Annotated in this window: 53 protein-coding genes (1 of these 53 running past the window's edge); 27 read left to right on the forward strand and 26 right to left on the reverse strand. The window is 73.0% G+C overall.

The window, feature by feature from the left end:
* Positions 1–53: 53 nt before the first annotated feature.
* From efeB to dnaG, 5 genes are all read right to left on the reverse strand, one after another.
* Entirely contained in the window at positions 54–1352 is a 1299-nt protein-coding gene (gene efeB / locus AH6_RS14790; RefSeq protein ID WP_067479694.1) for an iron uptake transporter deferrochelatase/peroxidase subunit, read from the reverse strand.
* On the reverse strand, positions 1349–2491 hold the full coding sequence (gene efeO, locus AH6_RS14795; RefSeq protein WP_067479696.1) for an iron uptake system protein EfeO: 1143 nt from the start codon (positions 2489–2491) through the stop codon (positions 1349–1351). Before efeO ends, efeB begins: the two co-directional genes overlap by 4 nt.
* Before the next feature lie 167 nt (positions 2492–2658).
* A complete protein-coding gene (locus AH6_RS14800) occupies positions 2659–3144 on the reverse strand; it encodes a YbjQ family protein (protein WP_067479697.1) in 486 nt (161 codons plus the stop codon).
* Positions 3145–3348: 204 nt separating this feature from the next.
* Entirely contained in the window at positions 3349–4494 is a 1146-nt protein-coding gene (gene rpoD, locus AH6_RS14805; protein ID WP_067479699.1) for an RNA polymerase sigma factor RpoD, read from the reverse strand.
* A 71-nt stretch (positions 4495–4565) separates the two neighbouring features.
* Positions 4566–6449, reverse strand: coding sequence for a DNA primase (gene dnaG, locus AH6_RS14810; RefSeq protein WP_067479701.1), 1884 nt, complete (start codon positions 6447–6449; stop codon positions 4566–4568).
* A 126-nt stretch (positions 6450–6575) separates the two neighbouring features.
* Here dnaG and AH6_RS14815 point away from each other — a divergent pair, with 126 nt between their 5' ends.
* Positions 6576–7172 (forward strand): putative glycolipid-binding domain-containing protein, encoded by a 597-nt coding sequence (locus AH6_RS14815; protein WP_067479702.1) that lies wholly within the window; start codon positions 6576–6578, stop codon positions 7170–7172.
* A 24-nt stretch (positions 7173–7196) separates the two neighbouring features.
* Here the strand turns inward: AH6_RS14815 and AH6_RS14820 are convergent, their stop codons facing one another.
* Positions 7197–8639 carry an MFS transporter gene (locus tag AH6_RS14820; protein ID WP_067479704.1) on the reverse strand — a complete coding sequence of 481 codons (1443 nt, stop codon included), beginning with the start codon at positions 8637–8639 and terminating at the stop codon, positions 7197–7199.
* A 240-nt stretch (positions 8640–8879) separates the two neighbouring features.
* Here AH6_RS14820 and AH6_RS14825 point away from each other — a divergent pair, with 240 nt between their 5' ends.
* From AH6_RS14825 to AH6_RS14875, 11 genes are all read left to right on the forward strand, one after another.
* Positions 8880–9182 (forward strand): urease subunit gamma, encoded by a 303-nt coding sequence (locus AH6_RS14825; protein ID WP_067479706.1) that lies wholly within the window; start codon positions 8880–8882, stop codon positions 9180–9182.
* Between the two features lie 5 nt (positions 9183–9187).
* Positions 9188–9499 (forward strand): urease subunit beta, encoded by a 312-nt coding sequence (locus AH6_RS14830; RefSeq protein ID WP_067479708.1) that lies wholly within the window; start codon positions 9188–9190, stop codon positions 9497–9499.
* On the forward strand, positions 9492–11213 hold the full coding sequence (locus AH6_RS14835) for an urease subunit alpha (protein ID WP_067479710.1): 1722 nt from the start codon (positions 9492–9494) through the stop codon (positions 11211–11213). The genes AH6_RS14830 and AH6_RS14835 overlap by 8 nt, the downstream gene beginning before the upstream one ends.
* The gene (locus AH6_RS14840; protein WP_067479712.1) at positions 11213–11896 is read left to right on the forward strand and encodes an urease accessory protein UreF; all 684 of its coding nucleotides are present in this window, start codon (positions 11213–11215) and stop codon (positions 11894–11896) included. Before AH6_RS14835 ends, AH6_RS14840 begins: the two co-directional genes overlap by 1 nt.
* A 17-nt stretch (positions 11897–11913) precedes the next feature.
* Positions 11914–12675 (forward strand): urease accessory protein UreG, encoded by a 762-nt coding sequence (gene ureG / locus AH6_RS14845; protein ID WP_083982854.1) that lies wholly within the window; start codon positions 11914–11916, stop codon positions 12673–12675.
* A complete protein-coding gene (locus tag AH6_RS14850) occupies positions 12672–13457 on the forward strand; it encodes an urease accessory protein UreD (RefSeq protein ID WP_067479714.1) in 786 nt (261 codons plus the stop codon). The genes ureG and AH6_RS14850 overlap by 4 nt, the downstream gene beginning before the upstream one ends.
* Before the next feature lie 26 nt (positions 13458–13483).
* Complete coding sequence (locus tag AH6_RS14855) at positions 13484–15745, forward strand: ATP-binding cassette domain-containing protein (protein ID WP_067479715.1); 2262 nt, start codon at positions 13484–13486, stop codon at positions 15743–15745.
* Positions 15746–15978: 233 nt separating this feature from the next.
* Positions 15979–17652, forward strand: coding sequence for a SpoIIE family protein phosphatase (locus AH6_RS14860; RefSeq protein WP_083982856.1), 1674 nt, complete (start codon positions 15979–15981; stop codon positions 17650–17652).
* Complete coding sequence (locus AH6_RS14865; protein ID WP_218005828.1) at positions 17649–18674, forward strand: cobalamin B12-binding domain-containing protein; 1026 nt, start codon at positions 17649–17651, stop codon at positions 18672–18674. Before AH6_RS14860 ends, AH6_RS14865 begins: the two co-directional genes overlap by 4 nt.
* Positions 18675–18829: 155 nt before the next feature.
* Entirely contained in the window at positions 18830–19612 is a 783-nt protein-coding gene (locus AH6_RS14870) for a putative protein N(5)-glutamine methyltransferase (RefSeq protein ID WP_067479717.1), read from the forward strand.
* 104 nt (positions 19613–19716) lie between these two features.
* Entirely contained in the window at positions 19717–20991 is a 1275-nt protein-coding gene (locus AH6_RS14875) for an alpha/beta fold hydrolase (RefSeq protein ID WP_067479718.1), read from the forward strand.
* 9 nt (positions 20992–21000) lie between these two features.
* Here AH6_RS14875 and AH6_RS14880 read toward each other — a convergent pair whose 3' ends face one another.
* From AH6_RS14880 to ppdK, 6 genes are all read right to left on the reverse strand, one after another.
* Complete coding sequence (locus tag AH6_RS14880; RefSeq protein WP_245679308.1) at positions 21001–21396, reverse strand: GtrA family protein; 396 nt, start codon at positions 21394–21396, stop codon at positions 21001–21003.
* A gap of 123 nt (positions 21397–21519) precedes the next feature.
* On the reverse strand, positions 21520–22707 hold the full coding sequence (locus AH6_RS14885; protein WP_067479720.1) for an MFS transporter: 1188 nt from the start codon (positions 22705–22707) through the stop codon (positions 21520–21522).
* 40 nt (positions 22708–22747) lie between these two features.
* Positions 22748–23974 carry an NAD(P)/FAD-dependent oxidoreductase gene (locus AH6_RS14890; RefSeq protein WP_067479721.1) on the reverse strand — a complete coding sequence of 409 codons (1227 nt, stop codon included), beginning with the start codon at positions 23972–23974 and terminating at the stop codon, positions 22748–22750.
* 173 nt (positions 23975–24147) lie between these two features.
* On the reverse strand, positions 24148–25395 hold the full coding sequence (locus AH6_RS14895; RefSeq protein WP_067479723.1) for a deoxyguanosinetriphosphate triphosphohydrolase: 1248 nt from the start codon (positions 25393–25395) through the stop codon (positions 24148–24150).
* Positions 25396–25460: 65 nt separating this feature from the next.
* Positions 25461–26219, reverse strand: a complete 759-nt coding sequence (locus tag AH6_RS14900; RefSeq protein WP_245679312.1) for a YdcF family protein — start codon at positions 26217–26219, stop codon at positions 25461–25463.
* Positions 26220–26651: 432 nt separating this feature from the next.
* Entirely contained in the window at positions 26652–29339 is a 2688-nt protein-coding gene (ppdK, locus tag AH6_RS14905; RefSeq protein ID WP_067479724.1) for a pyruvate, phosphate dikinase, read from the reverse strand.
* Between the two features lie 330 nt (positions 29340–29669).
* Here ppdK and AH6_RS14910 point away from each other — a divergent pair, with 330 nt between their 5' ends.
* Positions 29670–31547 carry a glycoside hydrolase family 15 protein gene (locus AH6_RS14910; protein WP_067479729.1) on the forward strand — a complete coding sequence of 626 codons (1878 nt, stop codon included), beginning with the start codon at positions 29670–29672 and terminating at the stop codon, positions 31545–31547.
* Positions 31548–31707: 160 nt separating this feature from the next.
* Here AH6_RS14910 and AH6_RS14915 read toward each other — a convergent pair whose 3' ends face one another.
* A complete protein-coding gene (locus tag AH6_RS14915) occupies positions 31708–32073 on the reverse strand; it encodes a VOC family protein (RefSeq protein WP_067479735.1) in 366 nt (121 codons plus the stop codon).
* 157 nt (positions 32074–32230) lie between these two features.
* On the opposite strand from AH6_RS14915, the gene AH6_RS14920 reads away from it, so the two are divergent.
* The 5 genes from AH6_RS14920 (at position 32231) to AH6_RS14940 (ending at position 36958) form a co-directional block, all read left to right on the forward strand.
* Complete coding sequence (locus AH6_RS14920) at positions 32231–33010, forward strand: alpha/beta fold hydrolase (protein WP_067479740.1); 780 nt, start codon at positions 32231–32233, stop codon at positions 33008–33010.
* 123 nt (positions 33011–33133) lie between these two features.
* Positions 33134–33667 (forward strand): ferritin-like domain-containing protein, encoded by a 534-nt coding sequence (locus AH6_RS14925; RefSeq protein ID WP_067479743.1) that lies wholly within the window; start codon positions 33134–33136, stop codon positions 33665–33667.
* A gap of 59 nt (positions 33668–33726) precedes the next feature.
* The gene (locus tag AH6_RS14930) at positions 33727–34386 is read left to right on the forward strand and encodes an HAD family hydrolase (protein ID WP_067479797.1); all 660 of its coding nucleotides are present in this window, start codon (positions 33727–33729) and stop codon (positions 34384–34386) included.
* Positions 34387–34451: 65 nt separating this feature from the next.
* Positions 34452–35978: an alkaline phosphatase D family protein gene (locus AH6_RS14935; RefSeq protein WP_245679309.1), complete on the forward strand. Its 1527-nt coding sequence runs from the start codon at positions 34452–34454 to the stop codon at positions 35976–35978.
* Positions 35975–36958 carry a discoidin domain-containing protein gene (locus AH6_RS14940; protein ID WP_157431488.1) on the forward strand — a complete coding sequence of 328 codons (984 nt, stop codon included), beginning with the start codon at positions 35975–35977 and terminating at the stop codon, positions 36956–36958. The genes AH6_RS14935 and AH6_RS14940 overlap by 4 nt, the downstream gene beginning before the upstream one ends.
* 43 nt (positions 36959–37001) lie before the next feature.
* Here AH6_RS14940 and secD read toward each other — a convergent pair whose 3' ends face one another.
* The 4 genes from secD to AH6_RS44685 form a co-directional block, all read right to left on the reverse strand.
* Positions 37002–39272 carry a protein translocase subunit SecD gene (secD, locus tag AH6_RS14945; RefSeq protein WP_067479748.1) on the reverse strand — a complete coding sequence of 757 codons (2271 nt, stop codon included), beginning with the start codon at positions 39270–39272 and terminating at the stop codon, positions 37002–37004.
* 63 nt (positions 39273–39335) lie between these two features.
* The gene (locus AH6_RS14950) at positions 39336–39938 is read right to left on the reverse strand and encodes a hypothetical protein (RefSeq protein ID WP_067479749.1); all 603 of its coding nucleotides are present in this window, start codon (positions 39936–39938) and stop codon (positions 39336–39338) included.
* A gap of 66 nt (positions 39939–40004) precedes the next feature.
* Positions 40005–41132, reverse strand: coding sequence for a cation:proton antiporter (locus tag AH6_RS14955; RefSeq protein ID WP_245679310.1), 1128 nt, complete (start codon positions 41130–41132; stop codon positions 40005–40007).
* Positions 41133–41277: 145 nt separating this feature from the next.
* Complete coding sequence (locus AH6_RS44685; protein ID WP_169807859.1) at positions 41278–41640, reverse strand: hypothetical protein; 363 nt, start codon at positions 41638–41640, stop codon at positions 41278–41280.
* Between the two features lie 270 nt (positions 41641–41910).
* On the opposite strand from AH6_RS44685, the gene AH6_RS14960 reads away from it, so the two are divergent.
* On the forward strand, positions 41911–42603 hold the full coding sequence (locus AH6_RS14960; protein WP_157431489.1) for a hypothetical protein: 693 nt from the start codon (positions 41911–41913) through the stop codon (positions 42601–42603).
* An 81-nt stretch (positions 42604–42684) separates the two neighbouring features.
* Here AH6_RS14960 and AH6_RS14965 read toward each other — a convergent pair whose 3' ends face one another.
* From AH6_RS14965 to AH6_RS14975, 3 genes are all read right to left on the reverse strand, one after another.
* On the reverse strand, positions 42685–44073 hold the full coding sequence (locus tag AH6_RS14965) for a glycine--tRNA ligase (protein ID WP_174555097.1): 1389 nt from the start codon (positions 44071–44073) through the stop codon (positions 42685–42687).
* 226 nt (positions 44074–44299) lie between these two features.
* Positions 44300–45676 carry a glycoside hydrolase domain-containing protein gene (locus AH6_RS14970; protein ID WP_067479755.1) on the reverse strand — a complete coding sequence of 459 codons (1377 nt, stop codon included), beginning with the start codon at positions 45674–45676 and terminating at the stop codon, positions 44300–44302.
* A gap of 187 nt (positions 45677–45863) precedes the next feature.
* Positions 45864–46148 carry an antibiotic biosynthesis monooxygenase family protein gene (locus AH6_RS14975; protein WP_067479756.1) on the reverse strand — a complete coding sequence of 95 codons (285 nt, stop codon included), beginning with the start codon at positions 46146–46148 and terminating at the stop codon, positions 45864–45866.
* Between the two features lie 76 nt (positions 46149–46224).
* Here AH6_RS14975 and AH6_RS14980 point away from each other — a divergent pair, with 76 nt between their 5' ends.
* The 6 genes from AH6_RS14980 to AH6_RS15005 all read left to right on the forward strand — a co-directional run bounded on the left by AH6_RS14980 (position 46225) and on the right by AH6_RS15005 (position 50121).
* The gene (locus AH6_RS14980) at positions 46225–46593 is read left to right on the forward strand and encodes a DUF6703 family protein (RefSeq protein WP_067479804.1); all 369 of its coding nucleotides are present in this window, start codon (positions 46225–46227) and stop codon (positions 46591–46593) included.
* Between the two features lie 32 nt (positions 46594–46625).
* A complete protein-coding gene (locus AH6_RS14985; RefSeq protein ID WP_067479757.1) occupies positions 46626–47594 on the forward strand; it encodes a metal ABC transporter substrate-binding protein in 969 nt (322 codons plus the stop codon).
* Entirely contained in the window at positions 47591–48364 is a 774-nt protein-coding gene (locus AH6_RS14990; protein WP_373861776.1) for a metal ABC transporter ATP-binding protein, read from the forward strand. The genes AH6_RS14985 and AH6_RS14990 overlap by 4 nt, the downstream gene beginning before the upstream one ends.
* Positions 48361–49230, forward strand: a complete 870-nt coding sequence (locus AH6_RS14995; RefSeq protein WP_067479759.1) for a metal ABC transporter permease — start codon at positions 48361–48363, stop codon at positions 49228–49230. Before AH6_RS14990 ends, AH6_RS14995 begins: the two co-directional genes overlap by 4 nt.
* On the forward strand, positions 49227–49607 hold the full coding sequence (locus AH6_RS15000; RefSeq protein ID WP_067479760.1) for a Fur family transcriptional regulator: 381 nt from the start codon (positions 49227–49229) through the stop codon (positions 49605–49607). The genes AH6_RS14995 and AH6_RS15000 overlap by 4 nt, the downstream gene beginning before the upstream one ends.
* Positions 49608–49695: 88 nt before the next feature.
* Positions 49696–50121: an OsmC family protein gene (locus AH6_RS15005; protein WP_067479761.1), complete on the forward strand. Its 426-nt coding sequence runs from the start codon at positions 49696–49698 to the stop codon at positions 50119–50121.
* Between the two features lie 76 nt (positions 50122–50197).
* On the opposite strand, the gene AH6_RS15010 is transcribed toward AH6_RS15005, so the two are convergent.
* The 3 genes from AH6_RS15010 to recO form a co-directional block, all read right to left on the reverse strand.
* Complete coding sequence (locus AH6_RS15010; RefSeq protein WP_083982862.1) at positions 50198–51004, reverse strand: TauD/TfdA dioxygenase family protein; 807 nt, start codon at positions 51002–51004, stop codon at positions 50198–50200.
* A gap of 105 nt (positions 51005–51109) precedes the next feature.
* Positions 51110–51907: an isoprenyl transferase gene (locus AH6_RS15015; protein ID WP_067479762.1), complete on the reverse strand. Its 798-nt coding sequence runs from the start codon at positions 51905–51907 to the stop codon at positions 51110–51112.
* Positions 51904–52698 (reverse strand): DNA repair protein RecO, encoded by a 795-nt coding sequence (recO, locus tag AH6_RS15020; protein WP_067479764.1) that lies wholly within the window; start codon positions 52696–52698, stop codon positions 51904–51906. The genes AH6_RS15015 and recO overlap by 4 nt, the downstream gene beginning before the upstream one ends.
* A 149-nt stretch (positions 52699–52847) precedes the next feature.
* Between recO and AH6_RS15025 the strand changes: the two genes are divergently transcribed.
* Together AH6_RS15025 and AH6_RS15030 are read left to right on the forward strand one after the other, a co-directional pair.
* The gene (locus tag AH6_RS15025; protein WP_067479766.1) at positions 52848–53879 is read left to right on the forward strand and encodes a M4 family metallopeptidase; all 1032 of its coding nucleotides are present in this window, start codon (positions 52848–52850) and stop codon (positions 53877–53879) included.
* Positions 53880–53897: 18 nt separating this feature from the next.
* Positions 53898–54152 (forward strand): protealysin inhibitor emfourin, encoded by a 255-nt coding sequence (locus AH6_RS15030; protein ID WP_067479767.1) that lies wholly within the window; start codon positions 53898–53900, stop codon positions 54150–54152.
* A 205-nt stretch (positions 54153–54357) separates the two neighbouring features.
* On the opposite strand, the gene leuA is transcribed toward AH6_RS15030, so the two are convergent.
* The 3 genes from leuA to urtD form a co-directional block, all read right to left on the reverse strand.
* The gene (gene leuA, locus AH6_RS15035) at positions 54358–56070 is read right to left on the reverse strand and encodes a 2-isopropylmalate synthase (protein WP_067479769.1); all 1713 of its coding nucleotides are present in this window, start codon (positions 56068–56070) and stop codon (positions 54358–54360) included.
* Positions 56071–56413: 343 nt separating this feature from the next.
* Complete coding sequence (urtE, locus tag AH6_RS15040; RefSeq protein WP_245679311.1) at positions 56414–57124, reverse strand: urea ABC transporter ATP-binding subunit UrtE; 711 nt, start codon at positions 57122–57124, stop codon at positions 56414–56416.
* A protein-coding gene (urtD, locus tag AH6_RS15045) for an urea ABC transporter ATP-binding protein UrtD (protein WP_067479771.1) crosses the window boundary here: on the reverse strand, positions 57121–57671 show its 3' portion. It continues 202 nt past the right edge of the window; the window shows 551 of its 753 coding nt (coding positions 203–753); its start codon lies beyond the right edge, outside the window — the gene reads right to left on this strand; the stop codon is at positions 57121–57123. The genes urtE and urtD overlap by 4 nt, the downstream gene beginning before the upstream one ends.

Genomic DNA, 57671 nt, shown 5'->3' on the forward strand with positions numbered 1-57671 from the left:
GCCAGGCGAGCCCTCCTGGGCCGGGACTTTGCAACACCGCCTAGTCCCGGACGTCAGGTGAACAGGGTGTCGCCCCAGTGGCCGCCGGGTTTCGGCACGCCCGGCGGACAGGCGTAGATCCCTGAGCCGACGTGCTGGATGTACTCGTTCAGCGCGTCGCCCGCCAGCGACTGCTGGATCGGGATGAAGCCCTTGCGCGGGTCGCGCTGGAAGGCGATGAAGAACAGGCCCGCGTCCAGGCGGCCAAGGCCGTCGCTGCCGTCGGTGAAGGAGTAGCCGCGCCGCAGGATGCGCGCGCCGCCGTTGCTGTCGGGGTGGGCGAGGCGGACGTGCGCGTCGGGCTTGAGCTTGGTCAGCACGACCTTGTCGCGTTCCTTGGTCAGCCCGGCGGGCGCGCCTTCGCCCTTGTCGCGGCCGATGAGGTCCTCCTGCTCCTGGAGGGAGGTGCGGTCCCAGGTCTCGATGTGCATCCGGATGCGCCGCGCGACCAGGTAGGAGCCGCCCGCCATCCACGCGGCCCCGTCCTGCGCCGACGCCCACACGTGCCGCCCGAGCAGCCCGGCGTCGGTGCCCGCGATGTTCTCGGTGCCGTCCTTGAACCCGAACAGGTTGCGCGGGGTCTGCGCGTCGGGCGTGGTGGAGGAGGTCTTGCCGAACCCGAGCTGGGACCAGCGGACCGCGACCACGCCGAAGCCGATGCGCGCCAGGTTGCGGATGGCGTGCACGGCGACCTGCGGGTCGTCGGCGCACGCCTGCACGGCGATGTCGCCGCCGCTGCGGGCCGGGTCGAGCTTGTCGCCGGGGAAGTGCGGCAGGTCCACCAGCGCGGCGGGGCGTTTGCCCTTGAGGCCGAAGCGGTCCTTGCCGTCCTTCTCGAACAGCGTCGGCCCGAACCCGATGGTCAGCGTGAGGCGCGACGGCGGCAGGCCGAGGGCCTCGCCGGTGTCGTCGGGCGGCGCGACGGCGACGCCGCCGATCGCGCCGTCGCCGACCTGCTGGCCCTGCGTCATGGCGGCCGCGGCGGCCGTCCACTCCTTGAGCATCCGCACCAGCCGCTCCCGGTCGTCGGTGACGACGTCGAAGGCGGCGAAGTGCAGCCGGTCCTGGACCGGGGTGGCGATCCCGGCCTGGTTGGCGCCGTGGAAGGCGATCGGCGCGGCGGCGGCCGAGCGGCCGCCGCCGTCCTCCTGGGCGGCGGCCCGGTCCAGCCCGGCCCCGGCCGCCGCGCCCACCAGCAGGCTGGCTCCGGAGAAGCCCAGCATCCGCCGCCGCGACAGCGCGGCGCGCTCGGGAGCGCGCTCAGCGGCCCGGTCGCGGGTGCGGTCGGTGCCCTCCACGGCGCCTCCGGTCATTTGGCGACGGCTCCCGCCAGCTTGGACAGGGGCTCGCCGAGCGCGTTGACGACGTCGGCGAGCTTCTTACGGTCGTCCTTGCCGACGGTGTCGTAGGAGACGTAGCCGCCGCCCTTCTCGTGCTTCTTCAGGGCGTCCTGGACGTCGGCGAAGCCGGTGTCGAGGTCCTTGGCCAGGGCGGCGTCCCGCTCCTGCACGACCGGCTTGATCAGCTCGTAGACCTTGAACGCGCCGTCCACGTTGGCCTTGAAGTCGACCAGGTCGGTGTGGCTGAACGCCTCCTCCTCGCCGGTGACCTTGCCAGTGGCGACCTCGTCCAGCAGCTCCTTGGCGCCGTTGGCCATCGAGGTCGGGGTGATCGGCGGGTCCAGCTTCACCGAGTTCACCTTGGCCTTCAGCTCGGCCAGGTCCTTCAGGAGCTGGTCGGCGTACTGCTCCTCGCCCTTGACCGAGCCGGTCTTCCACAGCGCCTTCTCCAGGCGGTGCCAGCCGGTCCACTTCTCGCCGGGCTTGAGGTCGGCCTCGCGCGCGTCCACGCGCGGGTCGAGGTCGCCGAACGACTCGGCGACCGGCTCGATGCTCTCCCAGCCGACGCGGGAGGGCGCGTAGAGCTCCTTGGCCTTGGCCACGTCGCCCGCCTTGACGGCCGCGACGAACTTCTCGGTCTCGGCGATGGTGGCGTTGGTCTGCTCGATGACGTAGCTCTTGTACTCGGTGACCGCCTTCTCCAGGCGCGGGTCGAGCGCCTTGTCGGCGACGCCGGTGACCGAGATGTCCTGCCGGATGCCGTCGCCGACCATGCCGGGCTTGCAGGCGACCTGGTACTTGCCGGCGCTGAGCTGCACCGTCAGCGTCACGCTGGTGCCGGGGCCGATGTTCTCCCGCTCGGTGACGATCTTGTCGCCGGGCGCGTACACGTAGACCTCGGTCACCTTGGACCCGGTGTTGGTCACCTTGAACTCGGTGACGCCGGCCGCGAAGTCCTTCTTGGTCAGCTCGCACTTGTCGTCGCCGGCGGTGATGGCGGTGCCGCCGCCCGCGCCCGCCGCGCCGCCCTCGTCGTCACCGCCGCAGGCGGCCAGCAGGGACATCGACAGGGCCGCGACGCCGCCGAGGGCGAGGACGGGGACAACACGCATGGGGGCTCCAGGGCGGGCAGGCTGAGTTAGGCCAGCCTAAATTAGCTAAAGCTAACCTCACTTCGTCAAGAGGGACAACGCCCTCCGGGACGTGAGGAGCCCCACTCCCCACCTGCGCGGAGATCGTTCGCGGGGATCACCCGGTGGGGACCGTCCGGGGAGACCGGTCAGCGCGGCCGGTCGTGCAGCCCGATGGTCAGGTTGCGCGCGGCCATGGGCGGGCCGCCCGGCTGCGGCTCGGCGTAGGGCGGGATGGCGCCGTGCGGGTGCTGCTGCGCCGGCTGGGCCTTCGGCACGCCGCCCTGGAGCGGCTCGGCCCACACCGCCGTGCCGTAGGCGCACACCTCGTGGCCGCCACCGGCCAGCGCGGCGGTGTCGAAGCACATCCCGACCACGGCGTTGGCGCCCCTGCGGCGGGCGTCGTCGGCGAGCCGGTCGATCGCCTCGCGCCGGAGGGCGGCCAGCCCCACGCCGGGCTGCTCGCCGGTGACCCGGAAGGTGCCGCTGCTGGACGAGCCGGGCGCGCCGCCCTGCCCACCTCCGTGCCCACCGGCATGCGCGTCCTGCCCGCTCCGGACGGCCGTTCCCAGGACCTCGCCGAGCACGTTGCGGACCTCGTACCCCGCCAGGACGTCAGTCGTCACGATCAGCATGGACCAACCGTAATCCACGCAAGTGACACTTCGCGCGCCATCGGCCCGTCCATGGGAGATGTGCGACGAAAGGCCACCTGGCCCACCCCGCGCCGGGCGGCGGCGCTCGCGGGCGGGGCCGGTGGCCTCGGGGACCCCCGTTCCCCCCTGCCGCGGTCTCGGGGGCGGGCCCGCGGCAGGGGGCGGTGTCTCGGGGACGGCGTCTCAGTCGAGGTACTCCCGGAGCATCTGGGCGCGGGAGGGGTGGCGGAGCTTGGCCAGGGTCTTGGATTCGATCTGGCGGATGCGCTCCCTGGTCACGCCGAACTCGCGGCCGACCTCCTCCAGGGTGCGCGGGTGCCCGTCGGTGAGGCCGAAGCGCAGCTGGATGATGCGCTGCTCGCGGTCCGACAGGGTGCCCAGGATGTCCTCCAGCTGGTCCTGGAGGAGGATGAACGCGGCCGCCTCGATCGGCACGACCGCGTCGGCGTCCTCGATGAAGTCGCCCAGGTCGGAATCCTCCTCTCCGATGGGCGACTGGAGGGACACCGGCTCCTGGGCGATCCGCTGGATCTCCACGACCCGGACGGGCGACAGGCCCATCTCCAGGCCGATCTCCTCGGGGACGGGTTCGCGGCCGAGGTCCTGGTGGAGCTGGCGCTGCACGCGCACCAGCTTGTTGATGGTCTCCACCATGTGCACCGGGATCCGGATGGTCCGGGCCTGGTCGGCGATCGCTCGCGTGATCGCCTGGCGGATCCACCAGGTCGCGTAGGTCGAGAACTTGAACCCCTTGGTGTAGTCGAATTTCTCGACCGCACGGATGAGTCCGAGATTTCCCTCCTGAATCAGGTCGAGGAAGAGCATTCCCCGGCCCACGTAGCGTTTGGCGATCGACACCACCAGCCGCAGGTTGGCCTCGATCAGGCGTTGCTTCGCCCGCATTCCCTCGCGGGCGAGCAGTTCGAGGTCGAGCCGCTCGCCGCGGGAGAGGATGGCGGTGTGCGCCAGCTTCTCCTCGGCGAACAGTCCCGCCTCGATCGATTTCGCTAGTTCGACTTCATCTTCTGCCGTGAGAAGCGGTACGCGACCGATTTCCCGAAGGTAGATACGAACCAGATCGCTCGTCGGCGCCCGCTTGCCGAGGTCTCCCTCGTCTGCTCGCTGGACGTCCTCGGTCTCATGGGGAGACTCGAGGACCTCCACCCCCTGCTCGGCGAGCAGCCGGACGATCTTCTCTAGCGAATCGTCCGGCAAGTCGGAGCGATCGAGTGCGGCAGCGACGTCATCGACGGTCACACCGCCGCGTTCTCTGCCACGCGCGACAAGGTCCGCCACCTGGTCAACCGATGGCGCCTCGCTTGGCAGCACCGAAGGGCCCACGTGGACAGTCTGCGTTATGAGGGACCTAGATCACAGGACCCATTTTGCGGTCTCTTGACTTACTGGAACCCAAGCCCGCGCTCGCGCAACACCCGTCTCTGCTGCTCAAGCGCGACAAGATCACCGAAGAGTCGGCCGTACTCGGCGGCCTCCTCGACCGGATTCAGCCGCCCGAGTTTAGACTTCACCTCGGCGATCTGCCGGGTGAGCTGGCGTTCCAGAATTCGGGCCAGCAGTTCCCCGGCGTATCGGTCCTCCGATTCGGCGGAGGCGTGCACGGGATCCACGCCCAGCTGCATGATCATGGCCCTGACCTGGTCGTCGGGCGCGTGCTCCAGCAGCAGCGCCACCCACTCGGCGCTGCCCGCGGCGGCCTGCACGCCGCCCGCCGCCGCGATCACCGCGCGCACCGCCGCGTGCGGCGGCGCGATGAACACCTCGGCCGGCACCCCGTCGAACTCCGGGCCCAGCACGCCGGGTCGTTGCACGGCGAACTTCAGCAGCTCGCGCTCGATCTGGACCTCGGGGTCGTTCGGGTTGTAGGCGGGCCGCTCGGCGGCCGGGGCGGGGGCGGCCTGCCGGGGGTCGCGGCTGTTCCGGCCGCGCGCCTGCTCGCGTCCCGACAGCTCGCGGACGCGGCGCAGCACGAACTGCTCGTCCATGATGCCGAGCCACCGGTCCAGGTTCACCGCGTACATCTGGCGCAGCGCGCGGTCCTTGATCCGCGCGACCACCGGGGCGGCGGCGTCCAGGGCCGCGAGCCGCCCCTCGGCGGTGTTGAGGTCGTGCTGCTCGATGGCGCTGCGGACCGCGAACTCGAACAGCGGCGTGCGGGAGGCGACCAGGTCGCGCACCGCCGCGTCGCCGTGCCGGATGCGCAGGTCGCACGGGTCGAGGCCGTCGGGCTGCACGGCCACGAACGTCTGGGTGACGAACTTCTGCTCGTCGGCGAAGGCGCGCAGCGCCGCCTTCTGGCCCGCCGAGTCGCCGTCGAAGGTGAAGATGACCTCGCCGCGGAACTCGTCCTGGTCCATCAGGAGCCGCCGCAGGATCTTGATGTGCTCGTCGCCGAAGGAGGTGCCGCAGGTGGCGATGGCGGTCGGCACGCCGCTCAGGTGGCAGGCCATGACGTCGGTGTAGCCCTCGACGACCACGGCCTGGCGGCCCCGGGCGATGTCCTTCTTGGCGAGGTCGGCGCCGTACAGCACGTTGCTCTTGTGGAACAGCGGCGTCTCGGGGGTGTTGAGGTACTTGGGGCCCTCGTCGTCCTCGTACAGCTTGCGCGCGCCGAAGCCGATCACGTCGCCCGACAGGTCGCGGATGGGCCAGATCAGCCGCCCGCGGAACCGGTCCATGGGGCCACGCCGCCCCTCTTTCGCGATCCCGCCCGCGATCAGCTCCTTGTCGGCGAAGCCGCGCTGGCGCAGGTGGCGGACGACCGCCTCCCACTCGCGCGGCGCGAACCCGACCCCGAACCGCGCGGCGTCGGCGGCCTCGAAGCCCCGCTCGGACAGGAATTTGCGGCCGATCGCGCCCTCGGGCGAGGCGAGCTGCTCGGCGTAGTACTGGGCGGCGGCGCGGTGCGCCTCCAGCAGGCGGGCGCGCTGCCCGGTGTCCTGCCGGGGCGTGTAGCCGCCCTCCTCGTAGCGGAGCTGCACCCCGGCCTTGGCGGCCAGGCGCTCGACGGCCTCGGCGAAGCTGAGGTGGTCGATCTCCTGCACGAACTTGATCACGTCGCCGCCGGACCCGCAGCCGAAGCAGTAGAACAACCCGCGGGACGGGGTCACGTTGAACGACGGCGACTTCTCGTCATGGAACGGGCACAGGCCCTTGAGGTTGCCGCCGCCGGCGCTCCTGAGCTGGAGGTACTCGCCGATCACAGCGTCGATCGATGACCGCTCCCGTACGAGCGCGATGTCCTCATTGCGAATCCGGCCTGCCACGGCGGCGAGTCTAATCCCGCGCTCCGACATCCCGCGCCGAACCCGCGCCGGTCCCTTCGCCGGGCCGGGACGGACCGGGGCGCGCCGGGGCGGGTCGCGGCCGTCTCCCTGGGCAGACTGGACGGCATGACCGAGTCTCTGGTGTGGGTGAAGCCCGAAGGTGCCGAGCTGGCTGAGGTCGAGGCCGGCGGCGGGTCGTTGCGGGCGGCCGGGCACGCCATCGGCGGTGATCCGCTCCCCTACCGGCTGGAGTACGAGCTGACCACCGGCGAGCGGTACGTCACCGTGCGGCTGCTGGTGCGCTCGCACGGCGTCGATCCCGAGACCGGGCCCTGGCGGCGGTGGCTGGAGCTCGTCAACCGGCCCGAGGGGCGGTGGACGGTCAGCGCGCGGGCGGAGGGGCACGTCAAGCTGCCGCCGCCCGGCGGGGACGCCGCCGAGCTTGCCGGGGCGCTCGACTGCGACCTCGGGCTGTCCCCGCTGACGAACACGATGCCGGTGCTGCGGTCGGGGCTGCTGGAGGGCGGGTCCGCCGAGTTCCTGATGGCCTGGGTGTCGGTCCCGGACCTGGCGGTCTCCCCGTCGCGGCAGACCTACGAGTTCGTCCGCCGGGACGGGGAGCGGTCGGTGGTGCGGTACGCCAGCCCCGGGTTCAGCCGGGAGATCGTGTTCGGGCCGGACGGCCTGGTCGCCGACTACCCGTCCGTCGGGCGGCGGGTCTAGCGGGCACGGCCGGGGGCGGGGCGCTCAGCCGTCGGACTGGGCGGTGAGCGGGGTGGCGATCTCCTCCAGCCCCTTGCCCTCGGCCTTGACGCCGAACATCAGCTCGACCAGGCCCGCCAGGATCATCAGGACGGCGCCGATGCAGAAGGCCAGCGCGGTGTCGCGGGGCACGCCGCTGGACACCAGCGCCGAGAAGATCAGCGGGCCGCTGATGCCGCCCGCCGCGGTGCCGATCGCGTAGAAGAACGCGATGGCCAGGGCGCGGGTCTCCATCGGGAAGATCTCGCTGACGGTCAGGTAGGCCGAGCTCGCGCCCGCCGAGGCGAAGAACAGCACCACGCACCAGCAGGCGGTCAGCGTGACCGCCGACAGGTGGCCCTGGTCGAACAACCAGGCGGTGCCGAGCAGCAGCAGGCCCGAGCCGATGTAGCAACCGCTGATCATGGGGACGCGGCCGACGGTGTCGAACAGCGGCGACAGCAGCAGCGGCCCGAGGAAGTTGCCGACCGCGATCACGGCGTAGAAGTAGCCGGTGTTGGTGTCGATGTCGAAGAAGGTGGTGAGGATGTCGGCGTAGCCGAAGGTGATGGCGTTGTAGAGGAACGCCTGGCCGATGAACAGCGAGAAGCCGAGCACCGCGCGCTTGGGGTAGCGGCGGAACAGCGTCGTGGCGATCAGTCCGAAGCCGAGGCTGCGGCGCTGCTGGATCACCATGTCGCCGTCGGGCGCGGGCAGTTTGCGGCCGGTCTCGTCCTCCACCCGGTGCTCGATGCCGCCGACCAGGTCCTCGGCCTCCCTGGTGCGGCCGTGGATGATCAGCCAGCGCGGGCTCTCGGGCACGTTGCGCCGCACCAGCAGCACGCCGAGGCCGAGCACCACGCCCAGCCCGAAGGCGAGCCGCCAGCCGACGCCCACCGGGAACAGGTTCAGCACCGGGATCGTGAGCAGGGCGCCGGCCGCCGCGCCCAGCCAGTAGCTGCCGTTGATGATGATGTCGATGCGGCCGCGGTGCTTGCTGGGGATCAGCTCGTCGATCGCCGAGTTGATGGCCGCGTACTCGCCGCCGATGCCGAAGCCGGTGAGGAACCGGCAGGCGAAGAACCACCAGGCGTTCCACGACAGCGCGGTGAGCGCGGTGCCCAGCAGGTAGACCGCCAGGGTGATCATGAAGAGCTTCTTGCGGCCGAAGCGGTCGGTGAGCCAGCCGAAGAACAGCGCGCCGGTGCAGGATCCGGCCACGTAGATCGCCGCGGCCGGGCCCGACACCTGGCCGGCGGTGATGTCCACGCCGCTGCCGGGCTTGGACAGCTGCGGGGCCAGGTTGCCGACGATGGTGACCTCCAGGCCGTCCAGGATCCAGACGGTGCCCAGCCCGATCACGATCATGAGGTGCCAGCGGGCCCACGGCAGCCGGTCCATCCGCTGCGGGATGCTGGTGCGGACCTTGCCCGTCACCACCTCGCTCATATCGCTCTCCGGAGTCGTTAGGCTACTTTGGGTGTTCGTTCCCTATTTAGCCAGTGCGCGCCCCGCCCAACCCCCGAGATCACCGCCGGAGGGCGGCCGTCCGCGGGCGGGGCCGCCAGATTGCCGGAATATTCGCCGCATATGACGGTCGTGTTTCGTTTTGACCGTTTTGTGAAATGGCTGTTAAAAGCGCAACGCGGCCGTTCCGTCGCAGGTCAGCGCGGTACTAGCGTCCGGGGTGTGCTGATCACTCCACACGAGCAGGAACGCCTGCTGCTCCACGTCGCCGCCCAGGTGGCGCGGGACCGGCGGGCGCGCGGGTTGCGGCTCAACCATCCCGAGGCGACCGCGCTCATCGCGGTGCACATCCTGGAGGGCGCCCGCGACGGGCGCACCGTGGCCGAGCTGATGGAGTCCGGCCGCACCGTGCTGACGCGCGAGGACGTCATGGACGGCGTGCCCGAGATGCTGGACGCGGTCCAGATGGAGGCCACCTTCCCCGACGGCACCAAGCTCGTCACCGTCCACCGGCCGATCCCGTGAGCGGCATGATTCCCGGGCAGGTGCTCCCCGGTGAGGAGCCCGTCGAGCTGAACCCGGGCCGCCCCCGCACGACCGTCACCGTCGTCAACACCGGCGACCGGCCCGTGCAGGTCGGCTCGCACTACCACTTCGCCGTGGCCAACCCCGCGCTCGACTTCGACCGTGAGGCGGCCTGGGGGACGCGGCTGGACGTCCCGGCGGGCACCGCCGTGCGGTTCGAGCCCGGCATCACGCGCGAGGTCGACCTCGTACCGCTCGCGGGCAACCGGATCGTCCCCGGGCTACGGCTGGAGAAGGCGGGAGAGCTGGATGGCTGAGCTGACGCGGGCGCGGTACGCCCAGCTGTACGGGCCGACGGCGGGCGACCGGGTCCGCCTCGCCGACACCGACCTGCTGATCGAGGTCACCGAGGACCGCAGCCGAGGCCCGGCCGGGGCGGGCGACGAGGCGGTGTTCGGCGGCGGCAAGGTGATCCGCGAGTCGATGGGCCAGGCCCGCGCCACGCGCGCCGAGGGCGCACTCGACCTGGTCATCACGGGCGTGGTCGTGCTCGACCACTGGGGGATCGTCAAGGCCGACGTCGGCGTACGGGACGGCCGGATCGTCGCGCTCGGCAAGGCCGGGAACCCCGACACCATGGACGGCGTGCACCCCGATCTCGTGATCGGCCCGACCACCGAGGTCATCGCGGGCAACGGCAAGATCCTCACGGCCGGGGCGGTGGACTCCCACGTCCACCTCATCTGCCCGCAGCTCATCGACGAGGCGCTCGGCGCGGGCGTCACCACCCTCATCGGCGGCGGCACCGGCCCCGCCGAGGGCACCAAGGCCACCACGGTGACCGGCGTCTGGTACCTGCACCGCATGCTGGAGGCCCTGGACGGCGCGCCGGTGAACGTGGCGCTGCTCGGCAAGGGCAACACCGTCTCGCCCGAGGCGCTGTGGGAGCAGCTGCGCGCGGGCGCGTCCGGGTTCAAGCTGCACGAGGACTGGGGCTCCACGCCCGCCGCGATCGACGCGTGCCTGCGCGTGGCCGACGCGTCCGGCGTGCAGGTCGCGCTGCACTCCGACACCCTCAACGAGGCCGGGTACGTCGAGTCCACCCTCGGCGCGGTCGCGGGCCGGTCGATCCACGCCTACCACACCGAGGGCGCGGGCGGCGGGCACGCGCCCGACATCATCACCGTGGCCGCGCACCCGAACGTGCTGCCGTCCTCGACCAACCCGACCCGGCCGCACACCGTCAACACCCTGGACGAGCACCTGGACATGCTGATGGTGTGCCACCACCTCGACCCGTCGGTGCCCGAGGACCTGGCGTTCGCCGAGTCCCGCATCCGGCCGACGACGATGGCCGCCGAGGACGTGCTGCACGACCTCGGCGCGATCTCCATCATCGGGTCGGACTCGCAGGCGATGGGCCGCATCGGCGAGACGGTGCTGCGCACCTGGCAGACCGCGCACGTCATGAAGCGGCGGCGCGGCGCGCTGCCCGGCGACGGCGCGGCCGACAACCTGCGGGCCCGCCGCTACGTCGCCAAGTACACGATCAACCCGGCGGTCGCGCACGGCCTGGACGGCGAGGTCGGCTCGGTGGAGCCGGGCAAGCTCGCCGACCTGGTGTTGTGGGACCCGGCGTTCTTCGGCGTGCGGCCCCGGCTGGTGCTGAAGGGCGGCGTGATCGCCTGGGCGGCGATGGGCGACGCCAACGCGTCCATCCCGACGCCGCAGCCGATGTTGCCGCGCCCGATGTTCGGGGCGGCGCCGGTCGTGGCGGCGGGCGCGTCGCTGCACTTCGTGTCGGAGGCGGCGATCGAGGACGGCCTGGCGGGCAAGCTGCCGGGCGTGCGGCGCGCGCTGGTGCCGGTGAAGGACACCCGGCGGCTCGGCAAGGCCGACATGCCGCTGAACGACGCGCTGCCGTCGATCGAGGTGGACCCCGACACCTTCACCGTGCGGATCGACGGCGACGAGGTGGAGCCCGCCCCGGCCGTCGAGTTGCCCATGGCCCAGCGCTACTTCCTGTTCTGATGGACACCGCGCTGCTGCTTCTCGCGGACTCGCGGTTGCCCGCCGGAGGGCACGCGCACTCCGGCGGTCTGGAACCGGCCGTCTCGGCGGGCGCGGTCCGGGACGTGGCGGGGCTGGCCGCGTTCCTGCGCGGCCGTCTCGCCACCTCCGGGCTGGTCGCGGCCTCGCTGGCGGCCGCCGCCTGCGCGCACGCCGCCCGCGACGAGGCTGACGGCGGGGCTGACGGCGCGGGCTGGGTCGTGCTGGACGCCGAGGCCGACGCCCGCACCCCCTCCCCCGCCCAGCGCGCCGCGTCCCGCGCCCAGGGCCGGTCGCTACTGCGCGCCGCCCGCTCGACCTGGCCGCACCCGGCGCTGGCCGCCCTCCCGGGCGACGCGCACCACCCGGTGGTGTTGGGCGCGGCCACCGCCGCCGCGCGCGGCACCCCTCGCGACGCGGCGAGCATCACCGCCTACGGCGCGGTGACCGGCCCCGCGTCGGCGGCCGTCCGGCTCCTCGGCCTGGACCCGCTGTCGGTGCACCGCGCCTTGGCCGACCTCGCGCGCGCGGTGGACGCCGTCGCCGACGAGGCCGCCGCGCACGCCACCGGGCCGTGGCGGGACCTGCCCGCCGCCTCCGCCCCCGTCCTCGACCTGTACGCCGAACTGCACATCCGCGCTGACCTGCGCCTCTTTGAATCCTGATCCGGAGGGACCCCGCCTTGGGCGCCAACCACGACCACGACCCCTACGACGCCTCCCCCGCGCACGGCCGCGCGTTGCGGCTGGGCATCGGCGGCCCCGTCGGCAGCGGCAAGACCGCGCTGACCGCCGCCCTGTGCCGGGCGCTGCGCGAGGAGGTGGACCTCGCCGTGGTGACCAACGACATCTACACCACCGAGGACGCCGACTTCCTGCGCCGCGAGGCGGTGCTCGCCGACGACCGGATCACCGCCGTGCGCACCGGCGCGTGCCCGCACACCGCCATCCGCGACGACATCTCCGCCAACCTGGACGCGGTGGAGGCCCTCCAGGAGCGGCACCCCGGCCTAGAGCTGATCATCGTGGAGAGCGGCGGCGACAACCTGACCGCGCTGTTCAGCCGGGGCCTCGCCGACCGGCAGATCTTCGTGCTGGACGTGGCGGGCGGCGACGACGTGCCGCGCAAGGGCGGCCTCGGCGTCGCGGCCGCCGACCTGCTGGTGGTCAACAAGACCGACCTGGCGCCGCTGGTCGGCAGCGACCTGGACCTGATGGCCCGCGACGCCGCCCGCGTCCGCGACGGGCGGCCGGTCGCGTTCACCTCGCTGCGCGAGCGGCCCGGCGCGCCCGAGGTCACGGCGTGGGTGCGGCGGATCCTGCGCGAGGCCGCCGCCGAGCACGCGCACGACCACGGTCACGGCCACGGTCACGGCCACGGCCACGGTCACGGCCACGGCCACGGCCACGAGCAGGGCCACGAGCACGTGCCCGCCGCCTCGTGACCAGGCGCTACACCGCCCGCGCCGCCGTCACCGCGACGTGCGGCGCGGACGGCCGCACCCGCCTGCCCCGCCTCCGCTCCGACGGCCCCCTCGCGCTGCGCGAGACCGCCCCGCTGGACGGCGCGACCGTCTACCTGGTCGGCGCGGCGGCCGGACCGCTCGGCGGCGACGACCTCGAACTGGAACTGCTGGTCGAGGCGGGCGCGCGGCTCACCGTCCGCTCGGCCGCCACCACGCTCGCCCTGCCCGGTGACGGCGCGTCCCGCATGACCGTCCGCGCCGAGGTCGGCCCCGGCGCGCACCTGGACTTCGCGCCCGAACCGACCGTCGCGGCGGCGGGCTGCCACCACCGCGCCGCCGCCGACATCGCGCTGCGCGGCGGCGCGACCCTGCGCTGGTACGAGGAACTGGTCCTCGGCCGCCACCGGGAGCAGCCGGGGCGGCACACCAGCCGCTTCGACGTGACGATCGACGGCGTCCCCCTGCTGCGCCACGAACTGCGCCTGGACGACCCCGCCGTCTACGGCAGCCGCGCCGTCCTCGGCGACGCCCGCGCGGCCGGAAGCGTCCTGCTGGCCGGGCCCGGCCTGACCCGCGAGCCGCACACCGCCGACGGCCTGGCGGTGCTCCCCCTCGCCGGTCCCGGCGTCCTGGTCACCGCCCTGGCCGCCGACTCGGCCACGCTGCGCCGCCGCCTGGCCCGCGGCGAGGAACTGGCGTCCCGCCCCGAACCGGCCGGTTCTGTCGGACCCGGCCGCTACGATGCCCGGGTAACTCTTTAGGGCATAAAGTGACCAGGGAGCGGGACATGAGCCGGCACGCCGCCGACAGCCACGACATCATCGAGGTGCGCGGGGCGCGGGAGAACAACCTGCGCGACGTCTCGATCGACCTGCCCAAACGCCGGCTGACGGTGTTCACCGGCGTCTCCGGCTCGGGCAAGAGCTCGCTGGTGTTCGGCACCATCGCGGCCGAGTCGCAGCGGATGATCAACGAGACCTACAGCGCGTTCGTGCAGGGCTTCATGCCCAACGTCGGCCGCCCCGACGTGGACGCGCTGCGCAACCTCAGCGCCGCCATCGTGGTGGACCAGGAGCGCATGGGCGCCAACTCGCGCTCCACCGTGGGCACCGCCACCGACGCCAACGCGATGTTGCGGATCGTGTTCAGCCGCCTCGGCGAGCCGAGCGCCGGGCCGTCGTTCCACTACAGCTTCAACGTGCCCGCCGGGGCCTGCCCGCGCTGCGAGGGCATGGGCAGCGTCACCGACATCGACCTCACCCAGCTCTACGACGACGCCAAGTCGCTCGCCGAGGGCGCGATCACCATCCCGGGCTACAAGGCCGACGGCTGGCTGGTGCGGAGCTTCTCCGAGTCGGGCTTCCTCGACGCGAACAAGCCGATCCGCGACTACACCGAGACCGAGCTGCACGACTTCCTGCACCGCGAGCCCACCAAGGTGAAGCTCGACAGCTTCAACATGACCTACGAGGGTCTGGTCCCCCGGGTGCAGAAGTCGTTCCTGTCCAAGGACCGGGAGGCGATGCAGCCGCACATCCGCGCCTTCGTGGACCGCGCCGTCACCTTCACCGCCTGCCCCGAGTGCGGCGGCACGCGGCTGAACGAGGACGCCCGCGCCTCGCGGATCGGTGAGGTCAACATCGCCGACGCGTGCGCGATGCAGATCAGCGACCTGGCCGAGTGGGTCCGCAAGCTCGACGCGCCGTCGCTGGCGCCGCTGCTCGCCACGTTGCGGCAGACGCTCGACTCGTTCGTGGAGATCGGCCTCGGTTACCTGTCGCTGGACCGTCCGGCCGGGACGTTGTCGGGCGGTGAGGCCCAGCGCGTCAAGATGGTCCGCCACCTGGGCTCCAGCCTCACCGACGTCACCTACGTCTTCGACGAACCCACCATCGGCCTGCACCCCCACGACATCCAGCGCATGAACACCCTGCTCCTGCGCCTGCGCGACAAGGGCAACACCGTCCTGGTCGTCGAACACAAACCCGAGACCATCGCCATCGCCGACCACGTCGTCGACCTCGGACCCGGCGCGGGCACCGGCGGCGGCGAGATCTGCTACCAGGGCGACCTGGCGGGCCTGCGCGCCTCCGGCACCCTCACCGGCCGCCACCTGGACCACAAGGTCGCCCTGCGCGAGCGGGTCCGCGAGCCCAAGGGCCACCTGGCCATCGAGAACGCGCGGCAGAACAACCTGCGCGACGTCAGCGTGCGGGTGCCGCTGGGCGTGCTGACGGTGGTCACCGGCGTGGCCGGGTCCGGCAAGTCCTCGCTGATCCACGGCTCGCTGCCCGGCCGCGACGGCGTCGTGGTGGTCGACCAGTCGGCGATCCGCGGTTCGCGGCGCAGCAACCCGGCGACCTACACCGGCCTGCTCGAACCGGTCCGCAAGGCGTTCGCCAAGGCCAACGGCGTCAAGCCCGCCCTGTTCAGCGCCAACTCCGAAGGCGCCTGCCCCAACTGCAACGGCGCCGGCGTCATCTACACCGACCTCGCCATGATGGCGGGCGTCGCCACCACCTGCGAGGAGTGCGAGGGCAAGCGCTTCACCCCCAAGGTCCTCACCTACCTGCTGGACGGCAAGAACATCGCCGAGGTGCTGGCGATGCCGGTCGCCGAGGCCCGCGACTTCTTCACCAAGGGCGCGCCGCGCGCCATCCTCGACCGGCTGGTGGACGTGGGGCTCGGCTACATCGGGCTCGGCCAGCCGCTCACCACGCTGTCGGGCGGCGAGCGGCAGCGGCTCAAGCTGGCCATCCGGATGGCCGAGCCCGGCACCGTGTACGTGCTGGACGAGCCGACCACCGGCCTGCACCTGGCCGACGTCGACCAGCTCCTGGCGCTGCTGGACCGGCTGGTCGACGGCGGCAACACCGTGGTCGTCATCGAGCACCACCAGGCCGTGATGGCGCACGCGGACTGGATCGTCGACCTGGGGCCGGGCGCGGGCCACGACGGCGGCCAGGTCGTCTTCGAGGGCACGCCCGCCGACCTGGTGGCGGGGGGTGAGACCCTCACCGCCCGCCATCTGGCCGAATACCTGGGCTGATCCGGGAGCGGGCCGGAGCCCGGCCCGGCGGGCGGGCGGCCGGAACCGGCAACCGCCCCACCCTTCTCCGCATTGTCGTCACTTCGACGCGTCACCGGTCGTAACCTGGCGTGGCTCAGGCCGCCGGCCACGGCCGGTGCGCGTCGTGACTCTGCCTAGGGGGACGGCTCCTGCGCGGCACGGAGCGAAACGATGAACGCCTCATCGGGCCCGCTGACCTCGGTGCGGCGGCGATGACCGACGCCCGCTCCCCGGACCCCCGCCCGTCCGGCCAGGGCCCCGGGCGCGCCGCGGCCGCCGAGGGGCCCCGACTCCTGGACCAGGCGCTGCTGGACGCGCTCGGCGAGGCCGTGGTGCTGGTGGACGCGGCCGGGACGGTGCGGCGCGTCAACGCCTCCGCCCGCGAGCTGCTGGGCGACCTGCGGCCGGGCCGCCCGGCGTCCGACAGCGCCGTGGCGGTCTTCCGGCAGGCGCTCGGCGAGGGGCGGCCGGACTTCGACGGCGACCACGGCGGGCGGCGGCTCGTCGGTCGGCGCGCCGCGCTGCCCGGCGGGCACGCCGCCTGGGTCGTCCGCGACGTGACGGTCGAGCGCGGCCGGGAGGACGCGCTGCTGGAGGAGCGGCGGCGCGCGCGGTTCCTGGCCCGCACCAGCCGCACCCTGTCGGGCGTGCTGCACCTGCGCCGGGCGTGGACGCTGGCGGTGCGGCTGACCGCCGACGAGCTGGCCGACGGGGCGGGCATCACGCTGCGCCGCGAGCACGGCCCGCCCGAGACCGCCGTCTGCCGGCACGGCGAGGTGCGCTTCGAGATCGGCCCGCCGCGCGGCACCGGCGCCGCGCGCGTCCTGGACAGCGGGCGGCTGGAGCGGCACGACGCGGTCGGCGCGGTGATGGCGCGCCGGTTGTGCCCGCCCGGCATGACCTCCGACAACGCCTCCGGCGGCGCTTGCGACGACGCCGCCGAACCGGCCGCCTCCGCCGACGGCACGGTGACCGTGCTGCTGGTGCCGCTGACCGTCCACGGCACGTGCCTGGGCGTGCTGACGCTGCTGCGGGCCCGGCCCTACGACGACCGCGAGCTGGACCTGATCCGCGACCACGCCGACCGCGTCGCGCTGGCCCTGGACGCCGCGCGCCTGCACCAGGGCCGCGCCGCGGCGGCGGCCACGCTGCGGGCCGAGCTGCTGCCCGCGCCGCTGCCGGAGGTCCCCGGCGTGCGGCTCGGCGCGGCCTACCGCGCCGCCGCCGAGGGCTCGATGATCGGCGGCGACTTCTACCAGGTGTTGTACTCCCCGCACCAGGGCTGGCTGTTCGCGCTCGGCGACGTGTGCGGCAAGGGCGTCGGCGCGGCCGTCTACACCGGGCAGGTGCGGCAGGCGCTGCGCACGGTGGCGGACTTCGACCTGCCGCTGACCGAGTGCCTGGACGTGGTCAACCGCATGTTGCTGATCGCCGACGACAGCCGGTTCGCCACCCTGATGCTGGGGCGGCTGTCGGCGCTGGGCGACGGCGCGGTGCGGGTGGAGCTGGCCAGCGGCGGTCACCTGCCGCCGCTGCTGCTGCGCCGGCACGGCCAGGTCGAGGAGGTCGAGATGTCGGGCTCGATCGTCGGCGCGCTGCCCGACGCGGAGTTCGAGCAGGTCGCCCGCACTCTCGACCCGGGCGACGCGCTGTACCTGTACACCGACGGCGTCACCGAGGCGCGCGACGCCGCCCGCCGCATGTACGGCACCGAGGGGCTCCGCCGCGACCTGGCCGCGTACGCGGGCGCGCCGCCGGGCGCGACCGCCGAGCACCTGGACCGGATGGTGATGCGGCACCTCGGCCCGAACGAGCACGACGACATCGCGATCCTGGGCGTGCAGGCCTGGCCGCCCGGCCACCGCCTCGGAGAGGACGGACCGTGACCGCCATCGACGCCACCGCCGCCGACGCCTACCTCGACGCCCTCACGCACGCCGACGAGACGGCGGCGGTCGCGGTCGCCGTCGGGCTCCTGGACGCCGGTGTCCCGGTCGCCGCGATCCTCACCGGCCTCATCGCGCCCGCCCAGCGCCAGGTCGGCGAGCACTGGGCGACCGGCAGGTGGAACGTGGCGCGCGAGCACGCCGCCACCCACGTCTCCGACCGGGTGGTGGCGGCGCTGGCGCTGCGGCTGCCGCGCCCCGACCGGCGGCGCGGCCGCGTCGTGCTGGCCTGCGTGAGCGGGGAGTGGCACGAGCTGGCGGCGCGCATGGCCGGGGAGGTCCTGCGGGCCGAGGGCTGGACGGTCGCCTTCCTGGGCGCCAGCACCCCCGCCGCGCACCTGGCGAACTATCTGCACGACCTCGGCCCCGACGCCGTCGGGCTGTCGTGCTCGCTGCCCGACCTGCTGCCCGCCGCGCAGACGATGATCGACGCGGCCCGGCAGGCGTCGGTGCCGGTGCTGGCGGGCGGCGCCGGGTTCGGGCCGGACGGCCGGTGGGCGCTGGCGCTGGGCGCGACCGGCTGGGCCGCCGACGGTCCGGGCGCGGCGGCCCGGCTCGCGGCCGGCTGGCCCGCCTTCGCCCCTCCCCCGCTCGGCCCGCCGCCCCGGGACGACGGCGAGCACGTGCGGCTGGCCGAAGAGCGCGACCGCCTCGCGGCGGGGACCGTCGAGGCGCTGGTCGAGGGGCTCCCGGCGGCCAAGGAGTACGACGAGCGGCGGCTGGCCTGCGCCCGCGACGACATCGGCCGCGTCACCGACTTCCTGGCGGCGGCGCTGCTGGTGGACGACCCGGAGCTGTTCACCGCCTTCACCGCCTGGCAGGCGCGCGTCATGGCGGTGCGCGGCGTGCCCCGCCCGGTGCTGACGGCGGGCTGCGAGGCGCTGGCGGAACTGCTCGGCGCGGACTTCCCCCGGAGCGGCCGCGTCCTGGCCCAGGGGCTCGCCCTCCTGCGAGAGCGGTAAGATCACCCGTACGTACGAGCACGGACCGAGGAGGTGGGACCCGTTACCGCTGTGTCAACTCGGGCGCTCCCCTCCCGTGGCCGCGCCGTCCGCCGGGCCTAGTCCCGGCGTCCGGGCCGCCGCCAGAGCACCCTTCGGCTTTTCGGAAGGTCCTCATGCCGGTCTCCCTCTCCTCCGTCCCGCTCTCCGCCGTCGTCGCCCGGCTCCGCGCCGCGGGCTGCGTGTTCGCCGAGGACGAGGCGGAACTGATCGTCGCCACGGCGGGCACGCCCGCCGAGCTGGCGACGATGGTGGCGCGCCGCGCCGCCGGGCTCCCCCTCGAACACGTCCTCGGCTGGGCCGGGTTCCGCGGGCTGCGCGTCAGCGTGGACCCCGGCGTCTTCGTGCCGCGCCGCCGCACCGAGTTCCTGGTCGGGCAGGCCGCGCTCCGCACCCCGCCGGGCGCGGTCGTGGTCGACCTGTGCTGCGGGTCGGGCGCGCTGGGCGCGGCGCTGGCGGCGGCGCTGCCGTCGATCGAGCTGCACGCCGCCGACATCGACCCGGCGGCGGTGCGGTGCGCGCGCCGCAACCTCGACGGCCCGGTCTACGAGGGCGACCTGTTCGCGCCGCTGCCCGCCGCCCTGCGCGGCCGGGTCGCGACGCTGCTGGCCAACGTGCCCTACGTGCCCACCGGCGAGGTCGCGCTGCTCCCGGCCGAGGCCCGCGAGCACGAGGCGCGCGTGGCGCTGGACGGCGGCGCGGACGGGCTGGCGGTGCTGCGCCGGGTCGCCGGGGAGGCGCCGGACTGGCTCGCGCCGGGCGGCCACCTGCTGTTCGAGACCAGCGACCGGCAGGCGGCGCGGGCCGTCGCGACCGTCGAGGCCGCCGGTCTCCGCGTCGAGGTGGCGGTGTGCGACGAGCTGGACGCCACCGTGGTCGTCGCGACCAGACCCGCCTAGCCCGCCCCGCCCGGCCCGCGCGGATTCCGGGATGCGCGAGGACCTGCGGGCCGTGCGGCGGCGGGCGTGCCGGACGCCCGTCCGGCGCGGGTACGGTCGGGATCATGGGAACCCACCGCCTGCCCGGCATCGTCACGACCGACCGCCGCTTCGCCGTCCCCCTCGACCACGACCGGCCCGGCGGCCCGCGGATCTCGGTGTTCGCGCGGGAGGTCGTCGCGGCGGCCAAGGCCGACCAGGACCTCCCGTGGTTGTTGTTCCTCCAGGGCGGCCCCGGGTTCGGCTCGCCCCGGCCGCTCGGCCGGGACACCTGGCTCGACCGCGCCCTCGACGACTACCGGGTGTTGCTGCTCGACCAGCGCGGCACCGCCCGTTCCACGCCCGCCAACCGGCGCACGCTCGCCCGGGTGGGCGACGCCAAGGCGCAGGCGGAGTACCTGGCGCACTTCCGCGCCGACTCGATCGTCCGGGACGCCGAGCTGATCCGCCGTGAGCTGCTCGGCGACGCTCGGTGGAGCGTGCTCGGGCAGAGCTACGGCGGGTTCTGCTCGCTGACCTACCTGTCGTTCGCGCCCGAGGGGCTGCGCGAGGTGTTCATCACCGGCGGCATTCCCGGTGTCGACGCCACCGCCGACGAGGTCTACCAGGCCACCTACCGGACGGTCCTCGCCAAGAACGCCGAGTACTACGCCCGCTTCCCCGAGGACGCCGAGCGCGTCCGGGCCATCGGGCGGCGGCTGCGCGACCACGACGAGCGCCTGCCCGACGGCAGCCCGCTGACGCTGGAGCGTTTCCAGGCCATCGGCATCATGCTGGGCATGAGCACCGGCGCGGCCCGGATGCACTACCTGGTGGAGGACGCCTTCGACGACGGCCCCGAGCTGACCGACGCGTTCCTGGAGCAGGTCGCGCCGCTGGTCAGCTTCGCCTCGCACCCGCTGAACGCCTACCTGCACGAGGGCTGCTACGCGCAGGGTCCGGGCGCGACCGCCTGGTCGGCGCAGCGGGTCCGCGCGGACTTCCCCGAGTTCGACGTGCTGGACGACGGCGCGCCGCTGCTGTTCACCGGCGAGATGGTCTACCCCTGGATGTTCGAGCAGGACCCGGCGCTGCGCCCGCTGCGCGAGGCGGCGGAGCTGCTGGCCGCGCGCGAGGACTGGCCGCCGCTGTACGACGCCGCGCGGCTGCGCGCCAACACGGTGCCGGTGGCCGCCGCCGTCTACCACGACGACATGTACGTGGACCGCGAACTGTCGCTGCGCACCGCCGCGCTCGTCCCGAACCTGCGGACCTGGATCACCAACGAGCACGAGCACGACGGGCTGCGGGCCGGGCCGGTGCTGGACCGGCTGATCCGGATGGTGCGCGGCGAGATCTGAGGCGGCGGCTCACACCGGGTGCGGCGAGAAGATCCACTTCTTGTAGGACCAGTAGCGGAACGCCGAGGCGAGGCCCAGCCCGGCCAGCAGCGCGAGGTTGTAGGCGAACCCGCTGTGCAGGCCGAGGGTGTAGTAGGTGAAGCCGGTGCACAACACCTGGATGGCCGCGCCGATGGCGTTGAGGCCGAAGAACAGCGCCACCTCGCGGCCCGAGCCGTCGCTGCGGCTGCCGCGGAAGGTCCAGTAGCGGTTGAGCAGGTAGGAGCTCAGCGTGGAGACCGCGGTGGGGATGATCACGCTGGTCAGCGGCGAGCCGCCCAGCCAGTGCCGCAGCAGGTTGGCGCCGCCGATGGTGATCACGGTGCCGATGAACCCGACGAAGCCGAAACTGAGGAGTTCGCGCACGAAAGTGCGGTAATCCCGCGCAGCCGTGACCGGTTTGACCGGTCTTGACCGCTGCAAGGTGCTCACTTGCCCAGACCTTACCCGAGTGCGGCTTATGCAGGGGTGCAACCCCCCAAATGAAGATCAGTCCCGGGCGGCGGCGGTCGCCCCGGCCAGCGCGACGATCGCCCCGGCCAGGACGGCGGGCACCGCGAGCGCCCACGGCAGCCCCACGCCCTCGGCGACGAACCCGATGACGGGAGGCCCGCCCAGCAGGCCGAGGTAGCCGACGGCCGTCACCCGGGAGATCCCGGTGGCGGCCGGGACGCCGGGGAGGTTGCCCGCCGCGCTGAACGTGACGGGGGCCACCACCGCCACTCCTAGGCCGAACAGGGTGAATCCGGCCACCGCGGCCACCGGATCGTCCGCCAGGAGCCCCGACCCCAGCCCGATGGCCGCCACCAGCGACCCGATCCGCAACACCGGGACCGGCCCGAACCGGGCCACCACGCGGTCCCCGGCCAGCCGCCCGACCGTCATCGCGACCGCGCACCCGGCGTAGCCGAGCCCGGCCGCGCCCGGCGAGGCGTGCAGGTATTCGCGCAGGTAGACGGCGCTCCAGTCGGCCATAGCGCCCTCGCCCACGAACGAGCAGAGGCCGATCACGCCGAGCATCGCCAGCGTCCACCGGGCGGACCTGTCCCCCGGTTTCACGATCGTTTCGGAGTGCGCGGCGGGGCGCTGGGACTCGGGGACGGCGTCGGCCGCCCGGTCCAGCATCCCCCGCGCGCCGGTCAGCAGGAGCGTCAGCGCCACCGCCATCAGCGCCAGGTGCAGCGCCACCGGGACGTCCGCGTGCGCCGCCCCCGCGCCGACCAGCGCCCCCAGCAGCGTTCCGACGCTGTAGGAGCCGTGCAGGCCCGACATCAGCGGCCGCCCGTAACCACGCTCGACGACCACGCCCTGGGCGTTCATCGCCACGTCCATCAGGCCCAGCGACGCGCCCATCAGCATCAGCGCGACGATCAGCGAGCCCAGGTTCCAGGCCAGCCCCAGCGGGACCAGCGCCAGCGCCCCGGCCGCGCCGCCCGCCAGGCTGACGTCCCGGCTGCCCCAGCGCGCCACGCAGCGGCCCGCGAACCGCACCCCCGCCACCACGCCGACCGGCGCGCCCAGCAGCGCGACGCCGAGCGCGCCCTCGCTCAGGCCGAGACTCTCCTTGATCTGCGGGATGCGCGCCACCCAGGCGGACCCGACCAGGCCGTGCACCAGGAAGGCCAGGGTCACCGCGACCCGGGCGCGCCGGTACGCCCCGGCCGTCTGCGTCACCACCGAACAGACTCTACGTGCCTTACCCGGCGGTTCCGGAGGATCAGTGGAGATCGCCCAGCGGGACCTTGGGATCGGCCAGCCGGTCCGGATCGACGCGCCCGCCCAAGCGGATGAGGGCCTGCACGTCCTCGGTCACGTCCCAGACGTTGACGTTCATCCCCGCCACGACCCGCTCCTCCGACAGCCAGAACGCCATGAACTCCAGCGCTGCCACGTCGCCCCGGAACACCACCCGGTCGTAGTCGCCCGGCGCGGCCACCCCCGACATCTCCATGCCCAGCTCGTACTGGTCGGTGAAGAAGTAGGGGACGCGGTCGTAGGCGACCTCCTGCCCGAGCATCGAGCGGGCGGCGGCGGGCCCGCCGTTCAGGGCGTTGGCCCAGTGCTCCACGCGCAGCCGCCGCCCGAGCAGCGGGTTGAACGGGTTGGCCACGTCCCCGGCGGCGAAGATGTCGGGATCGGAGGTGCGCAGCGCGGCGTCCACCAGCACGCCGTCGGACACCTCCAGCCCGGCGTCCTCGGCCAGCGCGGTGTTGGGCCGCACGCCGATGCCCGCGACCACCACGTCCGCCGGGACCTCCGCGCCGCCCGAGGTGACCACCGCCGACACCTGGCCCGCGCCCCAGAAACCCGCCACGTCCTGGTCGAGCCGCAGGTCCACGCCGTGCCGCCGGTGCAGGGACGCGAAGATCTCGCCGACCTCGCCGCCGACCGCGCAGTACAGCGGGGTGGGCTCCGGCTCGATGATCGTCACGTCGTTGCGGTGGGCGCGCGCCGCCGCGGCCGCCTCCAGGCCGATCCAGCCCGCGCCCGCGACCACCACCCGGCGGCCGCCCGGCGCCAGCGCCTCGCGCAGCCGCGCCGCGTCGGCCAGCGACCGCAGGTAGTGCACGCCCTGCAACTTGGAGCCGGGCACCTCCAGGCGGCGCGGCGAGGCGCCGGTGGCCAGCAGCAGCCGGTCGTAGCCGATCCGCTCGCCCGAGGCCAGCCGCACCCGGTGCCCGTCGCGCTCGACGGCGGTGACCACCGTGCCGAGGCGCAGCTCGACGTCGTTCTTGTCGTACCAGTCGGCCTCGTGGACGTGCGCCTTCTCCCGGGGTTCCTTGCCCAGCAGGAAGCCCTTGGACAGGGGCGGTCGCTCGTAGGGGCGCTCGATCTCCTCGCCGATCAGCACGACCCGCCCCCGAAAGCCCTCGGCGCGCAGCGTCTCGGCCGCCTTCGCGCCGGTCAGGCTCGCTCCGACGATGACGAACGTCTCCTCGGACATGGCGACCTCCTGTGGGGGGACACGGCTGCGCCTCGTCCTTGTATCCCTACAGCGCCCTCCACAACGAGACAAGGGCCTTGTATCACCCCACTGGGTCGAAAACGCCTCAGCCGGTGAGGAGCCTGTGCCGCGCCACCGCCCATAAGCACTGTCGTCAGCGACGCGATGGCACCTCAGCCTATGAGGAGCTTGTGCCGCGCTACCGCCGACACGTCCGTCAGCGACGCGATCTGGTCGACGACCGCGCGCAGCCGCCCGGCGTCGTCGCCCGCCTCCTCGAACGCCATGCGGAAACCCGCGTCTAGGGTGCCGGGCGCGCCCGCCAGCAGGGCGTCGGCCAGCTCGACGATCAGGTCGCGCTGCCGGGCCCGGATGCGCTCGTGGCTGATCCACACGTAGTGCGCGGTGATGCCCTTGAGCAGCGCGCACTCCAGCCGCTGGGCGCGCGGCACGACCAGGTCGGCGGCGTAGCGGGTGAGCGGCCGGTCGCCGTGGGCGGCGCGGGTGGCGTCCTCGGCGGCCAGGCAGAACCGGCCGATCAGCGTGCTGGTCAGGTTCTTCAGGGCCGCGAGCGAGCGCGGCGAGCCGTCGTAGCGGTCGGGCCAGTAGGGCTGGGCCAGCAGCTCGGCGAAGCGCTCCTCCAGCTCGGCGAGGTCGGCGTCGTCGCAGTACAGCTTGATCGCGGTCGCGGCGACCAGGCGGCGCTCGGCGGGGTCGGCCAGCAGCCCGAAGTCGACGTGCCCGGCGACCAGCGCGTCCTCCAGGTCGTGCACGGAGTAGGCGACGTCGTCGCTCCAGTCCATGACCTGCGCCTCGAAGCAGACGCGGCCGGGCGTCACCTCCTCGCGCGCCCAGCGCGCCACCGCCACGTCGTCGTCGTAGACGCCGAACTTGCCGCCGACGGCGTCGCCCAGCGTCCAGGGGTACTTCATGGACGCGTCCAGCGCGGCGCGGGTCAGGTTGAGGCCGACGCTGCGGCCGTGCAGCGGCGGGCCGTCGGGCGCGAACGACTTGGGCTCCAGCCGCGTCAGCACCCGCAGGCTCTGCGCGTTGCCCTCGAAGCCGCCGCAGGCGCGGGCGACGACGTCGAGCGCGGCCTCGCCGTTGTGGCCGAACGGCGGGTGCCCGATGTCGTGCGCCAGGCAGGCGGTCTCGACCAGGTCGGGGTCGCAGCCCAGCGCCTTGCCCAGCTCGCGGCCGACCTGGGCGCACTCCAGCGAGTGGGTGAGCCGGGTGCGCAGGCTCTGCACGTTGCCCTCGGGCTCGGCGCCGGGCGAGGCGACCTGGGTCTTGGCGGCCAGCCGCCGCAGAGCGGCGCTGTGCAGGACGCGGGCGCGGTCGCGCTCGAAGGCGGTGCGGTCCCGGCGCTTGGGGGCCTCGGGGGCCCACCGCTGCCGGTCGTGGTGTGAATAGTCCCTCATCGCCTTCCAGGGTATGCGGGACCTGGGACGTTCCGCGTGATGCGGGGGCCGGTCCGGGCGGGGGGTCAGCCCGTGCCGGTGGTGCCCGGGGTCGTCTTGATGGTCTCGCTGGGCGCCTTCACGCTCTTGCCGAACAGCACGTAGGACAGGTAGCCGCCGGTCTCGCGAATGATGTAGTGCAGCTGGGTGTGCCGCGTCTGCACGCTCGGGCCGCTGCGGGTGGGCGAGGAGGCGGCCTCGATGCCGTTGTCGGCGGCCATGCGCTTGGACCGCAGCCCGTGCCACGGATCGGTGACGATCACGCCGGACTTCCAGCCGGAGCGCTCGAAGCGGTCGCCGAGCGCCCGGAAGCTCTCCAGCGTGTCGCGGCCCACCGGGACCGACACCACGCGGTCGGCGGGCAGCCCGCCCTTGGTGATCAGCCACCTGCGGCCCGAGTCGGCCTCGGTGAAGTTGTCGCCGGGGGCCTTGCCGCCGACGGTGACGATGCGCGGCGCGACGCCCTTGCGGTACAGGTCCAGCGCGTGCTGGAGCCGCCACTGCAGGGTCGGGGACGGGCGGCCGTTGTACTGGGCCGCGCCCAGCACGATGATCGTGTCGGACTTGGGGCGCTCGTCCTGGCGGGCCTGGTACCAGATGCGCGCGCCGACCGTCAGCGGGGTGAGCACGGCGACGGCGAGCACCCCCAGCACCACCGACCAGATGACCACGAAGCGGGTCGAACGAGGCGCGCGGCGCCGCCGCCGGTGGGCGTCCCCGCGGGGACGCCCACCCGGCCGGTCCGGCTGTTCGGACTCGCACACCTTGGTGTCCAGCATCATCATGTTCGGCACACCAGGTTACAGCCTGCGAAGAAACCTGCCCGGTTCCCGCACAGCCCCCTTCTCGGGAGTCCCACCGCCATCCGGGGATGTGATGGGTTTCCACCGTCTCGGTTCAGATGACGGCGGCCTCTTGATCTTTTAGAAGAGCACGAGGCCGGTGACGCCGTCGAAACCACGGTCGGACGTTGATAACCCGGCCCGCCGCTTGAGGGTCCGGAGTGTCTGCGACACGACGAACACTCTAGGTGAAAGCGAACGGGCAAGGAGTCCAATCCACGAAAATCGTGATGGCGCCCTCCCCTACCAAAAGAACGGTGCATGGAAGGTTAGATGCTCCGCCGGGCCTCCGTGGTTCACAAGGAAATACGGCGAAGGCCGCGAAACCCTCCCCCGTGGGGAAGATCTCGCGGCCTCTTAGCCTTCGCCTACCGGTTACCGGTGGTCGCTGCCCGCCGACTCGACGGCGGCGCGGCCCGCTTCCAGCCGGGCGACCGGCACGCGGAACGGCGAGCAGGACACGTAGTCCAGGCCGACCTCGTGGCAGAAGTGCACCGAGTCGGGGTCGCCGCCGTGCTCGCCGCAGATGCCGAGCTTGATGCCCGGCCGGGTCTTGCGGCCCTCCTCGGCGGCGATCCGCACCAGGCGGCCGACGCCCTCGCGGTCCAGCGTCTCGAACGGCGACACCCCGAAGATCCCCAGCTCCAGGTAGCGGGAGAAGAACGCGGCCTCGACGTCGTCGCGGGAGAAGCCCCAGGTGGTCTGGGTGAGGTCGTTGGTGCCGAAGGAGAAGAACTCGGCGGCCTCGGCGATCTGCCCGGCGGTCAGCGCGGCCCGGGGCAGCTCGATCATGGTGCCGATCAGCGCCGGGACGTCCACGCCCGACTCCGCCGCCACCTCGGCCAGCACCTGGCGGGCCTCGTCGCGGACGGCCTCCAGTTCCTGCACGGCCCCGACGAGTGGGATCATGATCTCGGGCCGGGGGTCCCCGCCCGCCTTGCGGCGGTCGGCGGCGGCCTCGGCGATCGCCCGCACCTGCATAGAGAAAAGTCCGGGAATCACCAAACCCAGACGCACTCCCCGCAGTCCGAGCATAGGGTTCTGCTCGTGCAGGCGGTGGACCGCCTCCAGCAGTCTCCGGTCCTGGGGGTCCGCGCCGTCTCCGGCGAGCGCGACCTTGACCGACAACTCCGTGAAGTCGGGAAGGAATTCGTGCAGCGGCGGGTCGATGAGGCGGATCGTGACCGGCAGCCCGTCCATGGCCTCGAAGATGCCGGTGAAGTCGGCGCGCTGGAGCGGCTCCAGCTCCTCCAGGGCGGCGGTGCGCTCCTCGTCGGTCTCGGCCAGCACCAGCTTCTCCACCAGCTGCCGCCGGTCGCCGAGGAACATGTGCTCGGTGCGGCACAGGCCGATGCCCTGCGCGCCGAAGCGCCGGGCCCGCGCGGAGTCCTCGGGGTTGTCGGAGTTGGCGCGGACCTTCAGCCGGGCCTGCGCGTCGGCGTGCGCCATGAGCCGGTCCACGGAGGTGACCAGCTCGTCGGCGTCGGCCCCGATCTCGCCCTCGAAGTACTGCACGACGGGGGAGTTCTGGACCGGCACCTCGCCGAGGTAGACCTCGCCGCTGGAGCCGTCGATGGAGATGACGTCGCCCTCGCGCACGACCACGTCGCCGGGCGCGGTGAAGCTGCCGCCCTTGACGTCGACCTCCAGCTCCTCGGCGCCGCAGACGCAGGTCTTGCCCATGCCGCGGGCGACCACGGCGGCGTGCGAGGTCTTGCCGCCGCGCGAGGTCAGCACGCCCTGCGCGGCGACCATGCCGGACAGGTCGTCGGGGTTGGTCTCGCGGCGGACCAGGATGACGTCCTCGCCCTGGGCGGCCAGCTCGACGGCGCGCGCCGAGGTGAACACCGCCTTGCCGACGGCCGCGCCCGGGGAGGCGTTCATGCCCTTGGTGAGCTTGGTGATCCCTTCGAGCTTCGTCTCGTCGAAGCGGGGGAACATGAGCTGGGCGAGCTGGTCGCCGGTGACGCGCTGCACGGCCTCGTCGGCGTCGATCAGGCCCTGGTCCCAGAGCTGGCAGGCGATGCGGAACGCCGCGGCGGCGGTCCGCTTGCCCACGCGCGTCTGGAGCATCCAGAGCTTGCCGCGCTCGATCGTGAACTCGATGTCGCACATGTCCAGGTAGTGGTTCTCCAGCTTCTCCATGATCTGGAGCAGCTGGTCATAGGAGGACTTGTCGATGCGTCCGAGCTCGGTCAGCGGGACGGTGTTGCGGATGCCCGCCACCACGTCCTCGCCCTGCGCGTTCTGCAGGTAGTCGCCGTAGATGCCCTGGTGGCCGGAGGCGGGGTCGCGGGTGAAGGCCACGCCGGTGCCCGAGTCCATGCCGAGGTTGCCGAACACCATCGAGCAGATGTTGACGGCGGTGCCGAGGTCCACCGGGATGCGCTCCTGGCGGCGGTACAGGATGGCGCGGTCGGCGTTCCAGGAGTCGAAGACGGCCTTGACGGCCAGGTCCATCTGCTCGCGCGGGTCGGTCGGGAACTCCCGGCCGGCGTGCTCGCGGACGATGCCCTTGTAGGTGTCGACCAGCGCCCGGAAGTCGTCGGCGTCCAGGTCGCCGTCGTCCTTGGTGCCCTTGGCGTCCTTGGCGGCCTCGATGGCGTCCTCGAACAGGTCGCCCTCGATGTCCAGCACGGTCTTGCCGAACATCTGGATCAGGCGCCGGTAGGAGTCCCAGGCGAAGCGCTCATCGCCGGCCTGGGCCGCCAGCCCCCGCACCGACTCGTCGTTCAACCCGATGTTGAGAACGGTCTCCATCATGCCGGGCATGCTGAACTTGGCGCCCGAGCGCACGCTGACCAGCAGCGGGTCGTCGGCCTGGCCGAGGCGCTTGCCCATCGCCTCCTCCAGCGCGCGGAGGTGCCCGGCTACCTCGTCCTCAAGCCCTTCGGGAAAGCTCCCGTGCTCGAGGTAGTGGCGGCAGGCCTCCGTCGTGATCGTGAAGCCGGGGGGCACCGGCAGGCCGAGATTGGTCATCTCGGCCAGGTTGGCGCCCTTGCCTCCCAGCAGATCCTTGAGGTCCTTGTTGCCCTCTGTGAAGTCGTACACGAACTTCGGCACGGGGAGCTCCTTCTCGCTCCGATTCCACCCAACCCCAGGACCCGGGTCTCCCCCGCCGGTAAACGATCACACCCCGCCGACCAGGCGAAGTGCGGCATCTCACCCGGCGGTGGCAGCCCGATGTCCTGTTTGCGGGGACTGTACCCCGCAGCACGACCTTCGGTTACCGCCCCCTTCCCCGGAGTGCGTCGCCGCAGGTCAGACAGGTCGTAGTGGTCTATTCCAATAACGACGTCCCCGACATGACGCCGGGGAATCACGCCGGTGACATGGCGTGGCCATTGCCCAGGAGAGGGAATGATGGATCAAGGAGGTGAGGTTGTGAGGCCGATGGTCGCCGGAGGCCGGGCGGGAGACCCGTTCGCCCCGATCGCCGATTTCGGGTTCCTGTCCGACTGTGAGACGACCGCGCTGGTGGCGCCGAGCGGGAACATCGAGTGGATGTGCCTGCCCAAGATGGACTCCCCCAGCGTGTTCGGTTCGATCCTGGACCGGGACGCGGGGTATTTCAGGGTGGGTCCCGCGGGCGTGGAGGTGCCCGCCGCGCAGCGCTACATCCCGGGCACGATGGTGATGGAGACCACCTGGTGGGTGCACGGGGGCTGGGTGGTGGTGACCGACGCCCTGCTGATGGGGCCCTGGCACCACGAGACCGAGCGGTCCCACACCCACCGGCGCGCCCCCACCGACTACGACGCCGACCACGTGCTGCTGCGCATGGTGCGGTGCGTGAACGGCCAGGCCCAGGTGCGCCTGGACTGCATGCCGGTGTTCGACTACGGGCAGACGCCCGCGCGCTGGGAGCACGCCGGGGCGGGCTACCACGAGGCGGTGGCCCGCGGCAACGGCATCAACCTGCGCCTGAGCACCGACATGAACGTGGGCTTCGAGGGGTCGCTGGCCACCTCGCGCACGCTGCTGAAGCAGGGCGACGCGCGGTTCGTCGCGCTGTCGTGGAGCGAGCACGAGCCGCCGGTCGACTACGAGGAGGCGCACGAGCGCCTGGTGTGGACGGTGCACCACTGGCAGCACTGGCTGGACCGGGGCCGCTTCCCCGACCACCCGTGGCGCAGCCACCTCCAGCGCAGCGCGCTCACGTTGAAGGGCCTGACCTACGGCCCCACGGGCGCGGTCGCGGCGGCCGCGACGACCTCCCTGCCGGAGGCGCCGGGCGGCGACCGCAACTGGGACTACCGCTACACCTGGATCCGCGACTCCACGATGGCGCTGTGGGCCTTCTACACCCTGGGCTACGACTGGGAGGCCAACGACTTCTTCTACTTCATCACCGACGTCGCCGAGGCCGCCGAGGGCAAGCTCCAGATCATGTACGGCCTCGACGGCCGCGAGGAGCTGCCCGAGTCGACGCTGGACCACCTCAGCGGGTACGACAACGCCCGCCCGGTGCGCATCGGCAACGAGGCGTACATGCAGGCCCAGCACGACGTGTGGGGCGCCATCATCGGCTCCATCTACATGTTCGTGCGCAAGCGGGACCGGCTGGACGACCGGCTGTGGAAGATCGTCGTCAAGCAGGTCGAGGACGCCCTGGCCAACTGGAAGACCCCCGACTGCGGGATGTGGGAGGTGCGCGGCGACCCGCAGCACTTCACCTCCTCCAAGGTCTTCTGCTGGGTGGCCGCCGACCGCGGCGCGCGCCTCGCCCGCATCCGCGGCGACGAGGAGCGCGCCCGCCGCTGGCAGCAGGCCGCCGACGAGATGCACGCCGACGTGCTCGCCAACGCGCTGGACGAGCGCGGGGTGTTCACCGCGCACTACGGCGCGACGGCGCTGGACGCCTCGGCGCTGCTGATCCCGCTGCTGGGCTTCCTGCCCGCCGACGACAAGCGGGTGCGCGAGACGGTGCTGGCGATCGCCGACGAGCTGTCGGAGGACGACCTGGTGCTGCGCTACCGGGCGACCGAGACCGACGACGGTTTCGACTCGGAGGAGGGCACCTTCACGATCTGCTCGTTCTGGCTGGTCAGCGCGCTGGTGATGATCGGCGAGCTGGAGCGGGCGCGGGCGCTGTGCGAGAAGCTGCTGTCCTACGCCAGCCCGTTGCAGCTGTACGCCGAGGAGATCGACCCGCACACCGGCCGCCACCTCGGCAACTTCCCGCAGGCGTTCACGCACCTGGCGCTGATCAACGCGGTGATGCAGGTGATCCGGGCCGAGAACGACGAGCGCAACTCGCCGATCGCCTGACCCGGCCTCGTTGAGGGCCCGTCCCCGGTGGGGGGCGGGCCCTCTTCCATGCCCTGCCTTCCATGTCCTGCCTTCCATGTCCTGCCTTCCATGTCCTGCCTTCCATGTCCTGCCTTCCATGTCCTGCTTCCGCGTCCGGGCCCTTCGCCCCTGGCGCCGCTCAGGCCCCGGGCAGGAAGAGGCAGAAGGGGTGCCCGGCCGGGTCGAGGTGGACGCGCACGTGCTCCTGCGGCTGGAACTCCGCCTGGACCGCGCCGAGCGCCTCGGCGTGCCGCCCGGCCGTCTCCAGGTCGTCGACCTCGATGTCCAGGTGGGCCATCATCTGCTGCGCGCCCTCGGCGGCGGGCCAGACGGGCCGGGTGTAGGCCGGTTCGGCCTGGAAGGACAGGCCCGACCCCCCGTCCGGCGAGCGCAACCGGACCCACTCGGGCCTGTCCTCCACGACCGTCCAGCCGAGCAGGTCCCGGTAGAAGCGCGCCAGCGCCCGGGGGTCCGGGCAGTCGAGCACGGTGGCGGACACGGTCATGCGGGGCCGAGGGTTCACATGGTCTCCTGTGGGTGCGGTGTCCTCTGCCGCTCCGCGAGCGGCGACGCCCGGATACTGCCCGCGGGCGGGCGAGATCAACGCCCGAGTTTGGCCACCTGTCGTTATGGTCAGATAACAGACGGTGAGCACCGGTTCGATGTCAGGCACGGGGAAGACGGCCGGGATCGTCCGCCGCTGGGACAGGGTGGACGGGCTGCGCATGCACGCGCGGGCGCTCGGCTCCCCGTCCTCACCCCCGCTGGTGCTGGTGCACGGGCTCGGCATCTCCGGCCGGTACATGGTCCCGCTGATGCGGCTGCTGGCCGACGACCACTATGTGCTGGCACCTGACCTCCCCGGAATCGGGGCCAGCGACCGTCCCCGCGCGCCACTGGACGTCGCCGGGCTCGCCGACGCCCTGGCGGCCTGGACGGAGACCGTCGGCCTCCACCGCCCGGCGCTGCTCGGCCACTCCCTGGGCTGCCAGGTCGTGGCGCACGTCGCCGACCGCTACCCCGACCGGGCGAGCCGCCTGGTGCTGGCGGGGCCCGGCCGCGACCCGGCGGCCCGCTCGCCGGTGCGGCAGGCGTTGCGGCTGGTGGCCGACGCGCCCCGGGAAGCGCCGTCGCTGATCCCGCTGGCCGTCACCGACTACCTGCGCTCCGGGCCTTGGCGGATGTGGCGGACCCTCCGCGCCTCGCTGGAGACCGACGCCGCCGACCGCCTGCGCCGCATCCCGCACCCCACCCTCGTGGTGCGGGGGAGCCGCGACCCGATCGCCTCCCCCGACTGGGCGCGGACCATCGCGGACCTGCTCCCGGCGGGGGCCGCCGTGCAGCTCGACGGCGCGCCGCACGCGGTCAACTACACGACCCCCGCCGCGCTCGCCGGGATCGTGCGCCCCTTCCTCGCCGGAGGCGTCGAGGGCCCGTACTGACGGGCACGTGGCGAGAAACAGAAACGATCATGCGATGTGCTGACCCCGCCCTGCCCTGCCCTTGCTCCGCGCCGGGAATCAACGAGGCGTCCGGTCCACCACGCCTTCAGGGAGCTCCCGAGCATGTCCGACGACTTCGTGATCGACGTCACCCGCATCCGCGACCAGGTCCGCCAGAAGATGGACGAGGGGCCCGTCACCGGCACCTACGGCCACGACCCGAAGCGCGTCATCGGGGTGCTCAACGACGTCGTCGCCACCGAGGTGGTCTGCTGGCTGCGCTACACCCGGCACGCCATCGCCGCCTCCGGCATCGACCGCGCCCAGGTGAGCGCGGAGTTCACCGAGCACGCCAAGGAGGAGCTGGACCACGGGCTGCGCGCGGCCGAGCGCATCAGCCAGCTCGGCGGCGACCCCGACTTCGACCCGGCCAAGCTCGCCCAGCGCTCGCACACCGACTACACGACCCCGCCCGACGACGACCTGAAGCAGATGTTGCGCGACAACCTGGAGGCCGAGCGCATCGTCATCGCCACCTACCAGGAGATCATCCGGTGGCTGGGCGACGGCGACCCCACCACCCGGCGGCTGATGGAGTCGATCCTGGAGGAAGAGGAGGACCACGCCGACGACCTGGTGGACCTGCTCGGCATCTGAGCGGCCCGCGTCTTCCCGCCCCCAGGGTTCCCGCAGGTCGAGACGGGTATGTGCCGATCATGACCGACGCGGTGATCTTCGATGTGGACGGCACGCTGGTGGACACCGACTACCTGCACGCCGTCGCCTGGTGGGAGGCGTTCCGGCAGCACGGGCACGACGTCGCGATGGCCGAGATCCACCGGGCCATCGGCATGGGCTCGGACAAGCTGCTCGACAGGCTGCTGCCGCCGGACCGGGACCGGGACGACGACGACCCGGTCCGGGCGGCGCACCTGGCGCTGTACGGGCAGTACTGGACGCGGCTCCGGGCGTTCGACGGGGCCGCGGACCTGCTGCGCAGGTGCGCCGCGCAGGGCAGCCGCGTCGTGCTCGCCAGCTCGGCGGGCGACACCGAGCTGCGGGCCCTGCGCGCCGCGCTGGACGCCGACGACGCCATCACCGCCGTCACCTCCTCCTCCGACGCCGAGCAGAGCAAGCCCGCGCCCGACATCGTGAACATCGCGCTCGAACGGGCGGGCGTGCCGCCCGAGCGGGCCGTCTTCGTCGGTGACGCGGTGTGGGACGTCGAGGCGTGCAAGAAGGCCGGGGTGCGCTGCGTGGGGGTGCTGAGCGGGGGCATCTCGCGTCAGGAGCTGGAGGAGGCCGGGGCGGTGGCCGTCTACCAGAGCACCGCCGACATCCTGGCCCACTTCGACGCCAGCCCGCTCAGCGCCTGAACCCGCCCGCGCCGCCCGGGCGGCGGCGGTTCCTCGCCCTGTCGGGGGCCGCCATGACCCTGGCCATGACCACGCGCTCCCCCGACGCCGCCACCCGGACCGCGCCCGCTCCGCCGCGCGGGACCGACCCGTTCGGGCTGGGCGTCGCCTCGGGCGACCCGCTGCCGGACGGCGTCGTGCTCTGGACCCGGCTCGCGCCGCACCCGCTGGAACCCTGGGGCGGGCTCGACGACCGGCGCTACCGCGTGGAGTGGGAGGTCGCCGAGGACGACCGGTTCCGCGAGGTCGTGCGGCGCGGCGGCGCGTGGGCCACGCCGGAGTACTCGCATTCGGTGCACGTGGACGTGCGCGGGCTCAGGCCCGGCCGCGAGTACTTCTACCGGTTCCGCAGCGGCGGCCAGATCAGCCGGGCCGGACGCACCCGGACCGCGCCCGACCCCCGGCGGCGGCTGGGCTCCATGACCTACGCCTTCGCCTCCTGCCAGGCGTGGCAGGACGGCTACTTCACCGCCTACCGGCACATGGCCGCCGAGGACCTCGACCTGGTCGTGCACCTGGGCGACTACCTCTACGAGGGCGGGATCATGCCGTCCGGCGGGGTGCGGAACACCCCGGTCCACGACGGGTTGCGGTTCCGCTGCGACACCCTGGACCGCTACCGCCTCCAGTACGGGCTCTACAAGAGCGACCCCGACCTCCAGGCCGCGCACGCCCACGCGCCCTGGCTGGTCACCTGGGACGACCACGAGGTGCTGAACAACTACGCCGGGCAGGTCGCCGACGAGAGCGTCTCCAGCGTCGCCGACTTCCTGGTGTGGCGCGCCAACGCCTACCGGGCCTTCTGGGAGCACCAGCCGCTCCGGCGGGCGCAGCGGGCGGTCGGACCGGACATGCCGCTGTACCGCCGCGTCGCCTACGGGGACCTGGTGGAGTTCGACGTGCTGGACGGGCGGCAGTACCGGTCCGACCAGGCGTGCGGGGACGGCGCCCGGACCGACTGCGCCGCGCGGCTCGACCCGGCGCGCAGCATGCTCGGCGAGCGGCAGGAGAAGTGGCTGACCGACGGCCTGGCCGGGTCGAGGGCCCGCTGGAAGGTGCTGGCCAACCAGGTCGTCATGGCCCAGAACGACTTCGACCCGGACCCCGGCGCCCAGAACTTCTCCATGGACTTCTGGGACGGCTACAAGGCGTCGCGGGACCGGCTGTTCCGGAGCATCGCCGAGCGCGGCGTCCAGGACGTCGTGGTGATCACCGGGGACGCGCACCGCGCCCAGGCCGGCGACCTCACACTGGACTTCGACGACCCCGGCTCCCCCACGATCGGCTCGGAGTTCCTCGGCACCTCCATCAGCAGCGGCGGCGACGGCTCGGCGGGCGGCCTGCCACCCGGGCGGCACGATCCCGTCAACCCGCACGTCCGCTTCCGGGACAACCGGCGCGGTTACGTGACCTGCACGCTCACCCCGCACGAGTACCGGGCGTCCTACCGGTTGTTGCCGCAGGTGAGCCGGCCCGGCGCGCCGGTCGCGACGGCGGCCCGGTTCGTGATCGAGAGCGGCAGGCCCGGCCTGCACGCGGAGGAGGCCCGATGAATCGCAGGCCGATGAACCGCAGGCCGCTGATCGCCCTCGTCGCGGCGGGCTGCGCGCTGGCCGCGTTCCCGCTGGCCGCCGCCGGGGACGCCGACGGGCCGCGCCGCGATCCGGAGCCCACCTGGACGCCGGGCCAGCTCCGCTTCCCGCCGCCGCCCGACAACCCGCGCTTCACCACGCTGCGCAAGATCGAGGCGCGGGCCTTGCGGGCGGCGGGCGGGCGGCTCGCGCCGTTCGCCGACCGGGCGGCGCTGACGATCGTCCGGTCCACCGAGCCGCGCTGCCGCAACGGCTGGCTGACGGTGGGGCTCCGCAACGGCGGCGGCCGTCCCGTCTACGGCGACCTGGCGGCCGAGGCGGGCCCGCTCCAGGTGTCGCGGCCGGTGTTCTCCACCTACCTGCCCGCCGCCTACGAGGCGCGGGTGCAGCTCCGGATCACCGTGCCGCCGCAGGTCGAGGCGGGCGGGTACCGGCTGCGGCTGCGCACCGGCGGGGAGCGGCTGACGGTGCCGGTGACCGTGGCCGCGCCGGGTCCCGGGCAGGACAACCTGGCGTGCGGGCGGCTCGTCACGGCCTCCTCCGACGACCCGTCGGGCCGCTTCCCGGCCGCCAGCGTCACCGACGGGAACCTCAACGGCGAGGAGTTCGGCGTCGGCAACGGCTGGAACGACGGCACCGCGAGCCGCTGGCCCGACACCGTGGACGTCGCCCTCGCCGCCGCCCGGCCGATCGGCAAGGTCGTCCTGCACACCGTGGACAGCAACCGCTACAGCGCCGCCCGCTACGGCCTGCGCGACTGGGACGTCCAGGTCCGCACGGACGGGGCGTGGACCACGGTGGCCCGCTCCCGCGCCAACGCGTCGGCCCGCGTGGAGCACACCTTCGCCCCGGTGACCGCCGACGCCGTGCGCGTGGTCGCCCTCGGCTCCAACGACGGCCGCTTCGCCCGGATCGTCGAGCTGGAGGTCTTCGGCCCGTGACGGGCCTGGTGGGGAGGCGGGCCGGACCCGCCTCCCCACCAGGTCACACGACGGCGCCCGAGTCGCCGACCTTGCGGGACGGCGGGCGCTGGAGCTTCTTGGCGTGCGGGGCGGGCGCCTTGTTGAAGCGCTCCAGCACGATCGCCAGCGGCGTGGCGGTGAACACGCTGGAGTAGGTGCCCACGACGATGCCGATCAGCAGCGCGACGGCGAAGTCGGTCAGCGAGTCGCCGCCGAGGAACGCCAGCGCGCCCAGGATGAACAGCGCGCCCATGCCGGTGTTGACGGTGCGGGGCATCGTCTGGAGCGCGCCCAGGTTGGCGATCTCGGCGAACGGGGCGTCGCGGCGCGCGCCCCACAACTCCCGGACCCGGTCGAACACCACCACCGAGTCGTTCACCGAGTAGCCGATCACCGTCAGCAGCGCGGCCAGGAACACCCCGTCGACGGGCTTGCCCAGCCACGCGAACACGCCGGTGACGATCAGCACGTCGTGGAACATCGCCAGCACCGCCCCGGCCCCGAACGTCCAGCGGAACCGGATCGCCAGGTAGGCGAGCTGGGCCAGCAGCGCCACGCCCAGCGCGATCAGCGCCTTCTGGCGCAGCTCGTCGCCCAGGCTCGGGCCGATCAGCTCGTCGCGCTGCTTGGTGGTCTGGCCGCCCTTCTCGGCCAGCGCGTTCTGGATCCTGGTGACCTCGGCGTTGCTGAGGTTCTCGGTGCGCACCGAGATGTCGTCCTGGCCGGAGGTCTGCACGACCGCGCGTGGGAACCCGGCGTCGGCGACCGCCGCGCGGGCGGTGTCGATGTCGAGGGTCTTGGCGGTGGAGTACTCGACCAGGCGGCCGCCGGTGAACTCCACCCCGAAGTTCAGGCCGCGCACGAAGATCCCGGTGACGGCCAGCACGACCGCGGCGAAGGAGATCCCGAGCCACAACGTGCCGCGCCTCATCAGGTCGGGGTTGCGGCGGTCCAGCCAGCGGCGGACCCGGCCCACCCCGCCGAGGCCCGACAGGCCGGGCCTGCGCTCGACGAAGCGGCGCGACAACACGGCCTCGGTGAGCACCCGGCTGAGCAACATCGCCGACACCATCGAGGCCAGCACACCGATCATCAGCGTGACGCCGAAGCCCTTCACCGGCCCCGAGGCCAGGAAGAACAACAACCCGGCGGCCAGCAGCGTGGTGATGTTGGAGTCGGCGACCGCCGACCACGCCTTGGTGAAGCCGGTGACCAGCGCGCCGCGCAGGCCCCGGCGGGGTGCGGCGGCGTACTCCTCCCTGGCCCGTTCGAAGGCCAGCACGTTGGCGTCGATCGCCATGCCGATGGCCAGCACGAACCCGGCGAGGCCCGGCAGGGTGAGGGTCGCACCGAGCGCGACCAGCGCCGCGTAGGAGATCAGCGCGTAGCAGGCCAGCGCGATGGTGGCCAGGGCCCCGGCGAGCCGGTAGACGGCGATGATGAACAGGCCGGTCAGCACGATGCCGATGATCGCGGCCCAGGCGCTGGCCTCGATGGCGGCCGCGCCCAGGGTCGGGCCGACCACCCGCTGCTCGATGATCTTGACGGGGACCGGCAGCGCGCCGCCCTCCACCAGCGCGGCCAGCTCCTTGGCCGACTCAGGCGTGAACTGGCCGGTGATCTGGGTGTTGCCGCCGGTGATCCCGACGCCGCAGGCGACCTGCTCGGTCACCCGGGGCGAGGAGATGACCTTGCCGTCCAGCACGAAGGCGAGGCGGCGGCCGTCGCCGGGCTGGCACGCGGCGGCGGCGGTGGCCTTCTCCCACGCCTTGCCGCCCGCGCCCTGGAACTTGATGTTGACCGACCAGCCGGTGCCGTTCTGCGCGTCGAAGGAGGCGTCGGCCGACTCGATGCCGTCGCCGCTGAGGATCGGAGCGCCGAGCATGACGGGCTGGCCGTCCTCGTCGGGCAGGAGCTGCTCGCCCTGCTTGGGCTTGCCGTCGTTGTCGCGGACGGGGTGCGCGGTGAGCTGGGCGGTCTTGCCGACCGTCTCGGCGGCGCGGGTCGGGTCCTGCACGTCGGGCAGCTCGACGATGATGCGGTCGGAGCCGGAGCGGGTGATCGATGACTCGGCGACGCCGAGCGCGTTGACCCGGCGCTCCAGCACCTGCTTGGCGCGGTCGGTGGACTCGGCGTCGGCCTTGACCGTGGCCGTGTCCTGGGTCTGGAGGACGATCTGGGTGCCGCCGCGCAGGTCGAGACCGAGGCGGGCGGGTTTGGACAGGGCGAAGTAGAGCGATCCGGCGAGCACGGCGAACGCCAGGATCACCCGCACCAGGTTGGCGCGAGACAAGGGAGGACCTCCACAGGGGAACACCGGCGTGACACGGGTCACGTCGGCCGGACGGAGAAGACGTCAGAACCCTGTGGAGCGGGGCGGGGCACGGCCCCGGGGAGCGCCGCGCGGCGCGGTGTGGACCGTCGCGGGCCGTTCGGCGCGGACGGCGTGCGCGGCGCGGGACGGCGGCAGGTCGGTGGTGGGCGGCGGGACCGCCGCGTCGTGCGCGGGCGCGGGCGCGCCGATCAGGTGCCGCAGGAGGGCGGCGCTGAGTTCGGCATGGCCTGGGCGGGAGTCGCCACGGGACGCGCCGCGCGCCTCGTTGCGGAACTCACTGCGGGACTCACTGCGAGACTCGCTACGTGACTCGGTGCGGGTCTCACTGCGGGTCTCACTGCGGGACTCGCCGCGCGATTCGTTGCGGGTCTTGGCGGCGGCCCGGGTCCGCGCGGACGTGCCCGTGCCCGGCTGGGACGTCCCGGCGCGGATGCCCGCGGCGGCCCCCGCCGATCCGGCCGAGGCCGTGGCCGTCCCCACCGAGGGGACGACCACGAAGCCCAGCAGGCCCAGCGCGACGATCAGCAGCCGCGCCAGGCGGCCGCGCTCGTCGCCTGCGGACGGAGGCACGGGCTGGGGCGTGAGCTGGGACGGGGACCGGGCCGGGTCCTGAGGATCGCGCACGCGCTCTCCTCTCCCCGGCGGCCGATCGGTCCCCGCCACGCTACCCGACGCCGTGCCCGGCGTTGATCAGCTTGGCGACGGCTCGGGCCGCCGCTCCGGGAACAGCCGGGCCGGGAGCAGGCGCGCGATGTGCTCGGAGCGGGTGGCCGCCAGCGGCCCGGCCACCGCCAGGACCAGCACGTAACCGGCGATGAACGGCGCGAGCCGCGCGTCCAGCCCGGCCGCGGCCGCCATGGAGGCCAGCACCAGCGCGAACTCGCCGCGCGACAACACCGTCAGCGCCACGTTGGCCGAGGCGGTGCGGCCGAAGCCGTGCAGCCGCCCGGCCAGCAGCCCGGCACTCATGTTGAGCACCACCGTCAGCAGCACGGCCGCCAGCACCGGCAGCGCGACCGAGGCGAGGTCACCGGGGTCGATCGACAGGCCGAACGCGAAGAAGAAGATCGCGCCGAACGCGTCGCGCAGTGGATGCACGAGCTGTCGGATGCGCGGCGCGTGCCGGGTCGCGCCCAGGATGAGGCCGACCATGAACGCGCCGATGGCGTCGGAGACGCCGAACTCCTCAGCGATCCCGGCGGTCAGCACGGCCAGGCCGACGAAGGTGACCACGACCAGCTCGTCGTCCTTGAGGTCGACCAGCTTGCCGATCCAGCGCGCCCCGTAGCGGGCGGCGATCACCAGCACCAGCAGGAACGCCAGCGCCTTGCCGAACTCGGCGGCGGCCTCGCCGAACCCGTGGGCGTCGCCCAGGATGGGCTGGAGCAGCGCCAGGTAGAGGGCGAGGAACACGTCCTCGACCACGATGATGCCGAGGATGAGCTTGCTCTCGGGGTTCCCGAGCCGGCCCAGGTCCATCAGGATCTTGGTGACGATGGCCGAGGACGAGATGCCGATCACCCCGGCCAGCACGAACGCCTCCCGGCCGCCCCAGCCGAGGGCGAACCCGAAGGCCAGCCCGCCGCCCACGTTGAGCAGCAGGTACAGGCCGCCCGACAGCAGCAGGCGGCCGCCCCCGGCCACCAGGTCGTCGGTGTGGAACTCCAGCCCCAGGTAGAACAGCAGGAACACCAGTCCCAGGGCGGACAGCAGTTTCAGGTCGGTGGGATCGTCGAACAGGGCGATGCCGGGGGTGTGCGGGCCGAACAGGATTCCGGCGAGCATGAACAGCGGGATGGTCGGCAGACCGATGCGCACCCCGGCGCGGGCCAGCAGGCCCGCCGCCAGGAACGCCCCGCCCAGTGCGATGAGGGCTTCGGCGATGTGGATGGGACAACCTCCATGAGGGGTCCGCGGCAGGGCCGCGGTGTCCGGCGGCGGGGCCGCCGGGCCGACGGGAACGTCAGGAACCCTGGAGGTGCGGAGGTGCGCGGGCGCCCTGCCCGCTGATCGGCACGCGCCCGGACGGCACGTCGGGGTCGGTACGCGGCGGCGCGCGGCTGGGCGGCGGGAGGGCCGCGTCGATGCCGCCCGGCAGGGCCGCAGCCATGCCGGAGTGGTCCAGCGAGGGGGACGACGCGTGGGCGTGGTTGGCGATGAACGCGGGCTCCGCGCCGGTGTCGTCGACGGGGGCGGCGGCCGATGCCTGGAACGTGTGCCCGGCGGTGCCGGGGGCGGCGGGGCCGGGGTCGTAGACGAGCCCGAAGAGGGCGGACAGGCACAGCAGCAACGCCAGCGGCACGATCGGCCGTCGGCGTCCCGGCACGCCCACCCCCCCACAATCCGTCCCCATGCAAATAATCCGCTAAGAGACTATATTAACCGGACTCCGAGCGCCAAACCGGCCCGGGCAACCCGACCGGCCCACCGGCCCGACCCGGCCGTCCCGCCCACCCCCGGCGCGGGCGGACGACCCGCAAACCTCGGTGGCGCGGCCCGTTCCGGCCAGGACCTTCCCTCCCCACGGGCATTGCCGGACCACCGAAAGCGAATTACTTTCACAATGCCCACCCCGAACCGGACAAAGGAGTATCCGGTGGCACGAAACAGACAGCGCGCCGTGCTCGGCGCCACCGCCCTCACGGCCTCCCTGGCCACCGTCGCCCTGACCGCGCTCCCCGCCTCCGCCGCCACCACGACCGTCCGCAAAGGCACGGCCACCGCCGCCGCCTACTCCGGCAACGTCCGCGCCACGCTCCTCGGCACCGCCTCGGTGACCACCTCGCTGGGCGGCGGCTCCTGCAACCGCGCCACCCTGAACGGCACGATCCAGTCCAACGGCACCGGCCTCAACGTCAGCGCCGCCGCGATCTACAACGACCCCGGCCCCGCCTGCCCCGGCGGCGGCGGCACCGTCACCGTGACCACCCAGGGCCTGCCCTGGACCGGCGGCAGCGTGGTCTACGACGCCGCGCACACCGGCGGCCGCGACGCCGCCGTCACCATCGCCGGGTTCAAGGTCAAGGCCGTCGCCAGCATCCTCGGCGGCATCACCTGCTACTACGGCGGCAACCTGACCGCCAACGGCTACAACCCCGACAACCCGGGCCGTCCCGACCCGTCGGTCGCCCAGGCCCAGGTCGGCGTGAACAACGCCGTCGTCAACCGGCAGAGCGGCGGCAGCTTCCTGTGCCCCGCCACCGCCAACGTCACCGTCGCCTACGCCCTCCAGGGCGAGACGACCGCCGGTTCGGGGACCTTCAACCAGAAGCTCTACGTGACCAGCTAGCCCCCCGCCCCTGCTCCCCGCAGACGACGAACGGGCCGCCCCCTCCACAGAGGGGACGGCCCGTTCCGGTGTCGTGGCGGGTCAGCAGCCCACGAGCTGCGCGGCCAGGAAGGACTCCACCTGGCCCAGCGAGATGCGCTCCTGGCTCATGGTGTCGCGCTCGCGCACGGTCACCGCGTCGTCTTCGAGGGTGTCGAAGTCGACGGTGACGCAGAACGGGGTGCCGATCTCGTCCTGGCGGCGGTAGCGGCGGCCGATCGCGCCCGCGTCGTCGAAGTCGACGTTCCAGTTCCTGCGCAACGCGGCGGCCAGGTCGCGGGCCTTCGGCGACAGGTCGGAGTTGCGCGACAGCGGCAGCACCGCGACCTTGACCGGGGCGAGCCGCCGGTCGAGCCGCATGACGGTGCGCTTCTCCAGCTTGCCCTTGGCGTTGGGCGCCTCGTCCTCGGCGTAGGAGTCCATCATGAACGTCAGGGTGCAGCGGTCGACCCCGGCCGCGGGCTCGATGACGTACGGCACGAACCGCTCACCGGCCTCCTGGTCGAAGAACGACAGGTCGGTGCCCGACGCCTTGGCGTGGGTGGTCAGGTCGTAGTCGGTGCGGTTGGCGATGCCCTCCAGCTCGCCCCACTCGCTGCCGACGAAGTCGAACTTGTACTCGATGTCCACGGTGCGCTTGGAGTAGTGCGACAACTTCTCGGCCGGGTGCTCGAACAGCCGCAGGTTCTCCTTGCGGATGCCGAGGTCGGTGTACCACTGGAAGCGCTCGTTGATCCAGTACTGGTGCCACTCCTCGTCCGAGCCGGGCTTGACGAAGAACTCCATCTCCATCTGCTCGAACTCGCGGGTCCGGAAGATGAAGTTGCCGGGCGTGATCTCGTTGCGGAACGACTTGCCGACCTGCCCGATGCCGAAGGGCACCTTGCGGCGCGCCGACTGCTGCACGTTCAGGTAGTTGATGAAGATGCCCTGCGCGGTCTCGGGACGCAGGTAGGCGAGGCCCGAGGCGTCCTCGACCGGGCCGAGGAAGGTCTTCAGCAGGCCGTTGAACATCCGCGGCTCGGTGAAGGAGCCCTTGACCCCGCAGTTGGGGCAGGAGATGTCGGCCAGGCCGTTGGCCGGCGGGCGGCCGTGCTTCTCCTCGTAGGCCTCTTCGAGGTGGTCGGCGCGGAAGCGCTTGTGGCAGGACTGGCACTCGGTCAGCGGGTCGACGAACGCGTTGACGTGGCCGCTGGCCTCCCAGACCTCGCGGGCCAGGATGACCGAGGAGTCCAGGCCGACGACGTCGTCGCGGCCCTGCACCATGGACTTCCACCACTGGCGCTTGACGTTGTTCTTCAGCTCCACGCCGAGCGGCCCGTAGTCCCAGGAGGCGCGCAGGCCGCCGTAGATCTCGCTCGACGGGTAGACCAGACCTCGGCGTTTGCTGAGGTTGACGATCGTGTCCATCACGTCGGAACGGCGTGCCATGAGCGTTCTCCATCCGGCTGGCGGTCGGCGGGTGTCCGTACGCCTGTGGAGCCGTCCCGGAGGACGGCGAGGCGAGTGTGTGATCCCCGGTGTTTCGATGCTGTGCGGAGCGCGGCGATTCCCCGGCGCTCCAAGAGCGTTTCCCAGCTTACAGCCTGCGCGAGGGCCGCCACGGGGCCCTCGGTCCATGGGCTCCCGGTACGTGGGCTCTCGATACATGGGGCCCTCAGTAGACGCGGCCGTCCACCAGGTTGCTGTCGACGTTGATGGTGACGCCGCCGTGCGTCTCGCGGTGCCCGCCCCGGTACTGCTTGATGCGGCGGTGCGGCGGCCACCAGGTGGCGGGCAGGTGCGGGTAGTCGTACACGGTGGCCTGGCCGTCCCAGTGCGCGAACCAGATCGCCTTGGGCTTGGTGATTCCGGTGGCCAGGCCCAGGTCGCGGATGCCCGAGGAGACGCTGCTGTAGACGCCCGGCGCGTAGTTGCGGTTGTTCATGCCGCGCGACCAGGCGTGCATGAAGCGCAGCACGGCGTTGCGGCAGGAGGCGTTCCGGCCGTCGTACGCCTCGATGTCGAAGTAGATGGGCTTGCCGGCCGGGATGCCCAGCGCCTTGGCGCGCGCGACGGCGTCCTTGGCGGCCGCCTTGCCCTTGGCGGTGGCGTTCTTCGCGGTGAAGTGCTGCCGGTATCGGCCGCAGGGCGCCTGGAGTCCCACGTAGGTGGGGATGAGCCGGTATCCCATGGCGCGGACGCGGCGCACCCAGGAGGCGGTCAGGTTGGGCTGCGCGCAACCGCGCGCCGCGCCGCCGATGTAGATGTTGGCGATGCCGTAGGAAGAACGCCAGGCGGACATGGCGCGCAGGGACGGCGCGGTGCAGGTGTCGAACGCCTTGCCCTGCGCCCACACCTTCTGCTTCTTGGCGGCCTGCTTCTTGACCGGCTTCTTGGCCTGCTCCTCGACCGGCTTGTCGCTCTGCGCCTTGACCAGTTCCTTGGTTTTCCGCTCGTCCTGCGTCTCGTCGGCGCGCCGCTGGGCGGACCGCGTCTGCGGCTCGGTGGGCGTGCTCGGCTCGGCGGGCCAGGCGGTGGTGAGACGCGTGGCGCGCAGCGTGTCCTGCAACGCGCCGGGCCCGTCCCCGTAGACGCCGTTGATGACGACCCCGGCCTCGGGCAGCGGGACTCGGACCTGGTGGTCCACGGTCGGTTCGACGGTGTGGCTCGCCAGTTTGTCGGCCTTGACACGGAGCCCGGCCGCGCGCCGCCGCGCCGACGGGTCGCCCAGCGGCTCCAGGTGCAGGACGTCGGCGCGGCCGACCAGCTTGGCGGGGCAGTCGGGCTGCGGGCCGGGCCGTCCCAGGTAGACCGCGGGCCGGTCGTAGCGGACGCAGCGCGTCGGGTCGCGGTCCAGCCGGTACACCGGCCGGTCGGCGGGCACCGGGACGCGCACGCCCCGGTACTCCACGGTCTTGTACCGGCTCACCGCGGCGGACGGCCGGTCCGGGGCCCCCGCGGCGGACGGTGCGAGACCGGTCCCGACCGCGGCGACGAGGGGCGCGAGCGACCCCGTTCCCAGCAGTCCGGCGAGCAGGACGGCACGGCGCATCACATCTCCCCCGATTTGCCGCCCCGGCCCGCGGGCGGACGCCCGCCCCGCCGGGCCGCGGCGTGACCCGTGATCGTGATGCGGCAGTGATCACCCGGGGCCGGTCCGGTGAAACCGGACCGGCGGCTTCTTGGCGGGCCGTTGACCGGCGGGGTCCTGCCATGGCGGGCGGGTGGCGGGGAGGTGGTCAGCGCGCGGTGACGACCTCGTACGCACCGGGCTCGTCCACCGCGAAAGCCGCCAGCGGGATGAATTGGACGCGCACGTCGTAGGCGCCGAGCGCGCGGCGGTAGAAGCCCGCGCCCTCCCACTCGGTGACCAGCGTCCAGAGCCGGGGGTCGTCCATGGCCCGCGCGAGCCGCCCGGCGCGGTATCCGGTGCTGCCGGCCAGGGAGTCCAGGACCCCGGTCATGTCGGTGGCGAAGCCCTCGGCGGCCTCGTCGGGCACCCGGTACCGGGTAATGGCGATCATCGCCCCATCCTGGCAGGCGCGCGGCGCCCTCGTCCGGCACCCGCGCGGACGCACCGCGTGGGCGTACCGTGGGCCGGTGCGCACACCGAGCGGTCCCGCCGACGACCCGGCCGCGGACCAGTCCCCCGAGTCCGGGCCCGCCGCCCCCTCCACCGGCGCGGGCGGCCTGCGGGCCGCCGTCGAGCGCCGCAGCGCCGGGCCGGTGCTGTTCCTGCATCGCCTGCCGGTCTGGGTCCTGCTGGCGGTGGTGTTCGCGCTGCTGGCGGTCGGCATGGCGGTGCCCGGGTGGCCCGCCGCCGTCGCGCTGCTGGCGCTGGCGGCGGCGCTGGGCTGGTTCGCCTTCCTCAACTGGCCCGCGCTGGACCCCGGCGGGAAGGCCCTGCGGATCGGCGCTTTGGCGGTGTTGGTCGGGTTCGGCCTGGGACGGGCCCTAGGGCGCTTTTGACAACCATTTTCATTTTCGTCCATACTTGAGGCGTGTTCACCTCCCGAAAGCCGTCGCGCCTCGTTCCGTCCACCGTCCTCGCCGCCCTCGGCCTGGCGGTCCTGACCGCCTGCGGGAACGCGGGCGGGACCGGGGCCGCCGGCCGGACCGAGGTCGTCGCCGCGTTCTACCCCATGGCCTGGCTGGCCGAGCGGGTCGGCGGCGACGACGTGGCCGTGAGCACGCTCACCAAGCCCGGCGCCGAGCCGCACGACCTGGAGCTCACGCCCAAGCAGATCGGCGCCCTGGGCAAGGCCGACCTCGCGCTCTACGTGAAGGGCCTCCAGCCCGCCGTGGACGACGCGGTCGCCAAGCACGCCAAGGGCAAGGGCCTGGACGCCGCGAGCACCGTCAAGACGCTGCCCGCCCCCGGCGAGGACGAGCACGCCCACGAGGACGAGCACGGGCACGGCGGGGAAGCGGAGCACGGGCACGATCACGGCGACATCGACCCGCACCTCTGGCTCGACCCGTCGCGCATGGCGACCGTCGCCACCGCGCTCGGCGACAAGCTGGCCGCCACCGACGCCGACCACGCCGACGGCTACAAGACCCGCGCCGCCACGCTGGTCAAGGAGCTGAACGGCCTGGACCAGGAGTTCAAGACGGGCCTGGCGTCCTGCAAGCAGAAGACGATCGTCACCGCGCACGCCGCGTTCGGCTACCTGGCCGACCGCTACGGCCTCAAGCAGATCTCCATCGCCGGGGTGGACCCGACCAGCGAGCCGTCGCCCAAGCGGCTGGCCGAGCTGACCGGCGAGGTGCGCGCCTCCGGCGCGACCACGGTGTTCACCGAGAGCCTGGTCAGCCGCAAGGTCGCCGACACCCTGGCCCGCGAGGCGGGCGTGAGGACCGCCGTGCTCGACCCCGTCGAGGGCGTCAAGGAAGGCTCCAAGGCCGACTACCCGTCGGTGATGCGCGGCAACCTCCAGACCCTCAAGCCCGCCCTGGAGTGCTCATGAAGTCCGACACCCCGAACGCCGACGCCCTGAACACCGGCGCCCTGAACACCGGCGCCCCGCCGTTCGCGATGACCGGCGGCCGGGTCCGGCTGGACGGCCGCGAGGTGCTGCGCGGCATCGACCTGACGGTGCGCTCCGGCGACGTGGTGGCCGTGCTCGGCCCCAACGGCGCGGGCAAGTCCACCCTGATCAAGGCGCTGCTGGGGTTGCGGCCGCTCAGCGGCGGTCGCACCGAGATCTTCGGCGTGCCGCCCGCGCGGTTCCGCGACTGGCGGCGCGTCGGGTACGTGCCGCAGCGGCTGCCGATGGGCGGCGGCGTGCCGTCCACCGTCCGCGAGGTCGTGTCGTCGGGCCGCACCGCCCGCCGCTCGCGCTGGCTCCCGGCGCTGCCCGGCGACCGGGCCGCCGACCGCGCCGCGGTGGACCGCGCGCTGGAGGCGGTGGACCTCGCCGACCACGCCCGCGAGTCGGCGCACCTGCTGTCGGGCGGCCAGCAGCAGCGCGTGCTGATCGCCCGCGCGCTGGCGGGCGACCCGGAGGTGCTGGTGATGGACGAGCCCACCGCGGGCGTGGACGCCGCCAACCAGGCCGCGCTCGCCGGGACGCTGGGCGCGCTGACCGGCGACGGCCGCACCGTCGTGCTGGTCGCGCACGAACTGGGCCCGATCGAGCCGCTGGTCACCCGCACGATCGTGCTCGACCACGGCCGCGTGCTCCGCGAGGAGGCCGCCGTGACGGGGGACACCGTGGCAGGGGGGACCGCCGCATGACCGAGATGCTCTCCTACGACTTCATGCGCATCGCGCTGGTGATGGCGGTCCTGATCGGGCTGACCGCGCCCGCGGTGGGCACCTTCATCGTGCAGCGCAAGTTGTCGCTGCTGGGCGACGGCATCGGCCACATCGCGCTGACCGGCATCGGGCTGGGGCTGCTGACCGGCTCCTCCCCCGTGCTGGCGGCGCTGGCGGTGTCGGTGCTGGGCGCGGTCGCCATCGAGGTGCTGCGCGCCCGCAGCCGCAGCGGCGGCGACGTCGCGCTCGCGCTGCTGTTCTACGGCGGCCTCGCCGGGGGCGTGATCCTGACCGGCGCGACCGGCGACGGCGGCGCCAACCTCAACTCCTACCTGTTCGGCTCGATCAGCAGCGTCACCCCCGCCGACCTGTACGTGGTGGCCGGGCTCGCGGTGGTGGTGCTGGGCATCGTCGCGGTGTTCGGCCGCGAGTTGTTCCTGCTGTGCACCGACGAGGAGGTGGCGCGCGCCTCGGGGCTGCCGGTGCGCTTCCTGTCGGTGCTGATCGCCGCGACCGCCGCGGTCACCGTGGTGATCTCCATGCGGGCCATCGGGCTGCTGCTGGTCAGCGCGCTCATGGTGGTGCCGGTCGCCGCGGCGCAGCAGGTGACCCGGGGTTTCCGGAGCACGATGCTGCTGGCGATGGGGATCGGTGTACTGTCGGCGGTGACCGGGCTGGCGGGCTCCTTCCAGTACGATCTGCCGCCGGGCCCCTCGATCGTGCTGCTGGCGCTCGCGGTGTTCGCGGTCGCGGCGGCCGGGGGCGCGGTGCTGCGCCGCAGGCGGACCGTCGCGGCGGCGGCCCGGTCGACAGTGGAGGCCGAGGCGGAGGTGCTTGGGGGATGACGACGGCCCGCCGGAACGCGGTGCGCCAGGCCCTGACGGGGTGCGACGGCTTCCGCAGCGCGCAGGACATCTACGCCGACCTGCGCGCCGACGGCTCCAAGATCGGACTCACCACGGTGTACCGGGCGCTCCAGGCGCTCAGCGACTCGGGCGAGGTGGACGTGCTGCGCACCGCCGACGGCGAGGCGGTCTACCGCGCCTGCCGCTCGGCGGAGCACCACCACCACCTGGTCTGCCGCGACTGCGGCCGCACCATCGAGGTGGGCGGCCCGGCGGTCGAGAAGTGGGCCGACGCCATCGCCGCCGAGCACGGCTTCGTGGACATCACCCACACCGTCGAGGTCTTCGGCACCTGCGCCGACTGCGCCGCCCGCTGACGCCCCGCCCTCCGCTGACGCCCCGCCCCCGCTGACTCGCCGGGTGCCGGTGTCCGGCGCGGGCGCCCGGGTGGGACACAATCGGGGCATGGCTACGACACGCATCGCCAACGCGCACTGGGAAGGGCCGCTGATGGGCGGCCAGGGCACGGTCTCCCTCGACTCCTCCAAGATCGGCACCTTCGACGTGAACTGGCCCTCGCGGGCCGAGGAGGCCAACGGGAAGACCAGCCCGGAGGAGCTGATCGCCGCCGCGCACTCCACCTGCTACTCGATGGCACTGTCGCACGGGCTGGCCGGGGCGGGCACGCCGCCGGAGAAGGTCGACACCAAGGCGGAGGTGACCTTCCAGCCGGGCGAGGGCATCACCGGCATCAAGCTGGTCGTCCGGGCCAGCGTGCCGGGCCTGTCGGCGGCCGACTTCGAGAAGGCGGCGCAGAACGCCAAGGAGAACTGCCCGGTCAGCAAGGCGCTGGCGGGCACGAAGATCACGCTGGACGCCGCGCTCGTCTGACGCGCGACGAAGGAAGGGGGCGGCTCCGGCCGCCCCCTTCCGTTCGGTACGAACTGATCCGCCCGTCCGGGCGCGTTCAGCGGGCGGTGCCGTGCCGCCCGTCCACCGAGCGCGGCGCGTCCCCGGCCAGCATCACCTGGTGCAGGCGGCGCGGCCGGTCGCCGTAGTCGCGCACGACCCGGTGCTGGGTGGCGCGCTGGTCCCAGATCGCCACGTCGCCGGCCGTCCAGCGCCAGCGGACGGTGTTCTCCAGCCGGGTCACGTGCTCCTGGAAGAGCCGCAGCAGCGCCTCGGAGTCCGACTCCTCGCTCAGCCCGGCCACCCGGCGCGCGAACCCGCCCAGCAGCAGCGCCCGCTCCCGGGTCTCGGGGTGCACCCGCACCAGCGGGTGCTCGGCCTCGTCGACGCCGTCGCCGTGCCGCAGCCACAACCGGTCGGCCAGCTCCCGCAGCTCGACCGGCAGGTCGTCGTAGGCGGCGGCGGTGTTGGCCCAGACGGTGTCGCCGCCGTGCGCGGGCACCTCCACCGCGCGCGCCACCGAGATCCCGGGCGGGCGGGGCGCCCAGGTGGGGCCCGCGTGCCAGCCGCCGCCGGGCGCGGGGCCGTCGGCGAGGCCCGTCACGGGCTCGCCCAGCAGCCGCGCGAAGGCGGTCTGGCCGGCGGTGTCCAGATGGTGCTGGTCGCGGCAGAACAGCACCTTGTGGCGCAGCAGCGCCTCGCGCAGCAGGCCCACGACCGGCGCGCCGAGCACGCCCGACAGGTGGACGCCGTGGACCTCCGCGCCGACGCGTCCCGCGAGCGGCAGGACCCGCAGGGCGGGGACCCGGCCGGCGCGGGCGGGGCGGACATCCGGGTGGACAGGGTCCAGCACCTGGTACGTCATGGCACGACGGTAGGCGGCCCCGGCCAATTTATCAACTAACCCAGTAGGAAATACATGCTTTGCGGCGGGGGAAGCCGGCCCGGACGCGGGGGTCCGGGCCGTCCCTCAGTTGGCGGGGGCGGGCTCCACCGGGTTGGGGGCCGCGCCGCCGTAGCGGCGGTCGCGGCTGGCGTAGATCTCGCAGGCGTGCCACAGGTGCCGCCGGTCGAAGTCGGGCCACAGGGTGTCCAGGAACACCATCTCGGCGTACGCCGACTGCCACAGCAGGTAGTTGGAGAAGCGCTGCTCGCCCGACGAGCGCAGGAACAGGTCCACGTCCGGGATGCCCGGCTCGTCGAGGTAGCGGGCGAACACCTTCTCGGAGATCTTGTCGGGGTTCAGCTTCCCGTCGCGCACGTCGCGGGCGATCGCGGCGGCGGCGTCGGTGATCTCGGCGCGGCCCCCGTAGTTCACGCAGAACTGGAGGGTCAGCACGTCGTTGTCGCGGGTCATCTCCTCGGCCGTCTCCAGCTCGGAGATCACGCTGCGCCACAACTTCGGGCGGCGCCCGGCCCAGCGCACCCGCACGCCCATCGCGTTGAGCTGGTCGCGGCGGCGGCGGATCACGTCGCGGTTGAAGCCCATCAGGAAGCGCACCTCGTCGGGCGAGCGCTTCCAGTTCTCGGTGGAGAAGGCGTAGGCCGACAGGTTCGGGACGCCCAGCTCGATCGCGCCCATGATCACGTCGAAGAGGGAGTCCTCCCCCATCTTGTGCCCCTCGGTGCGCGGCAGCCCGCGCTCCTTGGCCCAGCGCCCGTTGCCGTCCATGACGATGGCCACGTGCCGCGGCACCAGGTCGGCGGGGATGGCGGGCGGTCGCGCCCCGTCCCGGTGCGGCTCCGGCGGCGAAACGGCCCTTCTCACACTGGCTCCCTGTCGTTCTCGGCGTCGTCGTTGTCGGGTGTGTCGTTCCGGGGGGTGTCGGCCTCGCGCTCCACGTGCCGCAACGACCGGATGCCGTGCTCCAGGTGCCACTGCAGGTAGGCCGCGACGAGGCCGCTGCACTCTATCCGGTGGCGCGGCTCGCTCCCGTCGGCGTGCTCCCAGTCCCCGCGCAGCAGCGCCAGCATCAGCGCGAAGGTCGGCGGGGCCGGGGTCGCCGCGCCCGGCTGGCGGCAGCGGGCGCACACCGCGCCGCCCGCCGCGATCGCGAAGCCGCGCAGCTGGCCGCGGTCGCCGCAGCGGCAACACTCGTCCAGCGCCGGGGCCCAGCCCGCGACCGACAACGAGCGCAGCAGGTAGGCGTCCAGCACCAGCCGGGGTTCGTGGGTGCGCTCCACCAGCGTCCGCAGGCCGCCGAGCAGCAGCAGGAACTGGCGCAGCGCGGGTTCGCCCTCCTCGGCCGTGAGGCGCTCGGCGGTCTCCAGCATCGCCGAGCCCGCGGTGTACCGGGGATAGTCGCTGACCAGGGGCTCGCCGTAGGGGCGCAACGTCTCGGCCTGCGTGATCAGGTCGAGCGAGCGGCGCTCGTACAGTTGCAGGTCCACGTGGGTGAACGGCTCCAGCCGCGCGCCGAAGCGCGACTTGGTCTTGCGGACCCCCTTGGCGGCGGCCCGGATGCGCCCGGTCCGCCGGGTCAGCACCGTCACGATCCGGTCGGCCTCGCCCAGCTTCTGGGTGCGCAGCACGATGCCTTCGTCGCGGTAGAGGGTCACCCGTCCATTGTCCCGCACCGGGGGCGGTGCCCGGGAAGCACCGGAACCTGGCGCGATCGTCCACGCCATCACGCACCGTGACCGAAATCGGTCGCGGCAGTGTGCGCGAAGATGTGGCCCGGATCACAGGAAGCTGGCAGCGTTGAGGCATGAGATGCACCATCGTGCCGCCGCACATGCTGGAGCACGTCGCCCACGACCCCGCAGCCGACCCCGCGCTGCGCGCCATGGCCCGCCGGTCCCTGGTCCTCAGCGCCGCGCAGCGGGTCGAGCGCCGGGTCGGGCCCGTCGCGCCGAGCCCCCCGACCGAGGACTTCGTCCCCAAGCGCACCATCAACGACGCCGCGAACCAGGAGACGCTGCCCGGCCGGACCGTGCGCGCCGAGGGCGCCCCCGCCACCGGTGACCGCGTGGTCGACCAGGCCTACGAGTGGCTGGGCGTCACCTTCGACTTCTTCGAGGCGGCCTACCGCCGCGACTCCATCGACGGCGCGGGCCTGCCGATGATCTCGACGGTGCACTACGGCCGCGACTACGACAACGCCTTCTGGAACGGCGAGCAGATGGTGTACGGCGACGGCGACGGGGTGCTGTTCACCGCCTTCACCGGCCCGCTGGACGTCACCGGCCACGAGCTGACCCACGGCGTCACCCAGTACACCGCCGCCCTGGAGTACTTCGGGCAGTCCGGCGCGCTCAACGAGTCGGCCTCCGACGTGTTCGGCTCGCTGATCAAGCAGTGGCACCTCGGGCAGACCGCCGACCAGGCCGACTGGCTGATCGGCCAGGGGCTGCTCGCCGAGGGCGTCAACGGCGTCGCGCTGCGCTCGATGAAGGAGCCGGGCACCGCCTACGACGACCCGCGCCTCGGCAAGGACCCGCAGCCCGGCCACATGGACGACTACGTGGACACCTACCGCGACAACGGTGGAGTCCACATCAATTCCGGCATCCCGAACCGGGCCTTCCACCTGGCCGCCACGACCCTCGGCGGCAACGCCTGGGAGAAGGCCGGCCGGGTCTGGTACGACACCCTGACCGGCGGAAAGTTGTCGCCGACGATCGACTTCGCCGGGTTCGCCGCGGCGACGGTCGCCACCGCCACGGGACTGTACGGCGCGGACGCGGCCGAGACGACGGCGGTGAGGAACGCCTGGACGGGGGTAGGCGTGTCCCTGTGAGAACAGGCGGGAGGCGCCATGAAGGTCACAGTGATCCGCAGCGGGGGCTTCGCGGGCGTGCAGCGACGCGGGGAGTCCGACAGCGGCAAGGACCCGCTGCTGGCCCGGCTGGTGGACCGGGTGGACCTGACGTCGGTGCCGCCGCCCGGCCGCATCCCCGACCAGTTCCTGTACGACATCGACATCGACGGTGACACCGCCACCGTCGGCGAGGCGCAGCTGAACGGGCCGCTGCGGGAGCTGGTCCACCACGTGCTGGGCCGCGCCGGCTGACGAGCGCGGCGCGGGGGCGGCCGGACCGGCGGGGCCGGACGTGCACCGGGCCGGACGTGCACCGGGCCCCGGCCGTGAGGTCGTCACGGCCGGGGCCCGAGCGGCGATCACCGATGGGATCACATCGTTGTGATCGGGTCCGGTCTCCGGGCGCGCCCCCGCGCGGGCCGCGCCCGGAAGGTCATGCGGTGTAGACGTACGGGCGTCAGGCGGTGGCGGTGCGGGCCACGCGGTTCACCGCCGACAGGATGGCCTTCAGCGACGCGGTGACGATGTTGCCGTCGATGCCCACGCCCCACACCGTGGTGCCGTCCACGTCGCACTCGACGTAGGCGGCGGCGCGGGCGTCGCCGCCCGCGCTCAGCGCGTGCTCGGCGTAGTCCAGCACCCGCACGTTGATCCCGACGGCGGCCAGGGCGTCCTCGAACGCCGAGACCGGGCCGTTGCCCACGCCCTCGATCTCGCGGATCTCGCCGTCCACCCGCACGTCGCAGCTGATGGCGTCCTTCTCGTCCACCCGCGACACCGTGCGGTGCGCCAGCAGCCCGGCGCGCGGCCCGTTGGCCAGGAACTCGTTCTGGAAGATCTCCCACATGCGCTCGGCGGTGACCTCGCCGCCCGCGCTGTCGGTGTGCTCCTGCACGACCCGGGAGAACTCGATCTGCAGCCGCCGGGGCAGCTCCAGCGAGTGCTCGGTCTTCATCAGGTAGGCGACGCCGCCCTTGCCCGACTGGCTGTTGACCCGGATGACGGCCTCGTAGGTGCGGCCGACGTCGTGCGGGTCGATGGGCAGGTAGGGGACCTCCCAGGTGAACTGCTCCACCGGTACGCCCGCGCTGGCCGCGTCCCGCCTCAGGTGGTCGAAGCCCTTGTTGATGGCGTCCTGGTGCGAGCCGGAGAAGGCCGTGTAGACCAGGTCGCCGCCGTAGGGGTGCCGCTCGTGCACCGGCAGCTGGTTGCAGTACTCGACGGTGCGGCGGATCTCGTCGATGTCGGAGAAGTCGATCTGCGGGTCCACGCCCTGGGTGAACAGGTTCAGCCCCAGCGTCACCAGGCACACGTTGCCGGTGCGCTCGCCGTTGCCGAACAGGCAGCCCTCGATGCGGTCGGCCCCGGCCATGTAGCCCAGTTCGGCGGCGGCGACGGCGGTGCCCCGGTCGTTGTGCGGGTGCACCGACAGGACCACCGAGTCGCGGCGGGCCAGGTGGCGGCTCATCCACTCGATCTGGTCGGCGTAGACGTTGGGGGTGGCCATCTCGACGGTGGCGGGCAGGTTGACGATCGTCTTCCACTCGGGTGTGGGCTGCCACACGTCGTTGACGGCGTTGCAGACCTCCACCGCGTACTCCAGCTCGGTGCCGGTGAACGACTCGGGCGAGTACTCGAAGAAGATCGTGGTGTCGCCCATGTCCTCGGCGAGCTTCTTGCACAGCTTGGCGCCCTCGACGGCGATCGCGGTGATGCCGTCCCTGTCCTGCCCGAACACCACGCGCCGCTGGAGCGTGCTGGTGGAGTTGTACAGGTGGACGATGGCCTGCCGGGAGCCGCGCACGGCCTCGAAGGTCCGTTCGATCAGCTCGGGCCGGGCCTGGGTCAGGACCTGGATCACCACGTCGTCGGGGATGCGGCCCTCGTCGATGATCTGCCGGACAAAGTCGAAGTCGGTCTGGCTGGCGGCCGGGAAGCCGACCTCGATCTCCTTGTAGCCCATGCGCACCAGCAGCTCGAACATCGTGAGCTTGCGCTGGGCGTCCATCGGGTCGATCAGCGCCTGGTTGCCGTCGCGCAGGTCCACCGCGCACCAGCGCGGGGCCTCGGTCACGACCCTGTCGGGCCAGGTCCGGTCACTCAGCCTGACCGGGGCGAACGGACGGTAACGCTCGAAGGGCATACCGGAAGGCTGCTGTTGCGGATACATGGAAGCTGTTCCCTGGTGTCTGCTCGGAGCGGTGCGCTCGGGTCCTGCGGCCGACGTGCACGTCAAGGTCCCGCAGCGAGGGAGCCGACCTGCTACAGGCCCCCGCTGCGGCCGCTAAGAAGGAGCAGCTCGCGCGACATGCGTGTCAAGCTAACAGATCCCATCCGGCTCGCGGAAACCGCGTCCCGCATGGTGAGACGCCGCACCACTCCCCCGTGGTACCGAACGCCCGCCGGGGCACGGCCGATTCCCGGCCGTGCCCCGGCGGGCGACGGGTCGGCGGCGGGCCGCGGCCGCGCCTCCGCGACCCGCCGCTCGCCTGATCCCCTGCGGACCAGGCGCTCTAGACGGCCAGTAGCCGCTTGACCTCCTCGTCGCGCAGGTCGGCGGCGGTGCCCGAGCGGCGCACCACCCCGCCCTCGATGATCACGAAGCCGTCCGCCAGCCGCAGCGCCAGCTCCAGGTACTGCTCGACCAGCAGGACCGCCAGGCCCCGCTCCCGGTGCAGCCGCTCGATCGCGGCCTCGATCTCGGCGACGATCGAGGGCTGCACGCCCTCGGTCGGCTCGTCCAGGATCAACATCCGGGGCCGGGTCACCAGCGCCCGCGCGATGGCGAGCTGCTGCTGCTGGCCGCCGGACAGGAAGCCCGCCTTGCGGCCCAGCAGCTCGGTCAGCCGGGGGAAGACCTCCAGCGCCTCGTCCACGGCCGTGCGGTCGCGGTGCCGGGTCGCCTCCAGCGTGACCTGGAGGTTCTCGGCGACGGTGAGCTGCGGGAAGGTCTCGTGCCCCTGGGGGACGTAGCCCATGCCGCGCCGCACGCGCTCGTGGGTGGGCAGGCCGGTGACGTCCTCGCCGTCGAAGGTGACGGTCCCGGCGGTCGGGGCGAGCACCCCCATGACGGCGTTCAGCAGCGTGGTCTTGCCGACCCCGTTGCGGCCCATCACGCACATCAGCCCGCCGGGCTCGACGGCGACGTCCACGCCGAACAGGACCCGGGCGCGCCCGTAGGCGGCCTCCAGCCCCTCGACCTTCAGCAGCGGCTCGGCGGTCACGCCGCCTCCTCTCGGGTGCGGCCCAGGTAGACCTCCTGGACGCGCGGGTCGGACTGGACGGCGGCCACGTCGCCCTCCACCAGCACCCGGCCCTCGTGCAGCACGGTCACCTGGGAGGCGTAGCGGCGCAGGAACTCCATGTCGTGCTCGACCACGATCACCGTGTGGTCCCGGGCGATCTCGGTGAGCAGCTCGCCGGTGCGCTCGCGCTCGTCGCCGCTCATCCCGGCGACCGGCTCGTCCAGCAGCAGCAGGCGGGGCCGCTGGGCGACGAGCATCCCGATCTCCAGCCACTGGCGCTGGCCGTGCGAGAGCACCCCGGCGGGGCGGTCGGCCAGGTCGCCGAGGCCGATGGTGTCCAGCGCGGCGGCGACCTCGTCGGACACCCCGCGCCGCTGCCGCAGCAGGGTCGGCAGCGGGCGGCGGAACCCGGCGGCGAGGTCGAGGTTCTCCACCACCGTCAGCTCCTCGAACACCACCGAGGTCTGGAAGGTGCGGCCGATGCCCAGCCGGACGATCTTGTGCTCGGGGCGGCCGGCCAGCTCGG

It is taken from the genome of Actinomadura hibisca NBRC 15177, assembly GCF_001552635.1.
Taxonomy (GTDB): domain Bacteria; phylum Actinomycetota; class Actinomycetes; order Streptosporangiales; family Streptosporangiaceae; genus Spirillospora; species Spirillospora hibisca.

Bases quoted from the DNA above. Each gene is read 5' to 3' on its own strand.
- efeB (WP_067479694.1), bottom strand. From the start codon at position 1,352: ATGACCGGAGGCGCCGTGGAGGGCACCGACCGCACCCGCGACCGGGCC.
- efeO (WP_067479696.1), bottom strand. From the start codon at position 2,491: ATGCGTGTTGTCCCCGTCCTCGCCCTCGGCGGCGTCGCGGCCCTGTCG.
- AH6_RS14800 (WP_067479697.1), bottom strand. From the start codon at position 3,144: ATGCTGATCGTGACGACTGACGTCCTGGCGGGGTACGAGGTCCGCAAC.
- AH6_RS14815 (WP_067479702.1), top strand. From the start codon at position 6,576: ATGACCGAGTCTCTGGTGTGGGTGAAGCCCGAAGGTGCCGAGCTGGCT.
- AH6_RS14820 (WP_067479704.1), bottom strand. From the start codon at position 8,639: ATGAGCGAGGTGGTGACGGGCAAGGTCCGCACCAGCATCCCGCAGCGG.
- AH6_RS14830 (WP_067479708.1), top strand. From the start codon at position 9,188: ATGATTCCCGGGCAGGTGCTCCCCGGTGAGGAGCCCGTCGAGCTGAAC.
- AH6_RS14835 (WP_067479710.1), top strand. From the start codon at position 9,492: ATGGCTGAGCTGACGCGGGCGCGGTACGCCCAGCTGTACGGGCCGACG.
- AH6_RS14840 (WP_067479712.1), top strand. From the start codon at position 11,213: ATGGACACCGCGCTGCTGCTTCTCGCGGACTCGCGGTTGCCCGCCGGA.
- AH6_RS14855 (WP_067479715.1), top strand. From the start codon at position 13,484: ATGAGCCGGCACGCCGCCGACAGCCACGACATCATCGAGGTGCGCGGG.
- AH6_RS14860 (WP_083982856.1), top strand. From the start codon at position 15,979: ATGACCGACGCCCGCTCCCCGGACCCCCGCCCGTCCGGCCAGGGCCCC.
- AH6_RS14870 (WP_067479717.1), top strand. From the start codon at position 18,830: ATGCCGGTCTCCCTCTCCTCCGTCCCGCTCTCCGCCGTCGTCGCCCGG.
- AH6_RS14875 (WP_067479718.1), top strand. From the start codon at position 19,717: ATGGGAACCCACCGCCTGCCCGGCATCGTCACGACCGACCGCCGCTTC.
- AH6_RS14890 (WP_067479721.1), bottom strand. From the start codon at position 23,974: ATGTCCGAGGAGACGTTCGTCATCGTCGGAGCGAGCCTGACCGGCGCG.
- AH6_RS14895 (WP_067479723.1), bottom strand. From the start codon at position 25,395: ATGAGGGACTATTCACACCACGACCGGCAGCGGTGGGCCCCCGAGGCC.
- AH6_RS14900 (WP_245679312.1), bottom strand. From the start codon at position 26,219: ATGATGATGCTGGACACCAAGGTGTGCGAGTCCGAACAGCCGGACCGG.
- AH6_RS14910 (WP_067479729.1), top strand. From the start codon at position 29,670: ATGGTCGCCGGAGGCCGGGCGGGAGACCCGTTCGCCCCGATCGCCGAT.
- AH6_RS14915 (WP_067479735.1), bottom strand. From the start codon at position 32,073: ATGACCGTGTCCGCCACCGTGCTCGACTGCCCGGACCCCCGGGCGCTG.
- AH6_RS14920 (WP_067479740.1), top strand. From the start codon at position 32,231: ATGTCAGGCACGGGGAAGACGGCCGGGATCGTCCGCCGCTGGGACAGG.
- AH6_RS14925 (WP_067479743.1), top strand. From the start codon at position 33,134: ATGTCCGACGACTTCGTGATCGACGTCACCCGCATCCGCGACCAGGTC.
- AH6_RS14930 (WP_067479797.1), top strand. From the start codon at position 33,727: ATGACCGACGCGGTGATCTTCGATGTGGACGGCACGCTGGTGGACACC.
- AH6_RS14935 (WP_245679309.1), top strand. From the start codon at position 34,452: ATGACCACGCGCTCCCCCGACGCCGCCACCCGGACCGCGCCCGCTCCG.
- AH6_RS14940 (WP_157431488.1), top strand. From the start codon at position 35,975: ATGAATCGCAGGCCGATGAACCGCAGGCCGCTGATCGCCCTCGTCGCG.
- AH6_RS14965 (WP_174555097.1), bottom strand. From the start codon at position 44,073: ATGGCACGCCGTTCCGACGTGATGGACACGATCGTCAACCTCAGCAAA.
- AH6_RS14970 (WP_067479755.1), bottom strand. From the start codon at position 45,676: ATGCGCCGTGCCGTCCTGCTCGCCGGACTGCTGGGAACGGGGTCGCTC.
- AH6_RS14975 (WP_067479756.1), bottom strand. From the start codon at position 46,148: ATGATCGCCATTACCCGGTACCGGGTGCCCGACGAGGCCGCCGAGGGC.
- AH6_RS14990 (WP_373861776.1), top strand. From the start codon at position 47,591: ATGAAGTCCGACACCCCGAACGCCGACGCCCTGAACACCGGCGCCCTG.
- AH6_RS14995 (WP_067479759.1), top strand. From the start codon at position 48,361: ATGACCGAGATGCTCTCCTACGACTTCATGCGCATCGCGCTGGTGATG.
- AH6_RS15000 (WP_067479760.1), top strand. From the start codon at position 49,227: ATGACGACGGCCCGCCGGAACGCGGTGCGCCAGGCCCTGACGGGGTGC.
- AH6_RS15005 (WP_067479761.1), top strand. From the start codon at position 49,696: ATGGCTACGACACGCATCGCCAACGCGCACTGGGAAGGGCCGCTGATG.
- AH6_RS15010 (WP_083982862.1), bottom strand. From the start codon at position 51,004: ATGACGTACCAGGTGCTGGACCCTGTCCACCCGGATGTCCGCCCCGCC.
- AH6_RS15025 (WP_067479766.1), top strand. From the start codon at position 52,848: ATGAGATGCACCATCGTGCCGCCGCACATGCTGGAGCACGTCGCCCAC.
- AH6_RS15030 (WP_067479767.1), top strand. From the start codon at position 53,898: ATGAAGGTCACAGTGATCCGCAGCGGGGGCTTCGCGGGCGTGCAGCGA.
- leuA (WP_067479769.1), bottom strand. From the start codon at position 56,070: ATGTATCCGCAACAGCAGCCTTCCGGTATGCCCTTCGAGCGTTACCGT.